This is a genomic window from Stieleria mannarensis, assembly GCF_014154935.1.
Lineage (GTDB): Bacteria > Planctomycetota > Planctomycetia > Pirellulales > Pirellulaceae > Stieleria > Stieleria mannarensis.
The window spans coordinates 1-43,634 of the sequence record NZ_JACEHH010000063.1 but is presented as its reverse complement, the minus strand read 5'-3'; the positions used below and the strand labels follow the sequence as shown (position 1 = coordinate 43,634).

Here is a 43,634-nt window from a genome sequence, read left to right as displayed (position 1 = left end):
AGTGGAACAGTTGGGGACAACGGTTCTACACTGGCCGAGAGGATGGTTTGCCTCGGCGGAGTGTAGGAACCATTGTCCTCAATTGTTCCCCCTCAGCCGCTCTGGCTGAGAGGATGGATTGACGCTGCCCGCGTGGCGGTCAGTGGAACAGTTGACGACAACGGTTCTACACGGTGCCGGCGCGGTAGGTGGGGACGGGACGACCGGGGCGGAAACTTTCGATGGACTTCACTTCGGTTCGCCCGACGAATTCAACGGCCAATGCATCGACCGCACCGGCAACGGTTTCTTGCAACGCGTCGGGCCCAAGACTGACGCGTGCGTTGATGATCAGCGTCAAAGTTTGGCCTTCGGATTGGGAAGCGACCGACAGCACGGTCGGCGTGTCGCTGCTGACCAAATTGGCCACGCCGACGGCATCGCCGGACGAGCCGTAAACCTTCAAATGTGCCGGCTCGGCGTCCAATGCCTCCAATCGGGCCCGAATCAAATCGATAACCCGCAAAACCACACTGTCAATCGGAAGCGGATCTTCAGCAGTCAGCGTGACGGTGGCGTTCAGCCAACCCAGTTCGGCTTCTCCTTCGGCATAGACATCGTAGTCCACGTCCATCAACTGGTCACGCGCCGCCGCTTCACCGGCCAGCGATTCAACGACGGCATCCAGGTTCTCTCCGGTCTTGGCGGAGAGAAAAATGACGGGGCGTCCGGGATATTGGTCTTCGACGCACTGACGCAACTGCGTTTGCTGTTGCTCGGTCAATTCATCGATCCGATTGATCAGGATCAGTTCGGATTCTTCCAGCTGCTTACGGAAGATATACTCCGCTTTCTCGGAAAACCCGCGTCCATCACCACCGGTCAAAATCTTCAACCCGTGGCTCGGTTTTAAGATCACGGCATACGGGCTGTGGACAAACTTCTCAGCGAGTTGTTCCATCATCGGCATGGCGATCGTCGCGATCAGATCGGTACAGCTGCCGACCGGTTCGGCCAGGATGATGTCTGGACGCTGGTGCGTCTCAAACGATTCCATCGCGTCGGTCAATCCATGGAAGTTACAGCAGAAGCAGGACCCGGCGACCTCGTTGACCGACAACCCCTGGCTGCGCAGCAATTCGGTGTCCACCAAACCCGCCGCCTGATCGTTCGTCACGACACAGACGTGTTTTCCTTCGCCTTGGTAATGCCGCGCCAGGCTGGATATCAGAGTCGTCTTTCCGGCGCCCAGGAATCCGCCGATCATGATAAACCGAATGGGTGACGTCATCGATGCAACTCACAGCGTGAAGGTGGAATCAGCAAGGCCCGCCGATGCCGGCCAACGCTTTCAATACGACATTCTGATGAACGTCAGAATGTCGGTCAAGCTGCGGCGGCAGATTAATCGGTTGACGTTTCGCCCACGTCCAGTCGGCAACACCCAAAATCGAGCACACGGTTTTGCCGACGCCTGCCGGCGGCGAGAAACTGGTCATTCAGCGAGTAATAGATGTACTTGCCTTCGCGCCGCGTCTGGACGATGTCGGCGTGATAGAGCACCCGCAGATGATGCGAAACCACACCGATTTCTTGGTCGAGCAGTTCGGCGAGATCCGAGACACTCAACGCACCGTGTTGCAACGCGCGAACGATGCGGATGCGGTGCGGATCGCCGACCGCTTTCAGGTACGCCGCACAGCGTGTCTCTTCATCGTTTTCCGGCTGCGACACGATGCATCAGCCGATCAACAAGGCGACGCCCACGCCACAGGCCAGCGTCCCCGACACAGCGGCCAAGGTCGTGCGATGGCGGGTTTGATTCAACGCGATGCCGAGCGTCATTCCGACCAGATGAAGTCCTGCGGTTCCGAGAAGAATCCCGATCAGGTGTTGTGCGGAGAGCGCGGCCGGCGTCGATCCGGCGGCGTGGGCCAATCCGTGGAATCCGCCGCAAATCGCGACGATGGCGGCAAGTCCGACGGGGTGGTTCTGCCGGATCAAACCGATGCCCAGCACGACCAGTGTGGTCGCCAATGCGATGTCCAGGCTTGCAAACGAACCGAAGGCCTGGCCGGCGATCATCGCGCCCCCCATCGATCCGCAAAACAGCGCCGGCAGCCTCCAGCGGGGGCGGCCGTCGGATTGCGTCGCCAGCAGTCCCACCAGCACCATCGCCAACAAGTGGTCGAGCCCGGTCAGCGGGTGTGCCAAGCCGGTTTCCAGAGTACCGGCGAGATCGTGAACATGATTCGGGTGAGCATGGGCCGACGTGACGGCGACAAACAAGCTGATCAGGCCAAGGAATCGAAGCATCATGGAAGGTCGTCCCCGAGTGGGTTTGGGCATGGGCAAGCGATGTGAATCGTCGTGATCACATCGCTTTAAGGATACCAGAGGTTGGCCTCGCGTCCCACGGCCCTGTTACCGGTTCACAACGACGCGGGTCGGCTGCGGCCTTGCCGGATGATGTCGTCAAGCTGCTGCTTCAGCTCCGACGCGACCTCGGGGTGATCGTCGATCACGTTGGTCTTTTCCGCCGGATCCTGGTCCAAGTTGAACAGTTGAAACGGAGGCACCGGGGTGTTGGCGAGTTGGGTTTCGACGACCACATTGCGGGCCGTCTTTTTGCCGTAGCGATGAAGTTTCCACTTGCCCGACCGCAATCCATAGGTCCCGTTGGCACCGTTGTCTTGTTGGACCAAGTGGTCGCGGCCTTTCGCCCGGTCGTTGCCCAGCAGGGCGTCGATGACGTTGAAACTGTCCAGGAAGAAATCTTGCGGAAGTGATTGCTCGGTCAGGGCCGCCAGACTGGCTGCCAGGTCAATCGTGCAGACCACTTCGTCGCTGACGCCCGGTTTGATGCGGCCTTTCCAACGCGTGATGAACGGGGTTCGCGTGCCGCCTTCGTAAACGCTGTATTTTCCGCCAGAGTATTGCCCGGCGGCGCGATGGTCACCGATTTTTTCGATCGCGTCGTCTTTGTAACCGTCGTCGAGCACCGGCCCGTTGTCACTACAGAAAACGACCAGCGTGTTTTCGGCCAGATTCAACCGGTCCAGCGTTTTCATCAGTTCGCCGACACACCAGTCGAGTTCGACGATCGCGTCGCCACGGAATCCCAACGACGTCTTGCCTTGAAAACGTTCGTGCGGCATTCGGGGCACGTGAATGTCGTGGGACGAGAAGAACAAAAAGAACGGTTCGCGTTGATGTTTTTCGATGAATTCGACCGACTTTTCGACCCATTTGTCGGCCAAATCTTCGTCGCGGAATCGCGCCGCGTGTCCGCCGGTATAAAAACCGATGCGGCTGATGCCGTTATGAATCGTGGAGTTGTGCCCGTGCGACCAGTCCATCTTCAGTGTGTCGCGGTGGGTCAATCCGGTCGGATGATTCGGACTGGGCTTTTTGTTTCCCACCCACAGCGGGTCGGCCGGGTCGAGGTTTGGGACGCGGTGATCATGCACGTATACCTGGGGGACGCGATCGTTGGTGGTCGGCAACAAGAAACAGGTGTCAAACCCGATTTCCAGCGGGCCCGGTTTCAAGTCCCCGTTCCAATCCGGTCCGTCTTCGCCACCGAGTCCGAGGTGCCATTTTCCGATCACCGCGGTGGTGTATCCGGCCCGCTGCAGTAACGAGGCGACGGTGTCGGTCCCGGGCTTGATGATCGCCGGTGCGTTGGGCGGCGCGATGCCCGTCCGTTCGCCCCGAAACGCGTAGGTCCCCGTCAACAAGGAGTAACGCGTCGGGGTGCAGGTCGACGCCGAGCAGTAGCCGTTGGTGAACCGCACGCCTTCGTTGCTAAGCCGGTCGATGTTCGGCGTCTGCAGCGACGTCGCGCCGTAGCAGGACAGATCGCCATAACCCAGGTCGTCCGCCATGATCACGATCACGTTCGGTTTTTCCGCCGCGGCCGAATCGGTGAATCCCAACGGGGCGACGAGCAACCACAGGATGACGAACAATGGGGACGGTAAGCGTTTCATTCTGGCACTTGGGGAAGGGATGTCGCGAACAAGCGTGATCTTGGGCATCCGAAACAGTTTACCCAATGGGAAACATGGTTGTAGCACGTCGCCCCAAAATCCCTTCCGCTGCGATCGTCCAATTCAGCGATCATTTCGCCGAGTCTGACGCCGCCGCCACTGCGATTGGCCGATGCCGTGCATCTTGCCGTCCTCTCCTTCGCTGGCGGTGCCCCCCAGGACGATGTCAAAGTCGACCGCCAATTCGCCGATCGATGAATTTTTCAGCGGAGCGAAATCACGCAGGACGGTTTCGCGAGCTTTGGCGTCGATGCCTTGCAGCAACCGGTCGCGGGCATTTCCGGGATGCCCTTTGACATAGAGTTGCGTGGTCAACGTTCGCTTGCCACCCTGGCTGATCGCAAAGTGGATGTGGGGGGTGCGGCCCGGATAGGGAACGGGTTTGATCGTGCGAAAGTAGTAGTGGCCTTTGGAATCGGTCAAGAACCGGCCGTACCCCTGGAAGTTCGTGTCTTGGCTGGCCCGATTGGTTTTGTCGTCGGTGTGAAGGTAGACGGCGTGGTTATCGACCTGCCAGATTTCGACAAAGGCATTGCGAACGGGATTGCCCTTGCGATCCAAGATGCGCCCGGACAGGTGGGTGATCTCCCCCACAGCCGGCGTGATCGAATCGTTGATCACCAACAAGTCGTTGTCGGTGTCCAGCGGCATCTGGTTGGGATAGAACGGGCCTTCGGTTTGGGGCGGCGTTTGAAGCAACTCCGCGAACACGCCGGGCGTGGCCAGCGCGGTGGCGCCGAGGGCCAAGGTACTGTGAAGAACTTCCCGCCGGCCCAAAATCGTGTGGTTTCGGTTCATGACTGGTTCCCTTGGGTGCGTAAGTGCGATTTCGCAAGATGATCGGATGAGAGGATGACGTAACCATGAAACGCCGTCGGCCGGGTGAGGTTTCGCCGAAACGGTGAGATTGGGCCACGCATTCGTTGTACAGGCTACCGGCTCGACGGAGGACGTTGGCATCCGAAAGCGAAACGCCGGATTGATGTCGCTGCCTCGGCCACGTGAATTGGTGCGTTTTCCACGCTCTGGTGAGCGTAGCTACATCATAGGCGAGACGTCCCGCGGTTGATGCGGGCATCTACCAGGGATCCGGCAATCCGCACAGGTTCCGCAGCAACCGCAGCATCGCCGCGATGCTGGTCGCTTCGGCGGTCTCCGACGCCGTGTGGTAGGACGTGGTGGGTAATTGAAGCGTCGTGCCGCGGACGATGCCGTCGGTCGCCGTGATGATGCGCCCCAGTTCGGTGCGACCGATCGAGAGCGGTTTTTCGCGATCCAGGTTCAACAATTCGACATAACGATCTTTGAAGCGATGACGGATCTTCAAACGCTCGCACAGACCGAGCAATTGATCGGTCAACGGTTCGTCAAAGGTCGCCATCGAGTCTCGGTTTCGCAACACCACCTCTTGCTTGGCGACTTCGTCCAAGGTTGAAAAGGGGCTCGTGTCCAAAACGACCAATCGGTCCGTTTGGATGTCATGTCGTTGAAACCATTCGACGGCAAATCGCCAGCTGCGGCCGGCCTCTTCGCCCGCGGTAAACAACGCCGTCCCCTGAAACCCGCACCGAATCAATTCGATCAACATCGCGACGCAGACCACATTGTCCAGTTGTGCCGAAACCAGATTCTGATCGACACGCAATCGATCCAGGAACGATACGGGGAAACCGGGTTGCAGGAATTCCAATCCGTCGAGTTCGAAGATCAGGTTTCTGCGTCGCGGGCAGACATACGAACGCGTGATCTGGCCCTGGCCGCAATAGGAACCGGCATAGGGCGTGTGGGCTTGAACGCGCTGGCCGTCGAAACGCCCGGCGACCAATTCCATGAACTGCTCGGACACCGAATCGCCGGTCAACTCACCGCGATTGCCCGCGATGAACGCCGCGTACTGAAATTCGTTCGGCCCGGTGCACAGTAATCCGTGCCGGTCGACGTGGGCGGAAAGATAAATGCTGTCCGGTTCGGCCCCTTGAGCGACCAACAAACCGTGGTAGCGTTCCACCCTGACCGGATACTCTTCCAACTCCCGTCGCAGGACACGAAAAAAGGCATCCTCGACGCCCACGACCGAAGGTTCTCGGACCAGGGCTCGAAGCAGATGCAGGAATTCGTCAATGTTTGAGGAGTTGTGTTTCACCGAATTGCCGTAGTGCGAGTCCTGATTGAAACCGGGATCAGTTCCGATTCGAAGCGGCCATTTCCCATGCCTTGACGGTCACGTCCACAGCCGTGGAACCTTCGTTGACGAGCGAGACGCCCTTGGCATCGGCTCGCGTCGGCCAGATTCGTTGCGTCATGCATTGACGATGGTTGGCAAAAACTTCCAGCATCGAGCGATCGACAAAAATGTGCAGCCGCAACGGTTCGCCCGGGTCCAGCGATAACGGGGCCGTTTGCCGTGTGACCGAACGATCCGCATCGTCGGGGTCACTGGGCCGGACCAGGCACCAGCTTTGATAGCGGATCGCCGGATCCAGACTTGACTTGCTCACATCGATCGTGAGCGAGGCATCAAGTGGATCATAAAGGATCAATGTCGCTTCGGCATCGCCGGGCGAACGTCGAACCTTGATTCCGACGCGCCCGCGAATGTCGGCCGGGAATTCAACTTGAATTTCCAGACTGTCGCCGCTGATTTGCGGCAATGGTTTTTCGCTGTCCGATTCCAACGCTAATTTCGCGATTGAAACCGGATTGATCCGCAAACGTATCAGCTCCTCGACCGGATCGATTTGAAGACGACCGGCGGCATCCAACGTAAGCACACGAGGTAGACTCATCACCCCGGTTCCGGCCGATGCAGAACGCATCGATCGCGGGCGTTGGTCGAGACACCAGCCCCACAGGATCCGCCTGCCGTGGTTGTCAAGTAATGTTTCAAGGGCAAAGAAGCATCCGCCGGGCCAATTCATTCGGCCATGCGATTCGGGAAGAAACCGGTCCTCGTTCCAGCTTCCCAAAAAATAGCGAGCTCCACGCAGATGGCTGATGCACAGCAGCAGGTGCCGGGGCATGTCCCGGGGCCCGATCGAGAAGAAATCCGGGCAAGAGACGTCTTCATCCGGTTGACTCCAGCGGTCGCCGGGAAGGAACGGGCCGACGTAATTCAAGTCCTCCAGCTCGCCGCCGCGAAACAACGCCGGCGGCGCGCCGGTTTGCGGATTGCCTCCAAAGATGGCGTAATACGTATCGTTTTCCAGCCACACATGCGGATCCCAGGAATCAAACTTGCCATACGCCGGGTCGTCCTTGGCCGGAATGGCGACCAAGGGATTGAATTCCGATTTGCGCCAACGAATCAATTCATCATCCAGAGCGGTTGCACTGCAGTTGCCAATCCCCACCCCGTGATAGACCAAGATCGGAATTCCGTCTCGGCCGACCAACGCGTTTCCGCTGTAGATGCCGCGATCGGGGTCAGTGGGGGCGACATCCAGGGCGGTGGGATGATGCTCCCAATGCACCAAATCGATGCTCGATGCATGCCCCCAGCAATGCACCGGCGGCTGCGCTTCTGATCGATGACGTTGGAAGATGTAGAACAGGTGATAACGACCGTTCCAATAGATCGCTCCATTGGGATCGCCCGGCATAATGTCGCCACCCTCAAAGTGCATCAGGTGATACCGGGGGCGATGCGGATCGGATAGTTTTACCGACTCTAACTCTCGCGCACGCTTCGTCAATTCGCTGATCGGCGGACGCGGAGGCGGTGCGACCCAGGCGTCAAATCGGCGTTGCATCTTGAGAACCTGTGCTGTGCCACCGGACAGGGTTCGCACGTCTGCATCGTCCAGCGCCCGGTCCCAGACGGCGGCGTGGTCGATCCAGCACGCAAACGGCACGTCGTTGGCACTACCGGTGGCCAGACACATCGGTTGGATATTCCCCTGACGCAATCGGCCCGAGACGGGAGTGCGTTGCATCGCCACGCCGTCAATAAACAAGACCAACTCGTTCCCGTCATACCGCACCAGGTAATCGTGCCACTCGGTCGGCCCGATCTGTCGGACCGGAGCGGAGACTTGACCGCCGAGCCCCGACAGCCCATCGATGCCGATCTCACATCCGATCCGCATTGCATCGGGCCCTTGATCGAAGTCATGGGAGAAAAAATTGAAAATCAACTGATCATGACCACCTCCCTTTGTGAAGAAGCCGCGCGTCGACCAAAGACTCGGCGCGTCACACTTCAGCCGGATCAATGCGGTGAATTGGTCGCCCTTGAGGTCCAGTTCTCGCCCCGAACCACTCCCGGCATCAAACCAACCACCGGAGAGCTGCGCGACAAAGCCGTCACCGCCGCGCGACAACGATTCCTCCAAGTCGCCGCGCTCCAATCGATTTCCCAGACCGGTTTCGCCGTGAGCCGTTAACGAACTGTTCACCTTGGTCGCATCATCGAGCGTGCGCAGATGCCAAACAGCGATCGCATTGTCAAGTATGTCCTCGGGCCGGGGGTTCGCTTCGGTTTCAGCCTTCGAGCAGCCGACGGCGAGAACCAACATGGCCGCGAGTGCGTTGTTCCAATTGGATTTTAGGATTGCCAAGCGAACCACCGGTTTTCCTCGTGTCAATCGTCATTGGCCCTTCTCATGTCGCACCGTTTCGTCGCCCGTCTGATCGGGCAGACTGGCCAGCACCGGGGTGTCCAGCGAGGCCGATCCGGGCCGGACGGCAACGGTTCGCACGCCCATCTCATCGGAGTCCACGATCAAATGCGGCACCCGCAGTAGAAGCGGCAACGCAAACAACCGCCCGAGCGACGAGAGCGCGAACAGAATCAGGTACCCGTTGAAACTCATTTCATAGTGGTACAACAACGCACCGCCGAGAAGCGATCCCGACACCCAGGCAGCAGTGTTGAGCAGATTATAGATCGTCAGCACACTGGTCCGTTCTTCCTCCGCGATCGATTCGAAGAAAAGCAAGAAAAAGGCGAGTTCATAAGACGCCCAAAACACACCGCTGAGCGTCTGGGCCGCGGCCAGCCAGGCGTAGTGCTGCGACACCACCCACAGAACGCTGATCGGGACAATCCCCAAACTGCCGATCCAAAGTAGGGTCTTGGCTCCCAACTTGTTGGCCACACGCCCCCAAAACGAAAGCGAGACGACTTTGGCCAAAAACGCGATCGAAAACAATCCCGACAACTCGCCGTAGGAGAATTCGAGTTTGGTCAACATGAACGGGGTAAAGAAGGGGCCGGACATTTGCACCGCCGCCTGAACGGCAAACAGGTAAACCAGCAATTTCCCTCCGCTGCTGGCTCGCAGATGATGAAAGACCCGTTTCCAGGGGATCGCACGCATCCCCGGTGGCAGCGGCACCGGTTCACTCTGTTTGATCAACATCCACGTCGAAACCAAACGACAAACGCCCGCCACGCCGAACAAAATCGCAAACGCCACCGAACCCAGTTCCAACGCCGTCAGCGATTGCAACAAGACCCCGCCGATTAAGAACCCCGCGAACACACAAGCTTGGGAAACGCGGGTGCGATGGGCAAAGTAGCGTGCCCGAATCGGCCGCGGGACGATCGTGCCGATCCAAGTGTTCCACGCCGGGCCGGTGGCCAGCCCCGTCCCCCAGTAGATCGACACCACCAACAGCAACGTCACCGCGTCGATCGAACCCAACAGCGCCGCAATCAACAGCGGGATGAACGTCGACGCCTGCAGGAACGCGCAGAGCACCACCCAACGTTTGTGCGATTTCAAAACACGAATCGCGGTGGGTGACGTCAGTTGCATCAGCCCGCCGGCGATCAACGGCAAACTGCTGACCATCCCGGCCGACATCTCGCCCAACCCGACGGCCAACGCGAACGCCGCGATGTAGGTTTCACCGAAGCCGACCATGCCGCCAAATGCGGCGCCGTCGATCATGCTGGCACTCAAGTCACCGCGCAGTCGCCGTCCTTGAACAATTCCGTTTTCCAACTGCGCGTTCAACCGATTCTCCGTGATTGCAATGCGATTCAGATCATGAACGTCGACGGCCGTCCGTGTCGCCGTGGTTGCCGGTGGTGAACGTTATAGGCGACGTTTTCCGCTGGGCAACCCAGGTCTGAAAAACCTGCCGGAGAAGCGAGGGGACGCCGCGAAGCAGCGGTAGGATAGAGTTTTAGCCCGTCGGTGGAGCGTTGACAGGCTGGAAGCCTGTCCCACATTTTTCTCGCAACCGATCCGCCGCAATGGGCTCTGTGTCGGCATGCCAAAGCGAATTCAGCTCCCAAGGAATTGTGTCTTTCCGCTGCTGATCGGGATCAGCCTGGCGGTCGGCTGGTTCATCCCTGATTTTTACGATTGGACGGGGGCGGATCAAAGTCGGCCGGCACCGGTCATCGGATGGACCGCGTTCGGCTTGCTCCTCGCCTCGGTTGGCGTTTGGTTGGCATTGCCCTGGCTGCCGCTTCGCCCCGATTCACGGCACGGCGATCGAACCGGACCGACGCAATTTTCCCTCGGCGCGCTGGTGGGAATCACGGCCATCGCCGCGGTGATTTCCGCGGGAATCATGACATTTCCATCCGCGACCAGCTACACCGTTTCGGGCTTGGTCTGGGCAGTTGCGGTGTGGGGTTGGATACGTGGCCGCTCGCCCCGTCTGCCGGCGGTGACCCTGCTCGCTTGCATGCATCTTCCGTTTGCCTGGGTCGCTGTTTTTAACGGGTTGCCCGGCATCGGGGCCGCCCTGGCGATGCTCGCCGCCGGCTTGCCGGCGTTTTTCGTGACGCTGCTTGCCGGCCATTTTGTGATCGGCCAGCACATTCAGGAACTGACGTGGCTGTCGATCCTGATCTCGACGCTGGAACTCGCCCTCGGCCTCTGGATCATCCGCCTGGGACCGAAACACGCCATCGCCTATTGTGTCCTTGTGCTCTTGATCTCCGTCTACGGTTCGTTCACGCTGAACATGTTGGTGCGGATTTGATAATCAACCCCCGTCCCCTTTTCGGTAGCCCGTCTTCATGCGGATCGTGTCCCTGCTTCCCAGTGCCACCGAGATCATTTGTGCCCTTGGATTGCGCGAGCAGTTGGTCGGAGTGTCCCACGAATGCGATTATCCGGCGTCGGTTGCTGGCCTTCCCAAAGTGACGCGAACGGTGATTCCCGGTGACGTTTCGAGCGGCCAGATCGACGCCCTGGTGCGCCAGCAGGTGCAAACGCAACAGGCACTGTACCGGCTGGATGTGCCATTGGTGCGGGCTCTCGAACCGGATTTGATCGTGACGCAAGCCCTGTGTGATGTTTGCGCGGTTTCGCAGCAGGAGGTCGACCAGGCGTTGTGTTCACTGTCCAGCAACGCCCGAGTGATCAACCTGGAACCGACCTGTCTGGACGACGTGTTTGACTGCATCGGCCGAGTCGCAGCGGCGGCCGGTTGTGAGTCCGACGGGGCGCGGTTTGTCGATCGATTGAAAACCCGCATCCGCGTCGTGGCCGACCGCTCGCAACGCATCCCGCGTCGGCCTTCGGTGATGCTACTGGAATGGGTCGACCCGCCGTTTAGCGCCGGGCACTGGAACCCCGAATTGGTGGAACTTGCCGGCGGACGAGGCATCATCGGCACCGCGGGAGCCCGTTCGGTGTCGGTGGACTGGAACAACGTCGTGCGGGCGGATCCGGAGGTGATGTTCATCGCCTGTTGCGGGTTCGATGTGCAACGCTCGCAGGACGATTTACCTGGTCTGCAATCCTATCCCGGTTGGCAGACGTTGCGCTGTGTCCAGGCGGGGCGTGTCTATGTGGTCGACGGTTCGGCCTATTTCAACCGACCGGGGCCGCGTTTGGTGGACAGTCTGGAAATTCTGGCCCACACGCTACACCCGGACGAGCATCCGCGAGGTGACGGATTGCCCGAGGCGTGGCGACCGGTTCCGATTGGCAGCTGAGCAGGATTGGCCGCGGAGCAGGACGGGGCACGACAGACCGCCGGCGGATCGACTATCCTGGTGCCGGGCCAAGCGGGTGTCGCGTGGACGACCGCTGCCTTTCTATTTCACCAGTCATTTGAGTACCGAAGTGTCGCGACGTTTTCTTCAATCAATGATCGTCCAGGGAACCCTTGTTTGCGTGTTTGCGGCGGTCGGATTCGCCGATGGCGGGACGATCGACCCCGCCCAAGAAGCTTGGTACAAGAAGTACAAGTCTCAGCAAAACGCGCCCAAACCGGATGAAATGCTGTTGAACACCGACCCGGAACCGGATTTGTCCGACGGGTTTGTCGATCTGTTCAATGGCGAGGATCTGACCGGTTGGTCGCCCAAGGGGGGAACGTGCAAGTACGAAGTGAAAGACGGTGTGTTGGTGGGGACGGTCGTGCCCGGATCCAACAGCACCTACCTGAGCACCGACAAGACGGACTACAAGGACTTCATCTTCACTTGCGAGATGAAGTGGGAAGTCGACGGAAACTCGGGCGTCATGTTTCGCGCTCAAACCAAACCCGGCAAGAATGGCGAGACCGTCTTCGGCCCCCAAGCCGAGATGGAAGGGATCAGCGGCGATCGCTATTGGAACGGCGGCATCTACGGTCAAAGCTGTGGCGGATACTTTTACCCTGTCTGGCTGAAGGAACACAAACAAGCCCGCGCGGCGTTGGACCGGGAAGGCTGGAACCGATTGACGATTTCCGCCAAGGGCAACGTGATCAAAACCTGGGTCAACGGCGTCCCGGTCGCCCACTGGGTGGACGACGGAACCTACGCCCAAGGATTCTTCGGCCTGCAAATCCACAAGGGGGCCAAAGGCATCGTGCACTGGCGCGGCATCCGGGTCAAAGAGCTGTAGAGGGCGACTGCATCGCCCGTTGTTGTTCGGCCAGACGATCATATGCGGCTTCGGCTTCACTGGGCCGCATTGATCGGATCTCGTCAAAGGTCGCCGGCATCTCGATCTGTTGCCACCACTCGTCCAGCGGGACACGCCACGGCGTCGGCGGCAACGGACCGGGGTCTTGGATCACCCAATCGTCTTCAAACCAGCCGCGAGCAACACGCGTTAAATCGACGTCGGGATCGACCAACGGCACGGCGGGACGACCGTTCAGTGAAACCAGATGCAGCGCGAATACCTGGCAGCCCGGCTGGCCCATCGACGCGACCAGATCCTGCAGCTTGACCGCCGCTTGACGAACCAGTTCCGGGTCTCGCGGCGCGCGCATCAATTGGTTGGGTGTCATCACGATCTTTGCCGGCACGATCAAATAATCGTCCGCGGTCTGGACCTTGTACCAGAGCAAACAATCTTTGTGGCGCAGCATCATCCGCCACGCAAAACGCTGCCCCCGCTCGTTCCAACTCGGGTTCCCCGGCAACACCCACGGTCGCAGCGGCAGCAGCAACTGAATCACGACATAGGCAACCGACAGCGCGATCGCGACGCGATGCAGCTTGGGGGCCGGTTGGTGTCGCGCTGATCTGACGGCGGCAACGGCGTCTGGCGCCTTTCCAATACCATTGCCGATCCGGCCCAACACGTTGGGAACAAACGAAACCGGAAAGAACACGAACAGGGTCGCCAGCATGAACCAGGGGAACACGCCGATTTGAAAGATCGTTGCGTTGGTCAAATGAAACAGCATCGCCGCGACGATCGCGATCCACCGCGTCTTTCGCCACATCAATGCCGGGACGATCATCAGGTCAAACAGCAATCCGCCCCAGGCCATCACGTATGGGGCGGCCGGCAACGTGAACAGCGGGCCGATCCAGGGCGTGTCGACCCGCGAGCTGACGAACAATCCGGCCGGCTGACCGGCGATCCAGTCCGAATCGAGCTTGGCGATCCCTCCAAACACATACGGAAGTCCCAGTTGAAAGCGGACCAACCACCATTGCCACAACCGCATGCTGCGATCGCCGCCGGATCGGCGAAACAGCATCCGGTCCAGCGACAGCGTGCGGCCGCAGGGTAAAAAGCAGCACAGCATGGCCGTGCATGCCAACAGGTAGTCGTGGTTGTTGTACATCTGGCGTTCGACCAACAACACATATGCCATCGTTGCGGCCAGGATCGCAGCGTTGATCCGTGTGAGAAAACCGATCGCAAACGCGATCGCCGCGATGCGGGCGACGTGAAAGTGCCACCAAATCCCGTCGCCGGGCCACAACGTCACCCACTCAAACCCCGCATACTTGAACAGCAGGCTCGGGCTGACAAACAGAACCTGCCAGCGGTCGTCTGCCAGGTAGTCGGTCGCCCAGAACCAGAAGGTCACGCCCAGGATCAAACGCAGAACGGCCAGCGGACTTGCATCCACTGGCCGCATCCAATCAAAACGGCGAGGCGAATCGAACGACATTGCCGAACGATTCAATTGAGCAGGGAATCCAGCGCGGCATCCGCGGGTGCGGCGGGCGGCGTGGCGGCGGCAGGTTGCCCGGCGGCGGCGTCCTCCGCATCGCCGGCCGCTTCCAACGGATTTCCGAAGCGGAAGATCGGGGCGCCGGACGCAGCGCGCTTCTCGACCGCTTTCCCCGATGCGAGCGACTCAAGCGTCGCGACCTGTTCCTCCAGAGCGGTCACGTACTTGCGTCGCGTGTCGAGCGTTTCGTCATTCAATTGAGTCGTCAAATCGAACAGTGCGGTCAGCCATTTCTTGGCCCCTTCGCGGGCCTCGGCGGGCGTTGAAGCCAACAGTCCACTGTTGGCTTGCAGCGATTCGACATCCTCCACCACTTTTGCTTGGCCGGTCACGCCCAGCAAAACTTGTTGCAGGACGTGATTGAGCTTCTTGCGGCTGGCGACGATTTCGGCGGGTTGGGGTTTAGCAGCCAAGGGACGCATTCCCATGCCCATCATGCTCATCATCCCCTCCATCTCCATCCCCCCCATGTCTTCCTCCATCATCTCCATTTCCATCTCCATCCCGTACATGTCGTCCATTTCCATCATGGAATCGCCACGCATTCCAGGCACGATCGGCGCCTTCTCGTCGGGATCTTTGGTTTCCTTGAGGAACGATTCGGGGGCGGGTGGTTGGCTGACCCGGGTGGTCGTGGCCTTCTCCAGTTTGGCGAGCCGGTCAAGTTCGGCTTTGTACGCCGCCAGAACCCGTTTGGCCCATTGCTTCAGGACTTCGTTCGTTTCCACGTCACCCTCGGCCATCTTGCCAGGCAACCGCGCGATTGCGGCGGCCGAATGGAGTGCGATCAAATTCGGCTTGGCTTCGTTGGTGCTGACGCTGACGAGTTGCTTGCCGAGTGTCGCGTCGGTGCTGAGGTTGGTCAGGATGCTGACGGCATAACGCTGCAGGAACGCATGTGCCAATTCGTCGCGCCCGGTGGGCGGATCTGACTCAAGTAGCTGAGTCATCGATTGCGTCAGATCGTCCTTGACCGCCTGGATCGCCGGATCGTTGGGAGGCGAGTATCGAACGAATCGCTCGATCCCTTGGAGAGCCGCGGCGCGGACCCCATCGGGGTTATTTTCGTCGTCGTAAATCGTTTTCATGACATTCAGCACGAACGGATAGGGGCGAGGAACGCCGCCTCGTTGTGCCGGTGGCCTGGCAAGTCCGGCGATAAACTGAATCGCATTGATCCGTGCCGCGGGCTGGTAGTTCCCCTCCGCCACGGGCTTCAGACCGGCATACAGCCATCGCATCACGTTACCAGCTCCCGGAGTCTGTGACCGCACCGCGCTTTCCATGACCGCGCGAGCGTGTCCCATGATGTCGTTGATTTGATGGGTCGCGTTGGGCTGCGTGATTTTTGCCGGAACGTATCGCTGGAAGTAACGCTGAACGACGGCCAGCTTGTTGGCCGGGAAATTGCTCAAGTCCCGTGACGTCCCGTACGTTCTCGCTTCGCGTTGGACCGTATTCAGGTTCTCATCGATCAGTTGTTCGACTTGCAGCACGTCGTATTTAGCGGCCTGGGCCGACGCGGTGGTCGCCAGGATCGCTGCCGCCCCCAACACGATGAACAGCGCCAACACGCCGATACCAAGACGTTTGTGGCGTTGATCGGTCTGTGCAAGCGTCGCCGCAACGACGCGAAAATGCACCAATGTGGGGGTGTGACGTTGAGTTCGTGTCATGACGAATCCGTTGTGATGGGTTGAACGGGCGGAGTCAGATAAGAGAAAAGAGGCGCAAGCAGAGGGGCATCCGGCCGAAGGCAAGTCTGCTTTTACTCCGCGTCGCGTCATTATCCCATGCTAAAACGAAGCTCGTCAAACAAAATTAGGCAGCAATTGGAGCATCACGCGCCGAATTTGGCGAATTTCGCGGTCGCCGACGGCGTTCAACACGCAGTACCCCCTGCTCGATTTGAACGAGCGTTTCCAGGCGGAAAGCCTGATGTCCTAGGCCAACTAGACGAAGGGGGCGATGTCCAACCGTAGAATATACTTCTCGTCGCCCTCTGCGCCATCGGAGGTCCGCTCAAACCCGCCGAGGGAGGTGGTTTTTCGGCGCCGGCACGAAAAAATCGGCGAAAAATGCCGCTTTGCCGGTTTCCGCCCCATTAATTGGCGCGCACCGTGCCACTGCCTCACGTTAAACTGTAGTTCAGTGGAGTGGGCGACGATGTTGATGTGGGACAGAAGGAGGGGAGGCGAGGCACGCTGCCGCATCCATTCGAAGCTACCTCTTCACAACGATTCTTTTCTCCGTAGGTGGCAATCGAGATGTCAACGCAATGGTTTTATATGGCGAGCGGCTGGATCCGTAAGGCTCGACGTATCGGCCCCATCTCCGAAGCCGACTTGCTGAACCGAATCGACAAAGGTCAGATTGATCCCGGAACGCTTGTTCAGAGCAGCAAGACTCGCAACAAATGGATCCCGATGAACAAGGTCGGACCGGCAATGGAACGTTGGCGCCGCAGCCACCCGGAGGACGCCGAAAACAAGGCGGCTCGGTAGCGAACCTCCCATCGCGGAAGTCGCCAAGGCTTTCCGGAGGCTCGCCACGTGCCGAGCAAAACGCCTGGCGGCCTGTTGGTTTCATCAGCCGAACGGTGCCAGCCGAACGGTGCCAGCCGAACGGTGCCAGCCGAACGGTGCCAGCCGCGGTTCTCGCCGCCAGAACAACGAGGTTAGCCCCCATCGGCTGATCGTTCGATTGTGCAATTCGAATAAATCAACAGACCGTTGGCGAGTTCCGCTAATCTATTGGGATCAAACAATTCGCTTTTGATGTCCAATTGATCCCAGAGTTGTCAGTCCTTTGGCCGGTCGCCCCCAACCCGCAGACTATGCCGCCATCGGCGTCGGCCCGGTGCTGATCTTCTTGATGATCAGCAGCCTCGCCAACTTCTTTGTCTCGCTATTCTACGCCGGCCAATTTTCCGATCGCATTTACTACCTGATCCTGATGTACACGATGGGATCGGTCGCCCTGGCGCGTCTGGTCATCGAAGAAGACCGAGCCTATTCGGCCGGCTACGCGATCGCGCTTGGTGCCGCGATGGTGTTTGTGATGAGCGGTTTTACCGGCTCGGTTTTCTTTACGCTCGGACTGGTCCTGCTGATCGGTTATCTCGCCGACCGAATCGTCCATGATTGCACCGTGATTGATGAATCGGTCGATGCCAGCGGAGAAGGGTTGATCGATCGTGGTCTGGACGAAGCGAGCGGATTGTCACGCCGCGTCCGAGACGACACCGACGCGGACGATGCGCCTGTATCGGAAAAGGAGCGACGGCGGCGGAAATCGCATCAACCCGGCCGGACGGTGTTCCTGTTGGCGCTCGCCGCGCTGCCTTTGTTCGGTCTCGGGCAATTCGTGTTGCAAGACCGACCGCAAGTCTGGGCGCGGGCGCAATTGATGTTGGGGCTGTACCTGTTTTCCAGCCTTTCCCTGCTCGTGACCACCAGTTTCCTAAATCTCCGTCGCTACCTCCGTCAACGCGACGTCGACATGCCGGGCGATGTCACCGTTGCCTGGTTGGCCGGCGGAGTCGCCTTGATCGCCGCACTGTTGATGCTGGCCTTCCTGGCACCCGTTCCGGGAGCCGCGATCGCGAACCTGTCCGTGCCCCAATTCTTGAAAACGGATCCCAAGACGGCCACTAGCGCCGGCTGGGGAAAGGAAGCAGCGGAGAAGTCGCAGAGCGACACCGACGCCGAAACCAGCCGGGATCCGTCGCCACAGGGAAAAGATCAAAAGGGAGCCGGCGTCAATCAAAATCGCCCCAGCGGAAAACCGGGTGGCGAGAAACAGGGGCAACAGCAATCTGGGCAGCAGCAATCCGGGCAGCAGCAATCCGGGCAGCAGCAATCCGGGCAGCAGCAATCCGGGCAGCAGCAATCTGGGCAGCAGCAATCTGGGCAGCAGCAATCTGGGCAGCAGCAATCCGGGCAGCAGCAATCCGGGCAGCAGCAATCCGGGCAGCAGCAATCCGGGCAGCAGCAATCCGGGCAGCAGCAATCCGGGCAGCAGCAATCCGGGCAGCAGCAATCCGGGCAGCAGCAATCTGGGCAGCAGCAATCCGGGCAGCAGCAATCTGGGCAGCAGCAATCTGGGCAGCAGCAATCTGGGCAGCAGCAATCCGGGCAAGACGCAACGGCGCAATCCCGCTCGGCCGAATCGTCTCAAAGCGACAAGCGGCCGTTTGAAGGTGACGAATCGAGTTCAGGTCAACGCGGCGAATCGTCAGCGGATCAACCGGTTCGCAGCGAGGAATCACGGCACAGTGACACATCAGGATCGGCGGAGGACGCGGACCAGGCCGATGCCGCGGAGGCTACGGATGCGTCAGATGAGTCGACGTCATCGTCCGGTGACGGTTCGTTTCCGTCGATGCCGAATGTTCTGCCCGCGATCGGCGGTCTGCTTCGTTTGCTTCTGATCCTCGGACTCCTCGCGATCATCGCGTTTTATCTGTATCAAATGCGAGCGCGATTGGCGCTGTGGTGGCAATCGCTGTTCGGATCTCGGGACGACGCGCCGATCGCCGATGACGCGCGGGGGCTGGCGGGGCTTGATCAGAAGCCGCAGAGACCGTTTTCATCGTTCCGCAATCCGATCGGGCACGAAAAAGATCCGCGTCGCGTGGTGGTGATCACCTGCCAAGCGTTCGAGGCATGGGCCCGTGAGCGTGGCTATCCACGCGGCCGCGACGAAACGTTTTCGGAGTTCGGGATACGGCTCAGGCAAACCGCAAAGCAGCGACATGACGCATTGGAGTTGTTCGGACGGATCGACAACGCGACGGTCCGTTTGGCATCGGCTTATGATCGGATTGTTTATGGACGCGGGATGGCGCGTCAAAGCGATCTCGATGCGGCCGGCGTGATCTGGAAACACATGACCCGCGTCCCGGCTGTCGATCCGGCTGTCGTGTCGGCAACGACTGTGGGATAGGCTCCCTGTCTGTCACGCCACCTGCGGGTCGCGGGGCAACACTGCTTGCTAGACGAAACATTGTGAATCGCTGTTCAAACGTAGCTACCTTCGCCAGAAGGTGGGCCCCCATCGTCTTCCACGCTCTGGCGAGCGTGGCTACATCACAGTTCTCCGCCAAGTAATCTCCGCAACGGGAATCCTCTCGCGGGCACCGATCGCGTACACTAGCGTTCATTCGGACGGGGAGATTCCCCGGCACGTCTTCTCTGTCACCTTTCCACGTCGATTATTCCGAATGCCGCGCCCTGCGTTTTTGCTGTTTGCCCTGCTGACCGTTCCGTTGATCGTCGGTTGTGAAGGGTGCACGCCGGCCACGCCGACCGACCCGGATGCTGCCGACAATGAAAAGGCGCCCGAGGAAGCCTATTCGACCAAGCCCCCGATCGTGTTTCCCTCCGATCAAAGCGAATCGATCGGAACAGTCAAACCCGGCCACTGGATGACGGCCGAACAATCGATCCGCAGCAACAAGTCGGACACGCGGGGCGAATTGACCAGTCGCTCGGAAGTGATTCTGCGGGATGTGAACATGGAAAAGACGGGCACGATTCGCAGTCTGGACTCGATCCGCCCGGTCGTCTTGCCCAAAGGCCAGATGCGGGGGTTTGATTTCCGCTTTCGATGCCCGATCCCGAATTCGATAGAAATCCGCCGCATCAATCTGGCCAGCCAACTCGTCCCACGCAGCGGCGGCGTCTTGGACACCGGCGGCCAACCGTTCAACGTGATGCGGGGCAGCGAGTACTTTTTCGTCGTCTTGAGTCAACGGCCGGAACGCTTCACGCGTCTGCAAACGGCCAACTGGACGCGGTCGTTCGAATCCGAGATTCAGGATCCCACCGGTCACGGCAACTATCGCGTGGTCGTTCCCGACGCCAGTGATTTGCTGCCGCTGCCGGAAACGATGTTGGATCTGACCAGCACCGCCGTGGTGCTGTGGGATGACCTGTCCGAGGACGCGCTGACGCCACAGCAAAAAACGGCTTTGGCCGATTGGATTCGATTCGGGGGCCGGTTGATCGTCAACGGACCGACGGCCAGCGAGTCGATCGCCAACACGGCGCTGGCGGATGTCCTGCCACTGCTGCCGACCAGCAACATCGAATTGGACTCCGACGCGGCGGCCGAATTATTAACCAAGAATTCGGTGGCCACCGATCGATCGTTGGAAAAACAAGTCGAATTGATTCGTTCCGAAAGCAGCCACATTGCCATCGACGGGCGACTGGATCCCGACGCGACCGCCGTCGACAACACCGCGTCGTTGGTGCTGTCACGCCGCATCGGCCGCGGCGTCGTCGTCCAGCCACGATTCGATTTGACCGACAACTGGGTGGAAGTGTGGGATTCGTATGACAGTTTCGTCAACAGCGTGATTTTGAATCGCCCGCCGCGCGAGTATGTCGCTCCGGATCACGGTGACATCAGCCAAGAAGAACTGGCCGAGCAGGGGTACAACGCGAATGATTTGCGACTGTATTTTCAAGGCACGACGCTCCGATCCGATGCCGCGGTCAACACCGAGTTTCGTCTGACAACGCGCGACAGTCTGCTCGCCGGTGGCGATGACGAGGCGAAGAAGAGCAACAGTCCGTTTGACCGGTTCTCGCGAGTCGACGCCGTGACGGGCATCTCGGCCTGGAACGATTCCAGCGACGCCGTCACGATGTTACAGCAGAAATTGACCAGCGAAGCGGGCATCGAAATCCCGGGCTCTTCGTTAGTCATTCGCTCGTTGGCGATTTATCTGGTCGTGTTGGTGCCGGTCAACTATGTCGTGTTTCGTCTGATGAATCGGCTGGAATACGCCTGGTTCGCCGTTCCGTTGATCGCGGTGATCGGCGCCATCTTTGCCGCCCGACAGGCGCGTTTGGACATCGGGTTTGCACGCAGCACGACCGAATTGGCGATTTTGGAAGCCCATGCCGGGTACCCGCGTGCCCATTTGACTCGCATGATCGGGATCTACAATTCGCTGTCCAGCCGGTATGAATTGCAATTCCGCACGGTCGACGGCATCGCCGCGCCGCTGGACGGGGAACCGGATCCGAACACCGCGATCGAGCCGGTCATCCGCACCTCGTTCGAAGAAGGCCCCTCGCTGGCCGATTTTGCCGTCAACAGTAACCGCATGCGCTACGTCCATACCGAAGAGATGGTCGATTTGGGCGGCGCGATCCGGTTCGACGGCGATCGCACGCTCACCAGCGAGGCCGATGTCGATTTTGTGGACGCATTCTTGATACGCAAAAGCGAGACCGGCCAGTCCGAAGTCGCCGTGGTGGGAACCCTCGAGCGCGACGAGACCAAGACGGTCGAGTTTCGCGAGTCCGATCGGGTGAGGATCGCGGACGATTTGCCGATGCACAGCCATGATCTGATTGCCCGCCTTGCCCGGGCCGATTCGATCCCCAACGGTTCAAGTCGCCTGGTCGCGCGGATCGATGGTTCGCTGCCGGGACTGGAAATTTCGCCGACGGCAAGTCAGCAAACGGCCCAAACCATCGCCATCATTCACATCAAACATGCCGATCTTCGCGAACCGGTTGCCGACAAGAACCTGGTCAGCGACTTCCGCCGAGTGAACCGCATCGAGACGACAGGCAATGACACGACTGGCAGCACGACGCCGCAGACGGAGACTCAAGTGAAATGATTACGTTGACGGGATTCGGAAAGGATTACGGAGAGTTTACCGCGGTGCAGGAGTTGAACCTGCATATCGAAGCCGGCGAGACGTTCGGGTTCATCGGTCCCAACGGTGCCGGCAAGAGCACCACGATTCGCTTTCTGGCCACGCTGCTGCGGGCCACGCGGGGGCGTGGCGAAGTCGCCGGTTGTGACGTGATGGCCGATCCGGTCGGCGTTCGACAGGCGGTCGGCTACATGCCCGACAACTTCGGCGTGTACGACGGCATGCGGGTCTGGGAATTCTTGGACTTTTTTGCCGTGGCCTATCGCATCGGACGCAAGGACCGAAAACAGATCATCGATAACGTCCTGGAACTATTGGACCTGACGCATAAACGCGACGATTTCGTCAACGGACTTTCGCGTGGAATGAAGCAACGACTTTGCCTGGCGAAAACCTTGGTGCATGATCCGCCGGTGTTGATCTTGGATGAACCGGCCAGCGGTCTGGATCCCCGGGCGCGGGTGGAGGTGAAGGAGTTGCTGAAAGAATTGCGGCGGATGGGCAAGACAATTCTGATCAGCAGCCACATCCTGACCGAACTGGCCGATTGTTGCACGTCGATCGGGATTATCGAACGCGGACAATTGTTGATGAGTGGTCCCATCGGAACCGTCTATCGCCAGATCCGCCGCAACCGGCATGTCGAGATCCAATTCGTTGCCGGAGAAGAAGCCGGGATGTCGATTCTGCGCAGCAGTCCTGCGCTGCGATCGATCGAACAGGAACCGACCTGCATCGTCGCCGAACTTGAAACCGATGACGAGGGATTGGCGACATTGATGGAAACGATGATCGCCGAAGGGGTCAGGTTGCGTTCGTTCAACGATCGCGCGCCGACCCTGGAAGACGTCTTCATGACCGTGACCAAGGGTCTGGTGACGTGATCGGACGGTTTGCGACGGTCGCATTTGTCGCGGCCGTCATCCTGGGATCGGTCTGGCCGATGGCGTTGGGAGATCGATTCGCATTTCGCGACGTCAATCATTTCTATCTACCGCTGTACGACTATGTGGCCGCGCGGACGGCCGCCGAGTGGTTGCCGTTTTGGAACCCGCTCGATCACACCGGGTTGCCGTTGATCGGCGAAACGTCCACCGCGGTCCTGTATCCTGTTCGATACGCGGTGTATTCATTGCCGCTGTCCAACGAGTGGCTGATGAATCTGTATCTGGTCGTGCATCTGATGCTGGCCTCGGCGGGCGCGGCTTGGTTGGCACGGACGATCGGCTGCCGTCCCCTGGGCGCGGTGGTCGCTGCGATCGTCTATCCGATGTCGGGAAGCGTTTTCGCGCTGTTGTCCAATCCTCCGTTTTTGGTCGGCGCCGCCTGGATTCCATTCGCGTTGGGCGGTTGCTTGTCCGCCGCGCCAATCCGCCGGCGGATCGTGATCGCCACGACGGCCCTGTCGATGATGGTGCTCGGCGGTGACCCACAATCGGCTCTGCACGGTGTGATCACGGTCGGTGCGATCGCGCTGCTGTCGGCCAGAGGGCAACTGAAACAGGCGAAGCGTCGGGGGCGATCCTGGGTCGACAGCGAGTTGTTCGGCACGTTCATCGTCGGACTGGTCGCTTGTGTCTTGGCCGTCGGGATCAGTTCGATCCAGATCGCCGCGTCGCTGGATTGGAGCCGTCAAAGTGTGCGGGCTCCCGACGCGGGGCCGCGCGGGGAGATCTATGACTTTTCCCTCGCACCGTGGCACGCGATCGAAGTCATTTCGCCTCGGCCATTCGGCGATCTGTTTCCGGTCCATCGTCGGATCGCGAACTTGATTCCCGGCGAAGGTCGGATGTGGACGCCGTCGATTTATGCGGGACTGGTCGTGGGGTTTGCGCTGCTTTGTCGACTGGTTCGACCGCGGGAGTATGTTGCGGAACCCTGGTTTGCCGTCGCGGTGGTCAGTTTGTGCATCTGCTTTGGGCATTTCGGTGCCGTCTGGTTCCTGCAACAGATCCCCGGAGTGCTGCCGCACAGCGACAGCGCGATCGGCGGGCCGTTTTGGTTCCTTTGCCATTTGGTTCCCGGTTACCGTTCATTTCGTTACCCGGTGAAATGGCTGCCGATCTTTGCGATCGCCGGTTCGATGGTCGCGGCCCAGTGGGTCGCGACCGAGCGTGATAAGACGGAAGGCCGCGTCGCGATCGCGCTGTTGCTGATCTTCTTGATCGCGGTCGTCGTTGCGCATGTGGCGATCGGCCATTGGGCGCGTTGGTATCCGATCGCCCCGAACGAGATGCCTGTTGATGAGTATTGGGGGCGTTTGGATGTCACCGGCGGATTGGTGCTCGTCCGACGGTCGTGTTTGTGGACCGTCGCGATCTTGTTGCCACTGGTCGCTTTGCGTCGGTTCGCCACGACCATCAGGGAGCGGTTGGGTGGGGCATCGCTGGCGATCGCGTGGGCCGTCCTGATTGCGATCGACTCGGCCGCCGCCGCATCGACGTTGTTGCCCACCGTGAACATTGAACGTGAGCGCCAACTGGCGCACCAGGCAAGTCCGCCGCCGATTCCAAAGACGCGTGTTCTGAGGACGCAGCTCGGGATGTGGCCTCGGCGATGGCGCCAGTCGCACTCGGAAGATCGTGCATTGGAGGTCGCTGCGAGCGAGCGGATGGCATGGTTCGGTCGCTGGCATCTGGTGCATCGACAAGCGGTGTTCAACAGCATGGTGAGTATCAAGAGTCGCAGCTATCGCGAATTTTGGTCGGCTTGCAATCATCATCTTGCGAATCTGGATGTCCAACAGCGGCGAGTGTTTTGGCAGGCAATCCGTCAGTGGCTGGCGATCGGTGCGGTGTCGCACGTGGACGGACAATCGTCGATGGCGGCGGCCGGGATGACGCTGGTCGCGGTGGATCGCAAACGGACCGAACCGGTTCATCAGCTTCGAGTGTTCACGCAATGGTCGCCGGAAAAACCGCTCCGCGAGCTGATCGGCGAGATCGGTCGGATGGATGAAAACGACCGGACCGGCCAGAACAGACGCCCCGACGGATTGCCCCTGCCGCACGTGGCATTCGAACAACCGTCCACCGAACCGGCGCGATCGGCGACCGTCGATCGAGCGTCCGACGGAGCGATCATCGTGGAGTGCAACTCGACGTGTTTGTTGGAGCGATGTGTGTTTCAGGACGGGAACTGGACGGCTCGGTTGACGCCCCCGGATGGTGGCCCATCGCGATCGCAGCCGGTTTTCCGCAGCAGTCACCTGAACCAGGCGGTGGCGATCCCCGCCGGAAAATGGAGCGTTACGTTTGAATATCGCCCCTGGTGGAAAGCAGCGGCGGTTTTCGCGACCGCGCTGGCGGCCCTCCTGTTGGCAATTTTGGCCATTTTGCCGAACCAAATCGTCAACCCATCAGTCCGGGGAATTGTGTTTTTCCTGATCCGCGGTAGGCTTCTGCGCTCGTTTCGCCCCTTCTACCGCAACAATCATTAACCCAGGGACCCGCAATGACCCAGCGTCGTGGATCTGATTTCGCCGGACTATCGGTCGCCATCATCACGCCCTTTGCCAACGGTGAGGTCGACTACGACCGGTTGAAACAGCAAATCGAATTCCAAATCGAAGCGGGCGCCCGCTGCATCGTCCCGGTCGGGACGACCGGCGAGTCTCCGACACTGACCCACGACGAGCACGAACGTGTGATCGGCGAGACCATCCAATGTGTCGCCGGACGAGCCAAAGTGATGGCCGGCACGGGCAGCAATAGCACCGCCGAAGCCCTGCGATTGACCAAACGGGCCGCCGATGAAGGTGCCGACGCAACGCTGCAGGTCGCGCCCTACTACAACAAGCCGACCCAGGAGGGCATGTACCAGCACTTCAAAGCGGTCGCCGAAGCCGTCGAGATTCCGGTTTGCGTGTACAACATTCCCGGTCGGACCGGAAAGGAGATCGAGGTCTCCACGATCCAGCGATTGGCGGAACTGCCCGGGATCACGATGGTCAAGGAAGCGACCGGCAAATTGGATCAGTGCTCGGCCATTGTCGGGACCACCGATCTGACCGTACTGTCCGGTGACGATTCACTGACGCTGCCGATGATGAGTGTCGGTGCCGAGGGCGTCGTTTCGGTCGTCGGCAACCTGGTCCCCGGCGACATGATCAAATTGGTCCAGGCCGCCGCCGGCGGTGATTATGACCTGGCCCGCAAGCTGCACCACCAACTGTTTGCCCTGTGCTCCAACATGTTAGGGCTGGCCACCAACCCGATCCCCGTCAAAGCCGCGATGCGAATGGTCGGACGCGACACCGGCGAACTGCGATTGCCGATGACCCCGTTGGACGAAGCCGCCGAGCAACAACTGCAGCAAACCATTCTGGCGTACGGATTGGCCAGTGCTGCGACGGCCTGAATCGAATGATAGCGTCTTGTTTGCCTAGCGATGTTCGCCGACGCGTAGAAACCGCACGTCCGAGGATCCGGCCTCTGATGGCGTGCATGAGATGGACGTCGCGCTTTGACAGGCTGCTGGACGCCTATTCCACATGAGCCGCGTTCAGATGCGGATCGCGACGCCCAGCACACGACGCACCTCCGCCGGGCTGGTTTTCCCTTCGCGCACCAAATCGGTCGCCCGCTCCCACAGCGACTTCATGCCGCTTTCGACCGCGATCCGGTACGTCTGACGCGAATCCTTGGTGTCCAACACCGCGCCGGCTAGCCCGGATTCGCGTAACGAGAGAAATTCGCTGACGATCATCCGGCTTTGGTAACCGCTTTGACCGCATCGGCAAGCGATCCGCCTTGACGGACGTGGTCGGCGACCGACCGCATCCGTTTCCCGTAGTGATTGCCATGGTTTTCTGCTTCGCGATCAAAGACGCGGTGCGGATCTAAACCGACTTCGAAAGAGATGCCGACACGCTCGCACAGCGTACTGAGGGGTCTGGTGTTTGATACATCCGGCGAGCACGGGGCGATTCCTTCACGACAAGAGACTCAGGCAATGACGAGGGAGCGGAAGGATAGCAAGAGGCCGACGCGATCACGTAAAGAAGCTGCCAAGGATTGACGTCGATTTAATGAAATGCAATCGCTGCCCGCTATTCCTTCACTCGGAATCGAATGACGGCACCTTGGACGGCCGGCAGCGATTCGATCTCCGAGGTGGCAAGCTTGGCGGCTCCCTCGCTGGCTTCGTGCGTCATGATCACCAACGGGACCAATTCCAATTCCCCGCCGGCGGCTTCGGATTCGTGCTGGATCACCGACGCGATCGAGATCGCATGTTTGGCCAACACGTTGGCGATCGATGCCAGCGTGCCGGGGTGATTGGCGACATGCAGCCGGAGGTAATACCGGCCTCGCAACGTGTCGGCATCGCGGAGGATGGCGCGGGGGGGATTGTCGCTGGAGAAGTATTCCAGCGTTTGAAACGTCAATTTGGTGCGTCCGACCGCCGTGTCAATTAAATCAGCGACGACGGCCGATGCGGTCGGCATTTGCCCGGCGCCCAAGCCGTGAAAGAAGACGGGGCCGACGGCATCCCCGATCGCTCGGATCGCGTTGAACGCGTTGCGGACCTCCGCCAACGGCGTCCCGATCTTCAACAAGGTCGGCGAAACCGACAACTCCAATCCGTCGTCGGTCAGATTGGCGACCGCCAACAACTTGATCCGATAACCGAGCTCTTTGGCGTAACGCAGGTCCACCGGATCCAGCCCATCGATTCCGACCTTGGGAATGTCATTCCAATCGACGGCCGCACCGAAAGCCAAGTGGGCCAGGATCGCCAGCTTTTGCGCCGCATCGGTTCCGTCGACGTCCATCGTCGGGTCCGCTTCGGCATACCCCAGTTCCTGAGCCGTCTTGACGACCTCCTGGTAGTTGGACCCGAATTCGTCCATTTGGCTGACGATGAAGTTGCTGGTCCCGTTCAGGATGCCTTCCAAGGATTGCAACTGATTGGCCGACAAACATTGGCTGATGTTGGCGATGATCGGGATCCCGCCGGCAACCGAGGCTTCGAACGCGATGCTGCGTCCGAGTTGACGTGCCCGGTCAAACAACTCCGGACCGTGTTCGGCCAGCAGCGCCTTGTTGGCCGTAACGATATCCTTGCCCGATTCCAACAATCGCAGCATGATCGATCGGGCCGGTTCCAGGCCCCCGATCAACTGGGCCACAACCGTGATTTCCGGGTCATTGACGACTTCGTCGATCGAGTCGGTCAACACACCTTCGGGCAGATCGACCCTCGCCGCCGCTTTGACTAAGTCTCGCGCGACCGCTTTTCGAAGCCATAGCGTCCGACCGGCGTGCCTCGCCGTGCGGTCTCCGTGATCGAGCAATAAACGCGCGACGCCGCTACCAACAGTCCCCAGGCCAACAATGGCGATATTTGTCTTTTCCATGACGGCAGATGTTAACCGCCAATCCCGATTTGAACGAGACGGGGACCTAGCGGTGAATATTGATGAATTGCCAGCCCGAGATCTTCCAGTTCGCTCCGAAGGGACGACACCAACGGCACTGGGCCAGCACCTTGACCGGTCCCCCTTTCAGCGACTCAATCGTCAACACCGCCGTGGATCGCTCGGGGATCTCCACGTCGGCGATCAAAGAGATGCCGGCGGCCGAGACGCCTCGCGAGAACGACAGAATCGTCTCGTCGGAACCGCGAATCTGCATCGTCACCGGCCGGACCAGATGCTCGCGGTGGGCCGACCGATTCTCGATGCGGTCGTAAAACGCGTCTTCCTCAAGAAGATCTCGAACGACGTTCTCGACATCCAGGTTCGGTGCGGTACCGGTCAGACGCAACATCTTGGGCTGGCTCCTGCTTGAATCGGCGGGTGACGCGGGCAATTGGCGTCGTTAAACGAGGACGAGGGATAACGGTCAGGTCAGGCTGCCGGACAAACGTGATCTGCCGACGCAAACGTTGTCGTTTAACCCTGCCGGGCGTTCCGCGGACGTGCAAATTAAATTTCGCTCAAATGATTAAGAAACCGAACCGAATCGATTCACAGGTTCGATCCGCGCGTTCACAGCGGCACGCTGTGGTCACTGAATCGCCCCCCAAATGGTCCGCAATGGGTGGTCCGGTGAACGTGGGTCAACCGGACGATCTCGCCGCTGGCGTCTACAACGAACGCAGAAAAGCCGCGCTTTGTTGGATACTCTTGACCGGGTGAGGGGAGTGGTCTTGTTCGACGTGACAATGCTCCACCCCGGCCTGGCCGGCAGCGGCGAGGATCGGTTCCATCGGGATCACACCGTTGCCCAATTCTTTAAACGCGGCTTTGGGAATCCCGTCGTATTGCGGCGGCGTGACGCTGCGATCCAGGTCCTTCAAGTGCAACTGCGTCACGCGACCGGAAAGCTTGCGGATCAATTCCGCCGCATCGAGTCCCCCGACGGCGACCCAGAAGACATCGATTTCGAACTTCATGTCGTCCGAAAACTCGTCGATGAACACGTCATAGCCACAGCGATCGCCCTGGAGCGGTTTGAATTCAAAGGCATGGTTGTGATAGGCCAATTGAACCCCGGCACGCTTCGCTTTTTCAGCCGCAACATTGCATCGCTCGGCGACCTCCTTGTACTGGTCCAGCGACCCTCGCAGCTCGGCCCCCAAGTAGGGCACGACGACATGCGTCAGCCCGGACTCGTTGGCCTTGTCCAGCAACGCCTCGAAGGGCTGAACGCCTTTCTGACCCGGTTTCAGGATCCCGTCGGTGTTGATGTGTGACGAGTTGACGGCCATGCCGTTGGCCTTGGCTTCGCGAATCATCGCGTCGGCGCCCGGAAACCCGTACGGTTCGACCTGCTTGTACCCCGCATCGGCAACCGCCTTTAGCGTCCCGGCGACGTCCGCGGCGATTTCGTTTCGCAGCGTGTAGAGCTGGATCCCGATTTGGCGGCGGTACTTGTTGTCCGGTTCCAAAGCGCTCAGCCACTTGGGTTGAGCCAGTGCGGCGGTCAGGGCGGCGCCGGTCGCAAGGAATTGACGTCGTTTCATGGTCGTGATCGGTGGTTGGGACGAGGAAAAGAAAGCGGCGGCGTCACCGCGTTTGAGGCGGATGGCATTCACGCAGACCATCATAACCAACGATGCACGCGGTTTGGGAAGTCAGCCCGCTTGGCCGAGGTCGTGGGCTTATTAACCTCTGACGCAACAGGCGTTTTGATCGTAGCAGCAGTCGCAACGACTTTTGCAAGCCGCCAGCCCTCTGTGGCGTTTGCCTGCTGCGCAAACGCCGTCTCTCCCAGAGAGAGGGAGAGAGTTTCCATCGGTTACCAAATCCCGCAGGAATCAAATCTGCGCCGCTAGCCGACTTGCATCGCCGTTCCCATGGTCAGCCCCGGGGCCGGCAAGTTGCTTTCGCCTTGCAGGAAAATGTCGATCGCACGTGCGGCGCCGCGGCCCTCGTTGATCGCCCAAACGACCAGACTTTGTCCTCGGCGACAGTCGCCTGCGGCAAAGACCTTGTCGATGTTCGTCGCAAACTGGCCATGCTCGGCTTTAAAGTTGCTGCGCGGATCGGTTTCCATTCCCAGCGATTCGGGGACGTATTGCTCCGGCCCCAGGAAGCCCATCGACAGCAGGATCAGCTGCGCGGGCCACTGTTTCTCGGAACCTTCGACCTCGGCCATCTGCCACTTCCCGGCTTCATCCTTGGTCCATTCAACCTCGACGGTCTTGATCCCCGCCAATTCGCCTTTGTCATCAACGACGAATTCCTTGCTCAGGATTTGATACTCGCGGGGGTCGCGACCGAATTTCGCTTCGGCTTCCTCGTGTCCATAATCGACGCGGAAAATGCGTGGCCATTCCGGCCAAGGATTGTCTGGGGCGCGATCGGCAGGCGGTTTGGGCAGCAATTCGAAATTGACCAGGCTTCGGCAGCCGTGCCGCAAACTGGTTGCGATGCAATCGGTGCCGGTGTCGCCGCCGCCGATCACGATCACGTCTTTGCCCTCGGCGCTGATGAATCCGTCGCCCAACGTTTCGCCGTGGACACTTTGCCGCGTGTTGGCCGTGAGGAACTCCATCGCAAAATGAATCCCCTTGGCGTCGCGATTCGGGATCGGCAGATCGCGCGGCTTGGTCGCCCCACAGGCCAACAGCACCGCGTCGTTCTCGTTGACCAACTCCTTGGGGTCCAAGTCGACGCCGACGTTGGCGTTGGTGACAAACTTGATTCCTTCGGCGGTCATCTTGTCGACGCGACGTTGGACGGCTTCCTTGGACAGTTTCATGTTCGGGATACCGTATTGCAGCAACCCGCCGATGCGATTGGCGCGCTCGTAAACCGTCACGCTGTGACCGGCCTTGTTCAATTGATCCGCGGCGGTCAATCCGGCCGGTCCGCTGCCGACGATGGCGACGGATTTTCCGGTCCGGCTCTCCGGCGGCTCGGGGACGATCCAGCCTTCTTCCCAAGCCCGATCGACGATTGCGTTTTCGATGTTCTTGATCGTCACCGGCGGATGGTTGATGCCCAGGACGCACGATCCTTCGCACGGCGCCGGACAGGTGCGACCGGTGAACTCGGGGAAGTTATTGGTCTTGTGCAGTCGTTCGATCGCTTCCTTCCAACGATTGTTGTAGACCAGATCGTTCCACTCGGGAATCAAATTGTCGATCGGACACCCCGAACCGGATTGGCAAAACGGCACCCCGCAATCCATGCAGCGCGCGCCTTGTTCACGCAGGTGGTCGATCTTGTGTTCGGTATAGATCTCGTCGTAATCGTTCAGTCGGACGACCGGCAATCGCCACGGAACTTTTTTACGGTCGAACTCTTTGAACCCGGTTGGCTTTCCCATCTGTCTGCTCTTGGTCTATCGTTTAAAATGTTTCGGATTTGATTTGGTTACCGCACGCAGGGTGCTTACGCGACGGGGCTTGATTCGCCGGCCATCGCGGCCTGTTCTTTTTGTGCCAGCAGCACGCGTTTGTAATCCACGGGCATGACTTTGACACACTGCGAACGGAAGGTCTCCCAGTCCTCGAGCGCCTCGGCGGCGACTTCGCTGCCGGTGTATTGCTTGTGGCGGGTGATCAGCTCTTTGATCTCGGCTTCCTCGTCGGCATCTTCGATGCGTTCCAGTTCCACCAGTGCCAAATTGCACTTCATGCTGAAGTCGCCGTTGCGGTCCCAGACATAGGCGATTCCGCCCGACATCCCGGCGGCAAAGTTTCGCCCGGTTTCGCCCAGAATCACGACGCGGCCGCCGGTCATGTATTCACAACCGTGGTCGCCGACACCTTCGACGACCGTCCTCGCGCCGCTGTTGCGGACACAGAACCGCTCGGCCGCCCGGCCACGGAAAAACGCTTCGCCGCCGGTCGCACCGTACAAGCAAACGTTACCCACCAGGATGTTGTCCTGGGACTTGAAACTGCTCTGTTTGGGCGGGTAGACGATGATCCGTCCACCGCTCAGCCCTTTGCCGACGTAGTCGTTCGCGTCGCCTTCCAGATCGATGGTGATGCCGTGCGCCAAAAACGCTCCCAAGCTCTGTCCGGCCGAACCGGTCAACTGAAGCCGAATCGTATCGTCGGGCAAACCGTTCTGACCGTAGACCTTGGCAACCTCGTTGCTAAGGATCGTTCCCACGGTCCGGTTGATGTTGACGATCGGGGATTCGATCACGATCGGCTCTTTGGTTCGGATCGTGTCGCGGGCCTGATCCAACAGCGTGGTCAAGTCCAGCGATTTGTCCAGACCATGGTCTTGGGCTTGGCTGCAAATCACCTTGACGTCCGGATGTGGCTTGGCAGCGACACGCAAGATTGCGGTTAAATCCAGCCCATCGGCTTTCCAGTGCTTGATCGCGTCGTCGGTGTGCAACACGTCGCTGCGGCCGACCATTTCGTCGATCGTGCGGAAACCGAGTTGGGCCATGATGCGACGGGCTTCTTCGGCAACCATGAACAAGTAGTTGACCACGTGTTCGGGTTTGCCGGTGAACTTTTGACGCAGGTACGGATCCTGTGTCGCGATCCCGACCGGGCACGTGTTCAAGTGGCACTTCCGCATCATGATGCAACCGAGCGTGATCAGGGGTGCGGTCGAAAAACCGAACTCTTCGGCCCCCAATAACGCAGCGATCACGACGTCACGACCGGTCTTCAACCCGCCGTCGGTTTGCAGAACCACGCGGCTGCGAAGGTCGTTCAGCACCAAGACCTGGTGGGTTTCGGCGATGCCCAACTCCCACGGCAATCCGGCATGTTTGATGCTGGTCAGCGGCGACGCCCCGGTTCCGCCGGTGTCACCGGAGATCAGGATGTGATCGGCGAACGCCTTGGCAACGCCGCTGGCGATCACGCCGACGCCGACTTCGGAAACCAATTTGACGCTGATCCGGGCGTCCCGATTGGCGTTCTTCAAATCGTGAATCAGTTGCGCCAGGTCCTCGATCGAATAGATGTCGTGGTGCGGCGGCGGGCTGATCAAGCCCACGCCCGGCGTGCTGTAACGGATCCGTGCGATGTTGTTGTCGACCTTTTTCCCCGGCAACTCGCCGCCTTCACCCGGCTTGGCTCCCTGCGAGATCTTGATCTGGATCTCATCGGCGTTGGTCAGGTACTCGATCGTGACGCCGAAGCGGCCCGAGGCAACCTGTTTGATCGCCGATCGTTTCGAATCGCCATTTTCCATCGGTTGGAAACGGATCGGGTCTTCACCGCCTTCGCCGGTGTTGCTTTTCCCGCCCAACCGGTTCATCGCAATCGCCAACGTCTCGTGCGACTCGGCGCTGATGCTGCCAAAGCTCATCGCCCCGGTGCAGAATCGTTTGACGATTTCGGATGCGGGTTGCACTTCGTCCAGCGGAATCGAGTTGCCGGTTTCCTTGAATCGCAACAGGCCGCGGAGCGTGCAACGCGTGCGGTTGTCCGAATTGATCTTGTCGGCAAACTTCCAATACGCGTCTTCGCTCTTGGATCGCGCGGCGACTTGCAGGTTGGCGATCGCATCGGGCGACCAGGCGTGTTTTTCGCCTTCGGCTCGCCAGTGAAACTCGCCCAAATTGGGCAGCGTCGGCAGGTTGTCGCTTTTGCGATTCGGGAAGCCAAGTGCGTGACGGCGCAGAGTTTCTTCGGCGATCACGTCAAACGAGACGCCTTGAATTCGGCTGGCGGTGCCGACGAAACACTTGTCGATGACTTCGTCCTTGAGCCCCAAGGCTTCAAAGATCTGGGCACCCTTGTAGCTTTGCAGCGTGCTGATCCCCATCTTGGCCATCACCTTCAGCATGCCTTTGGCGACACCCTTTCGATAGGCGGCGACGATCTTGTCGTCATCCAACGACGGGTCCATCAACGCGTCGCGACGAGCCTGCCAAAGCGCCTCGAAGGCCAAGTAGGGATTGATCGCGTCGGCACCGTACCCGATCAACAAACAGTGGTGATGGACTTCGCGGGCTTCGCCGGTTTCGACGACCAAACCGATCTGAGTCCGTTTGGCCTGTTTGACCAAGTGGTGGTGGACCGCACCGGTCGCCAACAGCGCGCTGACGGGGACTCGGTCGGGGCCGATTTTGCGGTCGGTCAGGACGACAATTTGAATGCCGGCGTCCGCCGCCGCTTCGGCTTCGGCCGAGATCCGGTCCAACGTCGCTTGCAGCCCCGCCTTGCCTTCGCTGCGGTCAAACGTGATGTCGATCACACGACTGTGCCAGCCTTCGTGATTGATGTGTGAAAGCGCCGCGAGTTCCTCGTTGGTCAAAATCGGGTGTTCGACCAACAAACGGTGGCAGTGCGCCGGCGTCGCGTCCAACAGGTTCTGCTCGGGGCCGATGTAGCACTCCAGCGACATGATCACTTCTTCGCGAATCGAATCGATCGCCGGGTTGGTGACCTGGGCGAACAGTTGTTTGAAGTAGTCGTAGATCATCCGCGGCTTGTCCGACAGACACGCCAAGGCGCTGTCGTTGCCCATCGATCCGACCGGGTCACGCAGGTCACGGACCAGCGGTCGCAACATGAAATTCATCGTTTCGCTGGTGTACCCGAACGCCTGCATGCGGTGCAGCAACGTGTCGCTGTCGAACCCATGGGGCTCCGCTTCGGGATGCAGGTCGGCCAGCCGGATACGTTCTTTGCGAAGCCAATCGCCGTAGGGCATGGCTTTGGCGAAATTCGATTTCAGCTCTTCGTCGGGAATCAGGCGTCCCTGTTCGAAATCGATCAGGAACATCTTTCCGGGCTGCAGACGCCCCTTCTCTTTGACAATCGCCGGATCGACCGGCAACACGCCGACTTCGCTAGCCATGATCACACGGTCGTCGTGCGTCACATAGTACCGGCTCGGTCGCAAACCGTTGCGGTCCAGCGTCGCGCCGATGTACTTGCCATCGGTAAAGGCGATCGATGCGGGGCCGTCCCAGGGCTCCATCAGGCAGGAAAAGTACTCATAGAATGCTCGCTTGTCGTCGCTCATCGAATCGTGCTTTTGCCACGCTTCGGGAACCATCATCATGATGGCTTCCTGCAATGTGCGGCCGTTCATCAACAAAAATTCAAGCACGTTGTCGAAGGTTCCCGAGTCGCTGCAATCGGGTTCGACGACCGGGAACAACTTTTTCAATTCGTCGCCGAACAATTTGCTTTCGGCAATCCCCTGGCGAGCCTGCATCCAGTTGCGGTTGCCACGCAGCGTGTTGATTTCGCCATTGTGGCTCATGAAACGCAGCGGTTGGGCGCGGTCCCAACTGGGAAAGGTGTTGGTCGAAAACCGGCTGTGCACCATTGCCAGGTGCGTTTCGAAATCCGGGTCGCGGAGGTCGGGGTAATAGGGCAACAACTGTGCCGGGGTCAGCATCCCCTTGTAGATGATCACCTTGGTGCTGAGCGAACAGATGTAGAACATCAGCGCTTGCTTGAGCGTCTTGCTGCCTCGCAATAAATGGCTAGCGCGTTTGCGGATGATGTACAACTCGCGTTCGAACGCTTCACCCTTCAGCCCATCGGCGGCGCCGACGAACAGTTGTTCGATCACCGGTTCGGCGGCACGTGCGGTGGGACCGACGTCGGCCAGGTCCGTCGCCTGGTGCACGTCGCGCCAGCCGTAGAAGACCTGGCCCCGATCCGCGATCAGTTGTTCGATCGTTTTCTTGCACTCGGCACGCTCGTCCGCGTCCTGGGGCAAAAAGACCAGGCCGGCGCTGAACCGCCCCGGTTCGGGCAGGTCGACCCCCAAGTCTTCCTTGGCGACCTTGGCGAGAAACTTGTGGGGCAGCCCACACATCATCCCGCAGCCGTCACCGGTGTTTGGCTCACATCCGCACGCACCGCGGTGATCCATCGCCCGCAGGATTTCATCGGCATCCAGGACGTTCTGATGGCTGGGGACGCCTTTGATGTGGGCGATGAACCCGACACCGCACGCGTCCTTTTCGTGCTCGGGATCGTAGAGGCCTTGCTTCTCGGGCAGGTGAAATAGTGGATCACGCATCTCGATTTCTTTCGTTGATGTCATCGGAGTAGAAGCTTTCGTTTGGTGTGTGGCGGTGGTCCGCATTGCCGTGCGGGCCGTGAGCGATGGGATTGGTTGTTTGATGAGGTGTCGTCGTCGCGTCCTATGCGACGACAGAGGTTCCGGGGCTGATCGGTGGCCCCTCCGCTGGCGACTTTTGGCGAGTGCCGCTGCCGCGTTTGTCTCGGTCAGGTTCTAAGGGTCGGCCCAACAACAGTGATCCGAATTCGTAGCCGGCGGCACTGGGCCGACCGGAACGACGGAACACGATCCCGAGCGGGCGGACCATCCGCAGTGCGCGACAGGCGACCACCCGAAGTGCGCCGGTCGCCGTCTCTCGCCGAACCGCCGCCTCGGGCAAAAATCCGGCGCCGTCGTTGGCCTGGATCGCCCGCACGATCGAGTCCGCGTTGTCAAACTCGTTGCGAAAGTCGACGCGGATCCCCGCTCGCTTCAGGGTCGAGTCGATCATCCGACGCAGTTCCAGACTGCGGTCGAAACCGACCATTTCGATCCCGTCCAAATCCGCCAGTTCCGCCTCGTTGTGTTTGGCCAATGGATGTCCGGCGGCACAAACCAATCGCACCGGTTCCTTTTGCCATGGCACCACCACGATCTGCTTGCTGGGCTTGGGGAAACTGACCAGCCCGATTTCCGCATCGCCGCCAAGTACGTTTCGGATCACGGCCTCGTTTTGACCATAACCGATGCGTACATCCACCTCGGGGTACAAGCGACCGAACTCCTCGATCGCTTCAGGCATGTAGCTCAGCCCCACCGAATAGATCGCCGCGATGTGCAGTGGCCCGGCGAGACCTCGTCCAGCCGTGATCACCCGTTCTTCCAAGCGATGGTACTCGGCCAAGATTTCTTTCAGCCCGCAGTGATAGTTCGTCCCGGCGGCGGTCAGGGTCAGTGGCCGTGTGGAACGATCGATCAGCTGGACGCCGAGTGATTCTTCCAGGTGTTGGATCGCTTGACTGGCGGCACTTTGTGTCACGCCGCGAGCGTCCGCAGCTTTGGAAAAGCTACGCAGCTGGGCGACGTCACAGAAAATCTCAAGCGTTCTTAGTTGCAATCGTGTTCCGGATATTAGTGTGGCTAATACTGAGTGACCGAACAGTTCGGACTTGCTAATGCGAAGTTAAGCGGGCTCGGGGGCAGCGTCAAGGCGCGGTCCCCTGCCAGCCCCGCGGGGTGGCCTAACGCGGTTTTCCACGCCGCTACGGGGCCTGAATGACGCATCGGCTTGGAGGGGGATTCAGAACACTCTTGGTTCATCCGGAGCATCTTGGGACTGTTCGGTGCCCGATGACCGGGGAGAATGGAACTCGGATGTGGCTCAGCCTCCAGTGGCCTTGAATCGCTGAGGCAGGGTGAAGGAATAAATCACGATCAGAGATCCCACGCTCAAGACCAGCCATGGGAACCATTCCTTGGGTTGCCAAGTGATGGTGGTCTGTCCCGCGATGGCCGATGGGTTAAGAAATTCCTTGGCGGTCGAGCCGCGATTGGAATAGAAATTGGCACTGTCGATCACCAGTGATTCGAAGCCGACGATGATCGCCATGATGCCCAGCGCAATGAAGAAGGCACGCCACATTGTCAGGGTCTCCAAGGGAAGGTGTTGAGGGAAACAGATCGGCCGAATGCCGTAACAAAGCTCGCAAGCAAGGGAAGCCCAGGCAAACGCTCCCCCGGCCGGTCGATGCCTAATCAACTCATCGACGCCTGCAATGCTTGCAAATCAAAGAGAACACCCCAGATGCCAAAGGCGTCAGATCCGCGCCAGCCCTCAACCCCGCCAGCCCTCAACCCCAGCCGCCGCCAAAGGAGTGACAACCGGCTTCCAGCGAAGATCTTCAGAATTGCACGTGTTGAATGACGTCAGACGTTCAGCGATCAGGCCTACCTGGATGAATCCGATTGGTCGCAACAGTGTCAAACCAGCCGAATTACGACCAGCCGGTGCACCTCAAATTCGCTTTGACCATCACGGACGGTGCGACGATTTTGCGGAAAGAGGGTTGTTTTCTCAATCGTCTTTGAGAGTGACGAACACCGCGGGGCAACCGTCGTGGCCACCTCCCGCACGACTGGCACACGGTTTGCCCAGGGAGCGATCTCGCCAAAGCGATCTCGCCAAAGCTTGGTGTGTGTTCCGGGCGCTCCCTTCCAACCTTCGTATGTGACGTCAGTCGACCGATGAGTCAAATCGTTTCCACCAACCAGTCCCAGTCTCAGTCTCAGTCCCAATCCACCGTCACCTTTCCGCGATCAATCATCGGGATGGGACCCATCATCTTGGACACCGGGGTGGCTTTCCGCGTCTGGGCACCGCACGCGGACCGAGTTTCCGTCGTCGGCGATTTCAACGATTGGGATCCCGATGCCAACCCGATGGATCGCGAAGAGGGTGGAAACTGGCTCGCCGTCATCGAGGGTGCGAAACCGGGCGATCAATACAAATACGAGATCACCAACGGCGACCGAACGTTTTTACGCATCGATCCGAGGGTCCGCGAAGTCACCAACAGCGTCGGAAACGGCATCATCCACAGCCCAGACTTCGACTGGCAAGACGACGCGTTTTCGATTCCGCCGTGGAACGAATTGGTCATCTACGAAACGCACATCGGCACGTTTCATCGAGGCGATCAGGGTGATGTCGGAACATTCGACGATTACGTCAAGAAGTTCGATCACCTTAAAAAGCTCGGTGTCAACGCATTGCAAATCATGCCGATTGCGGAATTCGCCGGCGATCTTTCATGGGGTTACAATCCGGCTCATCCCTATGCGATTGAATCGGCTTATGGTGGGCCGACTGGCTTCAAGACGTTCGTTCGCGAAGCGCACCAGGCCGGCTTCGCAGTCATCCTTGACGTCGTGTACAACCACTTCGGCCCCAGCGATTTGGACCTCTGGCAATTCGACGGATGGAGCGAGAACGGCAAGGGGGGCATCTATTTTTACAACGACTACCGCAGCAAGACGCCGTGGGGTGACACCCGCCCCGACTACGGTCGTGGAGAAGTTCGGTCGTACATCCGTGACAATGCGATGATGTGGATGGAAGATTATCACGTCGATGGGTTGCGTTACGACATGACCCTGTTCATCCGCAGTGTCGACGCGTCCGGCCAACAGGACATCCCCGACGGATGGGGGCTGACGCAATGGATCAATCGCGAGGTTCGCAAGTTCAAAGCATCCGCCATCACGATCGCGGAAGACCTTCAAAACAACAACTACCTGACAAAACCCGCCGTCGAGGGTGGCGCGGGATTTTCCACGCAATGGGATGCAAGTTTCGTCCATCCAATCCGCGACGTACTGATTCAGCCGGACGATGCAGCCCGGGATATGAACAAAGTCTGCAATGCACTGAACCACCGCTATAACCACGACGCCGTGCAGCGAGTGGTTTACACCGAATCACATGACGAAGTCGCAAACGGAAAGTCTCGCATTCCCAGCGAAGTGGACGAAGCCGACAGCGGCGCGTGGCACGCACAGAAGCGAGCCACGCTGGGGATGGCATTGGTTTTGACGGCTCCCGGAATTCCGATGCTGTTTCAAGGCCAAGAGTTTCTCGAAGATGGTTGGTTCCAAGATGACCAAGAATTGGATTGGGACCAAGCCGACGAACACGCCGGGATTGTCAAACTGACCGCGAAACTCATTCGACTTCGTCGAAACCTGGAAGGCACGACCAAAGGTCTGACGGGTCAGCATATCGACGTGTTCCATGTCAATCATGATGGCAAAGTGATCGTGTTCAAACGATCGTTTGATGGTGGACCGGCAGATGATTGCATCGTCATCGCAAATTTTGCCAACCGGCACTACAACGCATACGCGTTCGGTTTGCCGACCGGCGGAAAGTGGCACCGCCGCTTTAGCAGCGACCGCAAACAATGGAGTGCTGATTTCGGCGAAAACGCTTCGGGCGATATCGAAGCCGTCGACGAGCCCCAAGATGGACTTCCACATCGAGGCGTTGCAGAACTACCGCCCTACACCGTTCTGGTCTATTCGCAAAACAACTAGCTCGAAAATGGGTTGGCACAATCATCGTCACGCGAGTGAAATGAGCGGAAACGCGCGGATCTCGCAGTCTCGGATTGGCTCTATTTTCGCTCGCGTTTGACGAGCAAACCGTCTTCCAGCGACTTGGCGATCGGCTGAAGTTCGCCCGGGCTCATTCGGTTCGATTGTCCTGGGCACGTGGAACCGGTGCCCCGGTTTCCGAATCACTGTCAACTTCGGGCTTTGGAACGATGTTCGCTTCGAGGGCTTTCATGCTTTGTTGAAGATCTCGCTCAGCTTCGTAGACGATGTCTTCTGCATCTCGTTTTGCGTCCGCTATCTCTTGTTTCGCTTCACGTCGGGCGTCGGCCACAATTTCGACGGCTTCTTCCTCCGACTGCGCAATGATCTCGGCGGCGTCTTCCCGAGCCTCCGCTAAATCTGCTTGGGCTTGCTCGGCCCGCTCCTGCGGCGTTGTCGGTTCACTTTGGCAACCATTGACAAGCAGAATTCCACTCATCAAACAGAACTTGCGAAAATCCATGTCGAATCTCTTGAGTTTATGTGTATCTGGTGAGTTGTGTCGATGACAGGTTATTGCCAGTAAATGATGGCGGCATGGCTTCTCCTCAACATGACCGTAGGTCATGCGACGCAAATCCGATGCCGATTGATACGCCACTTGCAGCATGGGATCACCCCGAAGGACGAGGGAATTCGCGATGATGATCCTGGCGCCGACGTTGGTTGGCGGATATTGCGGGTACCGGTTCGCGTTTGCCCAGGCCGGCCCGGTGTTTTTTCAATCCGTGGTCGCCGCTGTCATTCCGTTCGAAATCGTGTTCTTCGGTCGTTGCTACTTGGCTTCAAAGCGACACTAAGGGCTACCGTCGATCGGGGAAATCGCAACCCGTTTGGAAGGCCCGGCAATCTTTGTACTCGCGTTGCTGCTGATCGTTTCGGCATTGGCGGTCGCGGCGATCCTTGTTTTTGTCGCCGCAATTTGACCGGAGGTCGAAAGGAATGCCGCTGGCCGCCTTTTTGCAATTGCCAGGCAGCGAATTCGATTGGCACCGGTGAACGCCTTTCGACCGAATTGTTCGGTCTCGGCTCAGTCGATCCCTTACGCCGTTCGACCGAACGATGATTTAGTCATCACGCTCGCAATAGCACGAGCGGCGATCGCGTTTGTCTCTCATGGACAACAGAAAATTGACGCGGACTTGATGATGCCGGCACAGTAGTTGCATCCTCGTCCAGAAACGGTCAATGTCGTCGGCCGTGATCAATTCGCAACGCCCGGCAGACTGGCAAGATCACCTACGCACCGCATTTACGGAACCAAACCATGCCTGAGCAAAAACTCGAAAACAAGACTGTCGCGTTTCTCGTCACCGATGGGTTCGAGCAAGTCGAACTGACACAGCCTTGGGATGCAATCAAGAACGCCGGTGCCACGGTCAAGTTGGTTTCGATTGAATCCGGCAAGGTACAGGGGGTGCACCATGACGAGCAGGGCGACCAATTCGAGGTAAATGCGGTCGTTGGCGATGTGAGCGCGTCCGATTTTGACGCGTTGGTCCTGCCCGGCGGCGTGTTCAATCCCGACGCGCTGCGGATGAACGAGGAGGCCGTTGACTTCGTGCGTGACTTTTTCAAACAACACAAACCGGTCGCCGCAATTTGCCACGGACCTTGGACGCTGATCGAAGCCGGTGTGGTCGAAGGCCGCCGCGTGACGTCATGGCCGAGCTTACGAACCGACCTGCGAAATGCCGGGGCAACTTGGGTTGATGAAGAATGCGTTTGTGACCAGGGCTTAGTGACCAGTCGCAATCCTGACGATCTGCCAGCGTTTTGCGAGAAGGCGATTGAGGAGATCGCCGAAGGCAAGCACGCAGCGCAGGTCCCGTAATGAATCGGGAGCCACCCCCGTTTGAGTAACGCTAATACCGGTGGAATTCACTAACATAACCGCACGCAACGCCAGCAAGTGTGGCTCGACGTAAGTTACTCTCGCGCTCGCTGGTATTGACCAAAGAGCATGGCCTTCCACTTGGCGAGTCATGAGTGAAATCCACCTCAGAAACTAAACGAGAGATCGGGCTTGCGGTTTCCGTTTTTGGAATTGGGACGACGCTGTTGCTTTCCTTGTATTATCTAGCGCGAGCGCGGCCTGGCGACGACCCGACGTTGGACGGAGTCGAACAGTTTGCCGAGGGAATTGGTTACGAATTCCAAGGCATGTTGATCGCAGCTTGCGGGATCCTGGTGATGGGGCTGACCGGCGCGATTGGTCACTACTTGGGAAGCCGCGTGGGAAGAGTGTTGATGATCCTCGGTCTGATTTCGGCGGTTTGGTCGGTGGCCGTCATCGTATACGGAGCGTTGACTCGATGAGGTGACGGATGAGGACAAACTCATAGTGAGTCCCGGCACACCAATGATTCAATCGATCCACTTCGTGCTTCAACGGTGGCCCTCTCTGGCGTTTGCTTGCCGCGCAGACGCCTTCTCTCCCACGGGATGTGAAATTTATTGCTGACGAATACCCTTCCGAGCAAGACGATCTTGATGATTCGGGCTCCCCTCTCCACCAGAAAACCTGGCGAGCTTCAGCGAGTCAGGTTTTCTGGGGGAGAGGGGCTGGGGGTGAGGGGGATTCCCGGCTGTCAACGAAGCATTGGAGCGCGGGAGATCTGACGCAGAGATTCCACGCCGAAGTGAAGAGCGCCGGCAACAATTGCATCACAGAATCGATGGAATTTGGTGGGGCAATCGATGGGTAGCTAATCGATGACGAGCCCCTCACCCCCAGCCCCTCTCCCCAAAACAGATCGCGCGAAAAATGGTGATCAAAGAGTGACGTTAGCCGCGATCTGTTTTGGGGAGAGGGGAGCCATTTGGGAGTAGGAGCGCATCGGAATGAATCAGCAATACATTTCATGTCCACAGGGAGAGAATCCAATTGGACAGCGCCACTTTGCTTAAGAAACACCGTGAATCGCCGGTCGAAAGTAGCTACCTTCGCCAGAAGGTGGATGGCCAGGGTTTTCCACGCTCTGGTGAG

At 59.2% G+C, this 43,634-nt stretch carries 34 protein-coding genes and 1 tRNA gene; 14 read left to right on the top strand and 21 right to left on the bottom strand.

Features of this window, described 5'->3' with window-relative positions:
• Window positions 1–166: 166 nt before the first annotated feature.
• The 8 genes from H1B37_RS28840 to H1B37_RS28805 form a co-directional block, all read right to left on the bottom strand.
• Entirely contained in the window at window positions 167–1,270 is a 1,104-nt protein-coding gene (locus H1B37_RS28840; RefSeq protein ID WP_286178316.1) for a GTP-binding protein, read from the bottom strand.
• A gap of 113 nt (window positions 1,271–1,383) precedes the next feature.
• Window positions 1,384–1,713, bottom strand: coding sequence for an ArsR/SmtB family transcription factor (locus H1B37_RS28835; protein WP_353620949.1), 330 nt, complete (start codon window positions 1,711–1,713; stop codon window positions 1,384–1,386).
• Window positions 1,714–1,719: 6 nt separating this feature from the next.
• Complete coding sequence (locus H1B37_RS28830) at window positions 1,720–2,298, bottom strand: HupE/UreJ family protein (protein WP_182870749.1); 579 nt, start codon at window positions 2,296–2,298, stop codon at window positions 1,720–1,722.
• Window positions 2,299–2,411: 113 nt separating this feature from the next.
• Window positions 2,412–3,971, bottom strand: coding sequence for a sulfatase family protein (locus H1B37_RS28825; RefSeq protein WP_182870748.1), 1,560 nt, complete (start codon window positions 3,969–3,971; stop codon window positions 2,412–2,414).
• Window positions 3,972–4,094: 123 nt separating this feature from the next.
• A complete protein-coding gene (locus tag H1B37_RS28820) occupies window positions 4,095–4,829 on the bottom strand; it encodes a dioxygenase family protein (RefSeq protein WP_182870747.1) in 735 nt (244 codons plus the stop codon).
• 280 nt (window positions 4,830–5,109) lie between these two features.
• Window positions 5,110–6,174, bottom strand: a complete 1,065-nt coding sequence (locus H1B37_RS28815) for a peptidase M42 (protein ID WP_182870746.1) — start codon at window positions 6,172–6,174, stop codon at window positions 5,110–5,112.
• Window positions 6,175–6,211: 37 nt separating this feature from the next.
• Window positions 6,212–8,587 carry a glycoside hydrolase family 32 protein gene (locus tag H1B37_RS28810; RefSeq protein WP_182870745.1) on the bottom strand — a complete coding sequence of 792 codons (2,376 nt, stop codon included), beginning with the start codon at window positions 8,585–8,587 and terminating at the stop codon, window positions 6,212–6,214.
• A gap of 30 nt (window positions 8,588–8,617) precedes the next feature.
• Entirely contained in the window at window positions 8,618–9,991 is a 1,374-nt protein-coding gene (locus H1B37_RS28805) for an MFS transporter (protein WP_182870744.1), read from the bottom strand.
• Between the two features lie 259 nt (window positions 9,992–10,250).
• Here H1B37_RS28805 and H1B37_RS28800 point away from each other — a divergent pair, with 259 nt between their 5' ends.
• The 3 genes from H1B37_RS28800 to H1B37_RS28790 all read left to right on the top strand — a co-directional run bounded on the left by H1B37_RS28800 (window position 10,251) and on the right by H1B37_RS28790 (window position 12,832).
• On the top strand, window positions 10,251–10,973 hold the full coding sequence (locus tag H1B37_RS28800; protein ID WP_182870743.1) for a hypothetical protein: 723 nt from the start codon (window positions 10,251–10,253) through the stop codon (window positions 10,971–10,973).
• A gap of 37 nt (window positions 10,974–11,010) precedes the next feature.
• Window positions 11,011–11,934, top strand: a complete 924-nt coding sequence (locus tag H1B37_RS28795) for a BtuF-related (seleno)protein (protein WP_182870742.1) — start codon at window positions 11,011–11,013, stop codon at window positions 11,932–11,934.
• A gap of 130 nt (window positions 11,935–12,064) precedes the next feature.
• Window positions 12,065–12,832 (top strand): 3-keto-disaccharide hydrolase, encoded by a 768-nt coding sequence (locus tag H1B37_RS28790; RefSeq protein WP_353620948.1) that lies wholly within the window; start codon window positions 12,065–12,067, stop codon window positions 12,830–12,832.
• Here the strand turns inward: H1B37_RS28790 and H1B37_RS28785 are convergent.
• The 3 genes from H1B37_RS28785 to H1B37_RS28775 form a co-directional block, all read right to left on the bottom strand.
• Window positions 12,819–14,303, bottom strand: coding sequence for an HTTM domain-containing protein (locus H1B37_RS28785; protein ID WP_182870741.1), 1,485 nt, complete (start codon window positions 14,301–14,303; stop codon window positions 12,819–12,821). The genes H1B37_RS28790 and H1B37_RS28785 overlap by 14 nt on opposite strands.
• A 53-nt stretch (window positions 14,304–14,356) precedes the next feature.
• The gene (locus H1B37_RS28780) at window positions 14,357–16,084 is read right to left on the bottom strand and encodes a hypothetical protein (RefSeq protein ID WP_182870740.1); all 1,728 of its coding nucleotides are present in this window, start codon (window positions 16,082–16,084) and stop codon (window positions 14,357–14,359) included.
• Between the two features lie 217 nt (window positions 16,085–16,301).
• A tRNA-Glu gene (locus tag H1B37_RS28775) sits at window positions 16,302–16,375 on the bottom strand.
• Window positions 16,376–16,675: 300 nt separating this feature from the next.
• Between H1B37_RS28775 and H1B37_RS28770 the strand changes: the two genes are divergently transcribed.
• Window positions 16,676–16,912, top strand: a complete 237-nt coding sequence (locus tag H1B37_RS28770; RefSeq protein ID WP_286178314.1) for a DUF4339 domain-containing protein — start codon at window positions 16,676–16,678, stop codon at window positions 16,910–16,912.
• A 403-nt stretch (window positions 16,913–17,315) separates the two neighbouring features.
• Here H1B37_RS28770 and H1B37_RS34620 read toward each other — a convergent pair whose 3' ends face one another.
• A complete protein-coding gene (locus H1B37_RS34620) occupies window positions 17,316–17,549 on the bottom strand; it encodes a hypothetical protein (RefSeq protein WP_182870739.1) in 234 nt (77 codons plus the stop codon).
• 649 nt (window positions 17,550–18,198) lie between these two features.
• On the opposite strand from H1B37_RS34620, the gene H1B37_RS34615 reads away from it, so the two are divergent.
• The 6 genes from H1B37_RS34615 to dapA all read left to right on the top strand — a co-directional run bounded on the left by H1B37_RS34615 (window position 18,199) and on the right by dapA (window position 26,451).
• Entirely contained in the window at window positions 18,199–18,840 is a 642-nt protein-coding gene (locus H1B37_RS34615) for a hypothetical protein (RefSeq protein ID WP_182870738.1), read from the top strand.
• Window positions 18,792–19,355 (top strand): DUF4129 domain-containing protein, encoded by a 564-nt coding sequence (locus H1B37_RS34610; protein ID WP_182870737.1) that lies wholly within the window; start codon window positions 18,792–18,794, stop codon window positions 19,353–19,355. The genes H1B37_RS34615 and H1B37_RS34610 overlap by 49 nt, the downstream gene beginning before the upstream one ends.
• 277 nt (window positions 19,356–19,632) lie before the next feature.
• Window positions 19,633–22,053: a hypothetical protein gene (locus H1B37_RS28750; protein WP_182870736.1), complete on the top strand. Its 2,421-nt coding sequence runs from the start codon at window positions 19,633–19,635 to the stop codon at window positions 22,051–22,053.
• Entirely contained in the window at window positions 22,050–22,976 is a 927-nt protein-coding gene (locus H1B37_RS28745) for an ABC transporter ATP-binding protein (RefSeq protein ID WP_182870735.1), read from the top strand. Before H1B37_RS28750 ends, H1B37_RS28745 begins: the two co-directional genes overlap by 4 nt.
• Window positions 22,973–25,531 (top strand): hypothetical protein, encoded by a 2,559-nt coding sequence (locus tag H1B37_RS28740; RefSeq protein ID WP_182870734.1) that lies wholly within the window; start codon window positions 22,973–22,975, stop codon window positions 25,529–25,531. Before H1B37_RS28745 ends, H1B37_RS28740 begins: the two co-directional genes overlap by 4 nt.
• A gap of 14 nt (window positions 25,532–25,545) precedes the next feature.
• The gene (gene dapA / locus H1B37_RS28735; protein WP_182870733.1) at window positions 25,546–26,451 is read left to right on the top strand and encodes a 4-hydroxy-tetrahydrodipicolinate synthase; all 906 of its coding nucleotides are present in this window, start codon (window positions 25,546–25,548) and stop codon (window positions 26,449–26,451) included.
• Window positions 26,452–26,595: 144 nt separating this feature from the next.
• On the opposite strand, the gene H1B37_RS28730 is transcribed toward dapA, so the two are convergent.
• The 8 genes from H1B37_RS28730 to H1B37_RS28695 all read right to left on the bottom strand — a co-directional run bounded on the left by H1B37_RS28730 (window position 26,596) and on the right by H1B37_RS28695 (window position 38,135).
• Window positions 26,596–26,799 (bottom strand): hypothetical protein, encoded by a 204-nt coding sequence (locus tag H1B37_RS28730; protein WP_182870732.1) that lies wholly within the window; start codon window positions 26,797–26,799, stop codon window positions 26,596–26,598.
• 343 nt (window positions 26,800–27,142) lie between these two features.
• Window positions 27,143–28,453, bottom strand: a complete 1,311-nt coding sequence (locus H1B37_RS28725; protein WP_182870731.1) for a homoserine dehydrogenase — start codon at window positions 28,451–28,453, stop codon at window positions 27,143–27,145.
• A 46-nt stretch (window positions 28,454–28,499) separates the two neighbouring features.
• Window positions 28,500–28,865 carry a PilZ domain-containing protein gene (locus tag H1B37_RS28720; protein ID WP_182870730.1) on the bottom strand — a complete coding sequence of 122 codons (366 nt, stop codon included), beginning with the start codon at window positions 28,863–28,865 and terminating at the stop codon, window positions 28,500–28,502.
• Window positions 28,866–29,184: 319 nt separating this feature from the next.
• On the bottom strand, window positions 29,185–30,063 hold the full coding sequence (locus tag H1B37_RS28715) for a sugar phosphate isomerase/epimerase family protein (protein ID WP_182870729.1): 879 nt from the start codon (window positions 30,061–30,063) through the stop codon (window positions 29,185–29,187).
• A gap of 308 nt (window positions 30,064–30,371) precedes the next feature.
• Window positions 30,372–31,874: a glutamate synthase subunit beta gene (locus H1B37_RS28710; protein WP_182870728.1), complete on the bottom strand. Its 1,503-nt coding sequence runs from the start codon at window positions 31,872–31,874 to the stop codon at window positions 30,372–30,374.
• Between the two features lie 65 nt (window positions 31,875–31,939).
• The gene (gene gltB, locus H1B37_RS28705; protein ID WP_182870727.1) at window positions 31,940–36,511 is read right to left on the bottom strand and encodes a glutamate synthase large subunit; all 4,572 of its coding nucleotides are present in this window, start codon (window positions 36,509–36,511) and stop codon (window positions 31,940–31,942) included.
• A 124-nt stretch (window positions 36,512–36,635) separates the two neighbouring features.
• Window positions 36,636–37,610, bottom strand: coding sequence for a LysR family transcriptional regulator (locus tag H1B37_RS28700; RefSeq protein ID WP_182870726.1), 975 nt, complete (start codon window positions 37,608–37,610; stop codon window positions 36,636–36,638).
• A 264-nt stretch (window positions 37,611–37,874) separates the two neighbouring features.
• Window positions 37,875–38,135 carry a hypothetical protein gene (locus H1B37_RS28695; RefSeq protein WP_182870725.1) on the bottom strand — a complete coding sequence of 87 codons (261 nt, stop codon included), beginning with the start codon at window positions 38,133–38,135 and terminating at the stop codon, window positions 37,875–37,877.
• Between the two features lie 686 nt (window positions 38,136–38,821).
• Between H1B37_RS28695 and H1B37_RS28690 the strand changes: the two genes are divergently transcribed.
• The gene (locus tag H1B37_RS28690) at window positions 38,822–40,585 is read left to right on the top strand and encodes an alpha-amylase family glycosyl hydrolase (RefSeq protein WP_286178312.1); all 1,764 of its coding nucleotides are present in this window, start codon (window positions 38,822–38,824) and stop codon (window positions 40,583–40,585) included.
• A gap of 151 nt (window positions 40,586–40,736) precedes the next feature.
• Here H1B37_RS28690 and H1B37_RS28685 read toward each other — a convergent pair whose 3' ends face one another.
• Window positions 40,737–41,213 carry a F0F1 ATP synthase subunit B gene (locus H1B37_RS28685; RefSeq protein ID WP_182870723.1) on the bottom strand — a complete coding sequence of 159 codons (477 nt, stop codon included), beginning with the start codon at window positions 41,211–41,213 and terminating at the stop codon, window positions 40,737–40,739.
• 73 nt (window positions 41,214–41,286) lie between these two features.
• Here H1B37_RS28685 and H1B37_RS34135 point away from each other — a divergent pair, with 73 nt between their 5' ends.
• The 3 genes from H1B37_RS34135 to H1B37_RS28670 all read left to right on the top strand — a co-directional run bounded on the left by H1B37_RS34135 (window position 41,287) and on the right by H1B37_RS28670 (window position 42,964).
• Complete coding sequence (locus H1B37_RS34135) at window positions 41,287–41,445, top strand: hypothetical protein (RefSeq protein ID WP_286178311.1); 159 nt, start codon at window positions 41,287–41,289, stop codon at window positions 41,443–41,445.
• 467 nt (window positions 41,446–41,912) lie between these two features.
• Window positions 41,913–42,479 carry a type 1 glutamine amidotransferase domain-containing protein gene (locus tag H1B37_RS28675; protein WP_182870722.1) on the top strand — a complete coding sequence of 189 codons (567 nt, stop codon included), beginning with the start codon at window positions 41,913–41,915 and terminating at the stop codon, window positions 42,477–42,479.
• 155 nt (window positions 42,480–42,634) lie between these two features.
• Window positions 42,635–42,964, top strand: a complete 330-nt coding sequence (locus tag H1B37_RS28670) for a hypothetical protein (RefSeq protein ID WP_182870721.1) — start codon at window positions 42,635–42,637, stop codon at window positions 42,962–42,964.
• Window positions 42,965–43,634: the final 670 nt, after the last annotated feature.

What these genes read in the sequence shown, in the direction of transcription:
- H1B37_RS28840 (WP_286178316.1), bottom strand. Translation starts at nt 1,270, where the DNA reads ATGACGTCACCCATTCGGTTTATCATGATCGGCGGATTCCTGGGCGCC.
- H1B37_RS28830 (WP_182870749.1), bottom strand. Translation starts at nt 2,298, where the DNA reads ATGATGCTTCGATTCCTTGGCCTGATCAGCTTGTTTGTCGCCGTCACG.
- H1B37_RS28825 (WP_182870748.1), bottom strand. Translation starts at nt 3,971, where the DNA reads ATGAAACGCTTACCGTCCCCATTGTTCGTCATCCTGTGGTTGCTCGTC.
- H1B37_RS28820 (WP_182870747.1), bottom strand. Translation starts at nt 4,829, where the DNA reads ATGAACCGAAACCACACGATTTTGGGCCGGCGGGAAGTTCTTCACAGT.
- H1B37_RS28800 (WP_182870743.1), top strand. Translation starts at nt 10,251, where the DNA reads ATGCCAAAGCGAATTCAGCTCCCAAGGAATTGTGTCTTTCCGCTGCTG.
- H1B37_RS28795 (WP_182870742.1), top strand. Translation starts at nt 11,011, where the DNA reads ATGCGGATCGTGTCCCTGCTTCCCAGTGCCACCGAGATCATTTGTGCC.
- H1B37_RS28780 (WP_182870740.1), bottom strand. Translation starts at nt 16,084, where the DNA reads ATGACACGAACTCAACGTCACACCCCCACATTGGTGCATTTTCGCGTC.
- H1B37_RS28770 (WP_286178314.1), top strand. Translation starts at nt 16,676, where the DNA reads ATGTCAACGCAATGGTTTTATATGGCGAGCGGCTGGATCCGTAAGGCT.
- H1B37_RS34620 (WP_182870739.1), bottom strand. Translation starts at nt 17,549, where the DNA reads ATGGACGATTCGGTCGGCGAGATAACCGATCAGCAGGACCAGTCCGAG.
- H1B37_RS34610 (WP_182870737.1), top strand. Translation starts at nt 18,792, where the DNA reads ATGCCGAATGTTCTGCCCGCGATCGGCGGTCTGCTTCGTTTGCTTCTG.
- H1B37_RS28750 (WP_182870736.1), top strand. Translation starts at nt 19,633, where the DNA reads ATGCCGCGCCCTGCGTTTTTGCTGTTTGCCCTGCTGACCGTTCCGTTG.
- H1B37_RS28745 (WP_182870735.1), top strand. Translation starts at nt 22,050, where the DNA reads ATGATTACGTTGACGGGATTCGGAAAGGATTACGGAGAGTTTACCGCG.
- dapA (WP_182870733.1), top strand. Translation starts at nt 25,546, where the DNA reads ATGACCCAGCGTCGTGGATCTGATTTCGCCGGACTATCGGTCGCCATC.
- H1B37_RS28730 (WP_182870732.1), bottom strand. Translation starts at nt 26,799, where the DNA reads ATGATCGTCAGCGAATTTCTCTCGTTACGCGAATCCGGGCTAGCCGGC.
- H1B37_RS28725 (WP_182870731.1), bottom strand. Translation starts at nt 28,453, where the DNA reads ATGGAAAAGACAAATATCGCCATTGTTGGCCTGGGGACTGTTGGTAGC.
- H1B37_RS28720 (WP_182870730.1), bottom strand. Translation starts at nt 28,865, where the DNA reads ATGTTGCGTCTGACCGGTACCGCACCGAACCTGGATGTCGAGAACGTC.
- H1B37_RS28715 (WP_182870729.1), bottom strand. Translation starts at nt 30,063, where the DNA reads ATGAAACGACGTCAATTCCTTGCGACCGGCGCCGCCCTGACCGCCGCA.
- H1B37_RS28710 (WP_182870728.1), bottom strand. Translation starts at nt 31,874, where the DNA reads ATGGGAAAGCCAACCGGGTTCAAAGAGTTCGACCGTAAAAAAGTTCCG.
- gltB (WP_182870727.1), bottom strand. Translation starts at nt 36,511, where the DNA reads ATGCGTGATCCACTATTTCACCTGCCCGAGAAGCAAGGCCTCTACGAT.
- H1B37_RS28695 (WP_182870725.1), bottom strand. Translation starts at nt 38,135, where the DNA reads ATGTGGCGTGCCTTCTTCATTGCGCTGGGCATCATGGCGATCATCGTC.
- H1B37_RS28690 (WP_286178312.1), top strand. Translation starts at nt 38,822, where the DNA reads ATGGGACCCATCATCTTGGACACCGGGGTGGCTTTCCGCGTCTGGGCA.
- H1B37_RS28685 (WP_182870723.1), bottom strand. Translation starts at nt 41,213, where the DNA reads ATGACCTACGGTCATGTTGAGGAGAAGCCATGCCGCCATCATTTACTG.
- H1B37_RS34135 (WP_286178311.1), top strand. Translation starts at nt 41,287, where the DNA reads ATGATGATCCTGGCGCCGACGTTGGTTGGCGGATATTGCGGGTACCGG.
- H1B37_RS28675 (WP_182870722.1), top strand. Translation starts at nt 41,913, where the DNA reads ATGCCTGAGCAAAAACTCGAAAACAAGACTGTCGCGTTTCTCGTCACC.